This window comes from Aeromonas sp. 601039, from assembly GCF_049174415.1.
Lineage (GTDB): Bacteria > Pseudomonadota > Gammaproteobacteria > Enterobacterales > Aeromonadaceae > Aeromonas > Aeromonas veronii_A.
The window spans coordinates 1-56,175 of sequence record NZ_JAAKTL010000024.1; the positions used below are offsets into that span (position 1 = coordinate 1).

Sequence of the window (56,175 nt, forward strand, 5' to 3'; positions counted from 1 at the left end):
TGGTGGCTATGACGGGATTCGAACCTGTGACCCCCGCATTATGAGTGCGATGCTCTAACCAACTGAGCTACATAGCCAACCTTGCTTCCGGTGAGTCGTTGCCTCGTCACCGTGCGGGCCGAATTATGCGTATCTGGCTCTGGGGCGTCAACCCTTTTTTTGCCAGAAAAACGCAATTTGAGTGCGTTTGACCAGTTATTGGCCTCTGTTGCGCAAAAGCCCAACAATCTGGTTTTTTTTAAGACATTGCCATTATTGCCCGGGCAATGGCAGATAAAAAACAGGCCAGCAAATGCTGGCCTGTCATGGGATTAGACGTTGAACAGGAAGTTCATGATATCGCCATCTTTGACGATGTAATCTTTCCCTTCAGCGCGCATCTTGCCCGCTTCCTTGGCGCCTTGCTCACCCTTGTAGGTAATAAAGTCTTCAAAAGCGATGGTTTGGGCGCGAATAAAGCCTTTTTCAAAGTCAGTGTGGATCTTGCCAGCCGCTTGCGGGGCAGTGGCACCGACCGGAATAGTCCAGGCGCGCACCTCTTTCACACCGGCGGTGAAGTAGGTCTGCAGGTTGAGCAGCTGGTAGCCGGAGCGGATCACGCGGTTCAGGCCCGGCTCTTCGATACCAAGGTCAGCCATGAACTCGGCGCGATCTTCGTCGTCCAGTTCGGCGATGTCGGCTTCGATGGCACAGCAGACCACGACCACGACCGCGTTCTCGGCGGCGGCGATTTCACGCACCTTGTCCAGATAGGGGTTGTTCTCGAAGCCATCTTCCGCCACGTTGGCGATATACATGGTTGGTTTCAGGGTCAGGAAGTTGAGGTGGCTCACGGCGGCCAGCTCTTCTTTATCCAGCTTCATGCCGCGGATCATCTGGCCGTTTTCCAGTGCGACCTTGATCTTCTCAAGCACTTCTACTTCAAGCTTGGCATCCTTGTCGCCGCCTTTGGCGCGCTTGGACTGGCGGTGAATGGCGCGCTCGCAGGCGTCCAGATCCGACAGGGCCAGCTCGGTGTTGATCACTTCGATATCGTCAGCAGGGGAGACCTTGCCGGCAACGTGAATGATGTTCTCGTCGTCGAAGCAGCGCACTACGTGGCCGATCGCTTCGGTTTCACGGATGTTGGCCAGGAACTGGTTACCCAGACCTTCACCCTTGGAGGCACCGGCAACCAGACCGGCGATGTCCACAAATTCCATGGTGGTCGGTACAACGCGCTGCGGATTGATGATGGCAGCCAGCTGATCGAGGCGGGGATCCGGCATCGGCACCACACCTGTGTTCGGCTCGATGGTGCAGAACGGGAAGTTGGCGGCTTCGATACCGGCCTTGGTCAGTGCGTTGAACAGGGTGGATTTGCCTACATTGGGCAGGCCCACGATACCGCATTTAAAACCCATGGATTGTTACCTTACTTGATGGATGCTGTGAGGCTCGCCCGTAGGCGGCCCGTGTCATGCTTTATTCGGCTTTGAAGCTGTGCAAGCGATTCATGGCCTTGGTCATATCTTGTTTGAACAGGATGTCGGTGGCGCGCAGGGACTCGTCCAGCGCGGCGTCGATCAGGTTCTGTTCACTGCTGGGGGCCTTGGTCAGGACGAAGCCCGCCACCTGCTCTTTGCTGCCGGGATGGCCGATCCCGAGACGCAGCCGGAAGAAGTTATTGTTGTTGCCCATCTTGGCGATGATGTCCTTGAGGCCGTTATGGCCACCGTGACCACCACCCTGCTTGAACTTGGCGATGCCAGGCGGCAGATCCAGTTCGTCATGGGCCACCAGCATCGCTTCCGGCTCAATCTGATAAAAACGCGCCAGTGCGGCCACCGCCTTGCCAGAGAGGTTCATATAGGTGTTCGGGATGAGCAGCCGCACATCCTGCCCCTCGACCAGGATGCGGGCAGTATGGCCGAAGAACTTGGGTTCTTCACGCAGGCTGACATTGTGCCAGCGGGCCAGTTGCTCCACATACCAGGCGCCCGCATTGTGGCGGGTCTTGGCATATTCCGGGCCGGGGTTGCCCAGTCCGACGATCAGTTTGATTTCGCTTGTCACGCTTGATGTCTTCACTCGCAGCTGCCGTGGGCACACTACCCAGGGCAATAGGACGCAATATTCTAGCCGCCGAGTGGCGATCACTCAACCAATGCGCATGTTATGGCGGGATTTGCAGCATTATTGCGGCCAATGGGTGGCTAACGGTGGGCAAACGGGCCTCTTGCAAGAGGCCCGTTTCAGCTTGCCGATGGATTGTGCCCGGTTGACTACCGTCGTTATTTGGCACGCAACAGGGTTACGGTCTCTTCATCCAGTGCGGTCAGGGTGGGACGGGCATCGCGCACATACTCCACGAAAGAGGCTGCATCGGTGCCGCAATCCACGCCGCTGGCTTTGCAATCGAGTGGCTGGCCCGGGGCATAGACGGCGCTCAGCAGCTCGCCGTTTTGTGCCACCTTCAGCACCGGGAAGGCGGTCAGCTTGCCATTGACGCTGGCGATATCGACCCGCTCGCTCTTCTGACGCTGGGCATTGGCCAGTGCTTGCCAGCCATCGTTGCCGTTGGCGCTGTAGGCGTTCATCACCACCCGATAGTGCTGGCTATCCACCAGATCCTGCCACTCGCCGCTTGCGGTCTTGCGCTGCAATTGGGTCAGGGTGCCCGCTTTGCCTGCGTCGGTCTCCTGGAAGGTGTAACGCAGGTGGCCGCCATAGGGGAACTTGCCGGCATGGGCGCTGGCGGGCAGGGTGGCGGTGATGGTCTCGGTCAGCAGGGCGCGTACCTCGGCGCCAGTCAGGGTTAGCACCGCGAGCTGGTTCTTGAACGGCAGCAGGGTGAGGGCACTATCCCCCTCGCGCCATTCGCCAGCGGGCAGGTCGGCGCGCACGCCCCCCACCGCTACCAGTGCGAAGTCGACCGGCCCGCCGGTCAGGGCTTGCACTGCTGGGGTATTGGCCCAGTAGAACTCCCCTTCGGCAACCAGCGGCGCGACATCTGAGCCGTGGCTGTCGCTGCCGTTGTCGCCGGGGCGACGGGCATTTTGCAACTGCTCGGGAATAGTGCCGATCACCGGGCCGTAGGCTTTCTCCAGCGCCGGTTTGTAGTGGCTGTCGATGATGCCGCGCAGGCGCGGATCTTCATCCACGGTCACCAAATTGGGCTGGTTGTCGACAAACTGGCTCGCCTCTTTGCTGCGGGCGTCGTCGAGCGCTTGCTTGCGCGCCGCATCGGCGAAGAAGTCGCGGCTGGCCAGCAGGCTGTTGTGGCCCTGGCAGTCGGTCACCTGACCCTGGCTGTCAAAGGTCACCTGTGCCAGACCGATGGCCTGGGCATAGGAGCCTGCCTGCACCACGCAGGTTTTGCCGATGCCATCCGGATTGGTCACCAGCTTGGCGTAATCGCCGGTCTTGCCCCAGCCGATATTGCGAAAATCGCCCAGCAGGCTGTGGGAGTGGCCGCCGACGATGGCATCGAGGCCGTTTACCTTGGCGGCCAGCGCCAGATCCCGCTCGTTGCCGATGTGGGTGAGCGCCACGATCTGATGGATCCCCTTGGCTTGCAGCATGTCGACCGTGGCCTGAGCCGAGGCGACCTCCTTGCCAAAGCGCAGCTTGCCGACGTTGGGGGCGATATTGCCCATGTCTTCCAGTACCAGACCGATGACGGCGACCAGCTGTTTGCCTTGCGGCAGGTTGTCGAGATCGGTGACCGGACTCTTCTGGTTGCCGTCAAAGGCATAGACCACGAAGGGCTTGAGGTTGTCAGCCTTGCTAAGGGCCGGATCGGCCTTGGTGTCGAGGTTGGCGGCCAGCACCGGGAAGTTGACCCCCTCGATGAAGCGGGCCAGCTTCTGGTTATCCAGATCGAACTCGTGGTTGCCCAGCGCCATGGCATCGAGGCCGAACTGGCTCAGCAACTCGGCGTTGGCCATCCCCTCGTTGAGTTTGAAGTAGCCACTGCCCTGCCAGGCATCGCCGCCGTGCAGCAGCAGCAAGGGCTGGTTCTTGGCCAGCGCCTCGGCCTGATAGGCTTTCGCCATGGTCAGCAGGCGCGGATAACCGCCAAAGCGGGTATAGAGGGTGTCCATCTCCCCCTGCTGGGCAAAGATCTGCCCTTTGATCTCGGCATTGACCGGATCAAACTGGGAGTGGGTGTCGTTCATGTGAGCCAGGGTCAGCACAAAGGGCGGGTTCTCTTTGGCGGGCTGACAGGCGAACAGGGCGGAGGTGAGGGTCGCGAGCAGGAGGGGACGCAAGCAATTCATGGGTAAATCCTTAAGCCTGCCCGGGGCAGGGTCGTACCAGATAGCAGAAAGTTGGAAAGAGAAGGTCCAGAAAGACGAAAACCGCCTGATGGCGGTTTTCGTTATTGCTGAATCTATCAATGCTCAAACATGGCAGAGATGGACTCTTCGTTGCTGATGCGACGAATGGCTTCGGCCAGTACAGTTGACAGCGTCAGCTGCTTGACCTTGCCGACCGCTTTCATCTCCGCAGTGAGCGGGATGGAGTCGGTAATGATCAGTTCATCGATCACGGAGTTCTTGATGTTCTCGACGGCAGAACCGGAGAAGACCGGGTGAGTGGCGTAAGCGAATACACGCTTGGCACCGCGCTCTTTCAGGGCCTCTGCGGCTTTGCACAGGGTGCCGCCGGTGTCGATCATGTCATCAACGATGATGCAGTCGCGGCCGGCAACGTCACCGATCAGGTGCATGACCTGGGAGACGTTCGGGCGGGGACGGCGCTTGTCGATGATGGCGATGTCGGTGTCATCCAGCAGCTTGGCGATGGCGCGGGCACGCACGACGCCACCGATGTCCGGGGAGACAACGACAGGAGACTCGAGGTTCTTGGACTTCATGTCTTCCAGCAGCACCGGGCTACCGAACACGTTGTCTACCGGAACGTCGAAGAAACCTTGAATTTGTTCGGCATGCAGGTCAACGGTCAGCACGCGATCCACACCGACGCTGGAGAGGAAGTCAGCGACAACCTTGGCGGTGATGGGTACACGGGCAGAGCGGACGCGGCGGTCCTGACGGGCATAACCAAAGTAGGGGATAACGGCAGTGATACGGCCAGCTGAAGCACGACGCAGAGCATCCACCATGACGATCAATTCCATCAAATTGTCGTTGGTCGGGGCACAGGTGGATTGAATGATGAAGATATCGCCACCACGTACATTCTCATTGATCTGTACGCTGATCTCGCCGTCGCTAAAGCGACCTACGGCAGCATTGCCGAGTTTGATAAACAGGCGATCTGCGATCTTCTGGGCTAGTTCCGGCGTTGCGTTACCAGCAAACAGCTTCATGTCAGGCACGGTTTGAAACCTCGGGGTTGCATCCAGTATGTGGGGGAGTCTGAAATCAGACCCTATCGTTTTGGGGCAAACGATTTATCAAGATAACGTACAAGGTGTCTGCTGCCCAATGAATGTGATGATACCGGTAACCCGAATCCGTGGCCGAGTGCAAAACCGGCCACGTTTATCACAACGCATCATTGATACTTGGGAATTGGCTGGGGTACTAGGATTCGAACCTAGGAATGGCGAGATCAAAACCCGCTGCCTTACCGCTTGGCGATACCCCAATCATTTGAACTGTTGCAATGTGGAGAAGAGAGGTGATATGTTCTCGCCCTTGGCGACAAACCCATCAAGTCCCTTCGGCACGCAGGCCAACACTTCCCGAGCAGTCACTTCGTCTTCAAATTGAGCAAAGACGCAGGCTCCTGTGCCCGTCATTCTTGACGGCGCGTATTCTAGCAACCAGCCGAGCGCATTGGCAACCTCGGGGTGGCGCTTTTTCACCAGTGATTCGCAATCGTTTTTCCACTCGCCTTCCAGCAAGTTGTCCAGCGCCATTTTCGGCGTGGCTCTCGGCAGGTCCGGATCCTGGAATACGGCCGCGGTCGCCACATGGCAATCGGGCTTGAGCACCAGATACCAGGCATCGGGCAGTTCGACCGGTTGCAGCCGCTCGCCCACCCCTTCGGCAAAGGCCGCCTTGCCACGGACAAACACCGGTACATCAGCCCCCAACTGGACGCCAAGTGCTGCCAGTTCATCTTCACTCAAACCCGCCTGCCAGAGGTGGTTAAGCGCCACCAGCGTGGTTGCTGCATCGGACGAACCGCCGCCAATACCGCCCCCCATGGGCAGCACTTTTTCCAGCCGGATATGGGCCCCCTGCGGGCTCGGCAGGGTTGCTTGCAGCAGGCGTGCCGCCCGAATAATCAGATTCTGCTCATCCGGCACCCCGGGAATGGCCGGCGTCAGGGTGAGTGTGTCGCTATTCGGTATCACCTCAAACTCGAGCCAGTCGCTGTGGTTGAGGAAGATAAACAGGGTCTGCAGCTCGTGATAACCATCGGGACGACGGCCATTGACGTGTAGAAACAGGTTGAGTTTGGCCGGTGCCGGCCAGCGTGTGGAAGCCATTATCGTGCAAGAGTCCATTGGTTGATTTGAAGCTTGAGGCGGCTGTTCTGGCCAGTCATGGTCAGCTGGTGTGGCAGGCGGTAGCCATCCTGATCCCGATAATCGCCATAGACGATCTGCCACTGGCCGTCGCGCACGCTGGCCAGACTGCTGTCGGGGTTGAGTTCAAACTCCGCCTGACCCGGCAGCCCCTTGATCCACTCCGGTAATCCCGCAACCGGAATATTCCAGCCGGTCAGTTGATAGATGAGCGCTTCGGCATCCTGGCTCTGGTGGCGATTGCCGTCGCTGTCGAGCAGGGTGATCTCCCCCTTGCTGCGGGAGAGCTCCAGAATGCTGGTGCCAATCAGGCTGGTGAGGTTGAGGCGATAATCCTCCCCATCCTGCTGCCAGTTGAGGCGGGCGCTGCCCTTTTGTTGGGGGGTTATGATGGCCATCTTGCCGGATAGCTGCCAGTGGGTCAGCTGCTCGAGACGGGTCCGCTCCTGGTTCCAGTTCACCTGGTCACGCTGGGGCTGGGTGGTGGCACAACCGGCCAGCAACAGCAGGCAGGTGAGGGTAAAAATACGTAGCAGCAAGAGACGGCTCCAGAGAGAGGAATTTGCCACAGTATACGGGGCGGCCGTATTGCTTTTAAAGACTTACCCTTTCTCGTACAATTGGCAGCCTTTGCACCCAGCGTATGAAATGATCGTCGCCCACTCATGAGTTTGCTTGCCCTCGGAATCAACCACAACACCGCCAGTGTCGCCTTGCGGGAACGGGTCGCCTTTGGCCCGGACTGCATCGATCGCGCCTTGCGTGAGCTGGTGAGCCAACCCGGTGTCAGCGAGGCGGTGATCGTCTCCACCTGCAACCGGACCGAACTCTATTGCAATCTGGAGGAGGAGCGGCAGGAGCAAGTGCTGCGCTGGCTGCAGCAGTTCCACGGGCTGGACGCGGCCGAACTGGTCACTGCCATCTATCAGCATCACGATGAAGAGGCGGTGCGCCACCTGATGCGGGTGGCGTGCGGGCTCGACTCGCTGGTGTTGGGGGAGCCGCAGATCCTGGGGCAGATCAAGCAATCCTACGCCCATGCCCAGCAGGCGGAGTCGGTGAAGGGAGCGCTGGAGCGGCTGTTCCAGAAATCCTTCTCGGTGGCGAAAAGAGTGCGTACCGATACCGAGATTGGCGCCAGTGCCGTGTCGGTGGCCTTTGCCGCCGTCAGCCTGGGTCGGCGGATCTTCTCCGATCTCTCCCAGACCAAGGTACTGCTGGTCGGTGCGGGGGAGACCATTGAACTGGTTGCCCGTCATCTGCGCGAGCAGAACGTCACCAAGATGATGGTGGCTAACCGCACCTTGCAGCGTGCCCAGACCCTGGCGGCCGAATTCGGTGCCCAGGTGATGACGCTCGAAGAGATCCCCGACTATCTGCACGAGGCGGATATTGTCATCAGCTCGACGGCCAGTCCTTTACCCATCATCGGCAAGGGGATGGTGGAGCGCGCGCTGAAGGCCCGCCGCTTCAAACCCATGTTTCTGGTGGATATTGCCGTGCCGCGTGACATCGAAGCCGAAGTTGATGAGCTCTCCGATGCCTATCTCTACACGGTGGATGATTTGCAGGGGATCATCGAGCAGAACCTCGAAACCCGTAAACGGGCTGCCGCACAGGCGGAAGTGATCGTGCAGGAAGAGCGCGACGAGTTTATGGGCTGGTATCGCGGCCAGAGCTCGGTCGACCTCATTCGCGATTATCGCCATCAGTCCCAGCAAGTGGCTGATGAAGAGTTGCAACGGGCCCTGCTGGCATTGGCGCAGGGCGAGAGTGCCGAACAGGCGCTCAAGGCGATGGCCCATCGCCTCACCAACAAATTGATCCACGCGCCAACCCAGGCGTTGCGCCAGGCTGCCTCCCAGGGGGATCAGAGTGAGCTCTCCCGCTTGCGGCAGGCGCTGGGGTTGTCACAAGAGCCATAATTTTCGGGCAACCTGCCGGTTGTCCCGTCCTCCATTGAGAATGCAAGAGTTATGAATCCGTCACTGATCAGAAAGCTGGAAGGCCTCATCGAGCGCCACGAAGAAGTACAGGCCATGCTCGGCGAGCCGGATGTGGTCTCGGATCAGGATCGCTACCGCGCCCTGACCCGCGAATATGCCCAGCTGGAAGATATCGTTCACGCCTTCCAGCGTTACCGTCAGGCGCAGGATGATCTTGAGACCACCCAGATGATGCTGGAGGAGGATGATGCCGACCTGCGCGAGATGGCGCAGGAGGAGCTGCCGCTGGCCAAGGCCAATCTGGAGGCACTGGAGCAGGAGCTGCAACTGATGTTGCTGCCCAAGGATCCCAAGGATGACAATAACTGCTATCTGGAGATCCGCGCCGGTGCCGGTGGCGACGAAGCGGCCATCTTTGCCGGTGACTTGTTCCGCATGTATTCACGGTTTGCCGAGCGTCAGGGCTGGCGCGTCTCCATCGTCAGCTGCAATGACGGTGAGTACGGTGGCTACAAGGAGGTGATCGCCAAGATCGACGGCGAGCGCGTCTATGGCCGCCTCAAGTTTGAATCCGGTGGTCACCGGGTACAGCGGGTGCCGGAGACCGAATCTCAGGGCCGGGTGCACACCTCCGCCTGTACCGTCGCCGTGTTGCCGGAAGTGCCGGAAGCCGAGCAGATCGAGATCAACCCTTCCGATCTGAAGATCGACACCTTCCGCGCCTCCGGTGCCGGCGGTCAGCACGTCAACAAGACCGACTCGGCCATTCGCATCACCCACCTGCCGACCGGTCTGGTGGTGGAGTGCCAGGACGAGCGCTCCCAGCACAAGAACCGCGCCAAGGCGATGTCGGTGCTCTCCGCCCGCCTGCAAGCGGCCGAGGATGAGCGCCACCGCGCCGCCGAGCAGAGCACCCGCCGCAATCTGGTGGGCTCCGGCGATCGCTCCGAGCGCATCCGTACCTACAACTACCCGCAGGGCCGCCTCTCCGAGCACCGCATCAACCTGACCCTCTATCGCCTCTCCGAAATTTTGGAAGGGGATCTGGACTGCGTTATCACGCCGCTGGTGCAGGAGTATCAGGCCGACCAGCTCGCCTCGCTGGCCGAGAGCAATTGATGCAAATGCAGAACCGGCAAGCTCGCATTCAGACGTGCCTGATTAAGGTGGGACGGTACTGATGCAGATCCAGCAGGCTCGTGCCCATATCATGACCGTACTGGCTGAGGGGGAGTCCCCTCGCGCCGATGCCGATGTGCTGCTCTGTCATTTGCTTGACTGCCGGCGCAGCTATCTGATGACCTGGCCCGAGCGCGAACTGGATGCCGCCCAGCAGGCCACCCTGCAGACGTGGCTGGCCCGTCGTCTCAACGGCGAGCCCATCGCCCATCTGGTGGGCGAGCGGGAGTTCTGGTCGCTGCCGCTGAAAGTGAGCCCGGCGACCCTGATCCCGCGCCCTGATACCGAGGTGCTGGTGGAGCAGGCGCTGGCGAAGATCCCGCAAGGGCCCTGCGCCGTGCTGGATCTCGGCACCGGCACCGGCGCCATCGCGCTGGCGCTCAAGTCCGAGCGGCCCGAGGTCGATGTGTGGGCGGTGGATCGGATGGCCGATGCCGCGGCTCTGGCCCGCGAGAACAGCGCCGCACTGGGGTTACCCATCGAGGTGCGCGACGGCAGCTGGTTCGAGCCCCTTGGCGAGCCGGATCACGACGAAACGCCACGATTTGCGGTGATTGTCTCCAATCCCCCCTATATTGATGGCGCCGATCCCCATCTCGAGCAGGGTGACGTGCGCTTTGAACCCCGCTCGGCGCTGGTTGCCGATGACGCCGGGCTGGCCGATATCCGCCACATCGTGGCCCATGCTCCCGCTTATCTGTTGCTTGACGGCTGGTTGCTGCTGGAGCATGGCTGGGATCAGGGGAAGGCGGTGCGTCAGTTGCTGCGCGATGGCGGTTACCGCGAGGTAGCCACTGTGCGCGATTACGGGGATAACGACAGGGTGACGCTGGGCCTCTGCCCGCTGCGCTGACGGTTCCTCACTGTTACACGGCGGGTTGCCTGTGCGCCCCCATGCAAGGATTGAATATGGTTTTTGTGCTCAAACACCTGCACCTCGCCCTGATTGCCGGGGCCGTGCTGATGTTTATGCTCCGCTTCTACTGGGTACAGACCGCCACTGGCCGAGCCTATAGCGCGCCGGTGATGAAGGTCAGCGGCTGGCTCAACGGTCTGGTGGTGCTCTCCGGCGTATTGCTCTGCATGGTGCTGGATCTCAACCCGCTCAATAACGGAACGCCCTGGCTCAGCGAGAAGCTGATGGCCATTCTGGTGCTGGTATTTCTGGCGGCGATGGCGCTGCGGCTGGCCAAAAGCAATCTGGTGCGCTGGTGCTCCTTTCTGGGGGCGCTCGGCTGGATCTACTTTATTGCCAAGTTGGCAGTGCTCAAACAGACGAGTGTGTTCGGCTAAGGCATGAAGAGAATGTTACACATAGACGAATGGACCGATTTCGAAGCCCACGACATCACCGAGCTGGCGTTGTCAGTCAGTGACGAAATTTATGGCTCGGTCGAGGAGGGGATCCGCGAGTTGAACCTGCTGGACGAGTGGCTGGACGAGCAGATCGAAGAGGGCACCTGCGACGAGGTGCGCCAGCAGTTGCTGCAAGGCTTCTACCACAGCCTCGGTTTTCATGGCGATTGGCAGGATTATTTCTCTGCCAACAATTGCGATCTCAATCAGGTGCTGGTTCAGCGCAAGGGGATCCCGGTCAGCCTCGGCATTCTCATCATTCAGCTGGGGCGCAAGCTCGGGCTCGATGTAGAGGGGATCTGCTTCCCCGGCCACTTCCTGGTGAGCTTTGCCGGTGGCGAGGGGGAGGTCTATGTCGATCCCTTTACCGGCGATGAGCTGAGCCTGGCCCGCATCGAGCTGCTGCTGCGCGGCGCGTTGGGGGACTTGGCGACCCTGACCCCCGACTACCTGCAACCCTCCGGCCAGTGGGAGATCATCGAACGGCTGCTCAACGTCAGCAAGGGTGCCCTGCTGCGGGAAGACCGCATGCCCGAGGCGCTGCGTTGCAGCGAGCTGTTGCTGCGGATGAAGCCCGGCGATCCGCTGGAGACGCGGGATCGCGGCTTTATCTACGAGCAGCTCGACTGCCCGCGCCAGGCCGCCGACGATTTTGAATATTTTATTGAACAATGCCCGGACGATCCGGTCGCCGATGTGCTGAAAGTGCAGCTGGCCGCGCTGGATCTGAGCCCCAAGCCCCTCCATTAAGGGCGGCTTGAAACTAAACAGAAGAATATCAAGGCCGCTGCGTCCGGTCGCAACGGAGTAACTTGGCTTCAGGCCCTTTTATTAAGGATGTCTTGGAGTTGAAACAGAAGAATATCAAGGCCGCTGCGTCCGGTCGCAACAGAGTAACTAGGCTTCAGGCCCTTTTATTAAGGATGTCTTAGATGGAACAGAAGAATATCAAGATCAACCAGATCGACGTTGCCAACGACAAACCGTTCGTGCTGTTTGGTGGCATGAACGTGTTGGAATCCCGCGACATGGCGATGGCGGTGTGCGAGAAGTACGTGGAAGTGACCAGCAAGCTGGGCATCCCGTTTGTCTTCAAGGCGAGCTGGGACAAGGCCAACCGCTCCTCCATCCACTCCTACCGCGGTCCGGGTCTTGAAGAGGGGATGAAGATTTTCCAGGAGCTGAAAGCGACCTTCGGCATGCCGGTCATCTCCGATCTGCACGAACCCCATCAGGCCAAGCCTGTCGCCGAGGTGGTGGACGTTATCCAGCTGCCCGCTTTCCTGGCGCGCCAGACTGATCTGGTGGAAGCCATGGCCCGCACCGGCAACGTTATCAACATCAAGAAGCCACAGTTCCTGAGCCCAAGCCAGATGAAGAACATCACCGACAAGTTCGAGGAGTGCGGCAACGACCAGCTGATCCTGTGCGAACGCGGTGCCAACTTCGGCTACGACAACCTGGTGGTGGACATGCTGGGCCTGGGCGTGATGAAGAAGAGCACTGGTGGCTATCCGGTGATCTTTGACGTGACCCACTCCCTGCAGTGCCGTGATCCGCTGGGTGCCGCCTCCGGTGGTCGTCGCGAACAGGTGACCGAGCTGGCGCGCGCCGGTATGGCGGTCGGTCTGGCCGGTCTCTTTATCGAATCACACCCGGATCCGAAAATTGCCCGCTGCGATGGCCCGAGCGCCCTGCCGCTCGACAAGCTGGAAGGCTTCCTCAAACAGATGAAGGCCATCGATGACCTGATCAAGGGTTTTGAGCCCCTGGATACCTCTGCTTGATGGGACAAGCACTTATCACAAGGCCTCGCAATGCGAGGCCTTGTTTTTTGCGCTTGCCTAGTGAAAGCACGTATAAAAAAACGGCCGATAGGCCGTTTTTTGTGCTGATACAGCAAGTATCAGCGGTTCACTGCAGGACGCTGATTACAGGCTCTGGGTGAAAGTACGGGTAACCACGTCACGCTGCTGTTCCGGGGTCAGGGCGTTGAAACGCACTGCGTAGCCAGATACGCGGATGGTCAGCTGCGGGTACTTCTCCGGATTCTCGATAGCATCTTCCAGGGTTTCGCGACGCAGCACGTTGACGTTCAGGTGCTGACCACCTTCAACAGCCGGTTCGGCCTGAACAGGCAGTTCGCGGTATTCGAACTGACCCAGGTCAGAGAGTGCGACTTCCTGATCGGCAGCAAAGGCATCGCCTTTGACACAGATGCAGCGAGCCTGTTGCTTCTCTTCGTCCAGCAGCCAGAAAGAGTTCAGCAGGGCGGTGTTGGCAGCCTGGGTGATTTGAATGCCTTTGATCATGGTATGACTCCTCAATGGGAACGCGAATCCAACTGTAAGGAAATTACCCTGATGTATTTAAGCTACCGTTAATTGCGGTGGCTTAAAGGGCCCTTGCCTTACACCTTTGCTTTGATGGGGTCATATATATCATGTTGGTAATATTACTAAAATTGATCCAGATCAATAAAAATCAATAAAGCGCCATTTGAATGGGATTAAATTCTTGAGTTGAATCAAAAATAGGTCATTTTTCTGATTTTGTAAGATATCAAAATTATGCATCTTTTATCTTTTTAATCTAGTAATTTAACTACATCTTTTTCGGCTTTTCTGTGGTGGATTGAGGAGTTGGCTACACTCAGCAGAAAGCAAGGAGAGTGTCGGGTGAATATCAGGTGGCGAATGTGGGGATGGTTGGCCCTGTTCTGTTGCTGGGCAATCACAGCTGTGGTCCGGGCCGAAACAGTACGCATAGCGGTGGGCGAATGGCCGCCTTATATCAGTGAGTCGCTGCCCAATCAGGGGTTTCTCTGTCAGGTGGTACGTGAGGCCTTTGCCGAGCAGGGGGTCGATGTCAGCTTTCATTTCTACCCCTGGTCTGAGGCATACAGCCTGACTCTTGAAGGGCGTTATATGATTACCATGCCCTGGTTTCGCTCTCGCGAGCGCGAGCAGCACTTCTATCTCTCTGCATCGCTGGGCAAATTTACGACCCGTCTGCTTGCACTTAATGGTTCGCCATTGGTCAGTTTGGGTGAGCTGAAAAACGAGCCTGTCGGGGTTACCCGTGGCTATTTTTATGGTGAAGGGTTTGCAGCAAGGCAATCCGAGCTGTCTCTTGAGTGGTCCGACTCCGATGAGGAGAGCATGGAGAAACTGCTCACCGGACGCATTCGTTATCTGGTCATGGATGAACAGGTGGCACAGGTTCTGTTTCAGCAGGTTCTCTCTCGTCATCCCCAAGCGGCAGCATTGAGTGGTGCCCCCGATCCCATCTGGTCCCAGCCGGGCTATCTGCTGATGCGCAAGGCCGATCCCGATGCCCGCCGCTTGATGTTGCTGTTTAACGCCGGTCTGCACAAACTGGAGCGCTCCGGTCGGCTCGCCAGGCTCTGGAAAGTGTGAGTCACGGTTGCGTCTTGCGGGCTGCCCCCCTATCCTGACTCCTTCGCCGTATCAAGTGAGGAGGCCGGGGTGCTGACCTGGAGTGATGTGATTGGCTCTGAAAAAGAGCAGGACTATTTCAAGTGTACGCTGGCGACCGTCAGGGCAGAGCGGGAAGCGGGCAAGGTGATCTACCCCCCCGCGGCCGATGTGTTCAATGCTTTCAAACTGACCGAACTGGATCAGGTCAAGGTGGTGATCCTGGGGCAGGATCCCTACCACGGCCCCAATCAGGCGCACGGGCTCTGCTTCTCCGTTCTGCCCGGCGTGCGTACGCCTCCCTCACTGGTCAACATCTATAAGGAGATGCAGCGGGATCTGCCTGGTTTCGTCACACCCAATCACGGTTTTCTGGAGTCCTGGGCCAGACAGGGGGTTCTGCTGCTCAACACAGTGCTGACAGTGCAGGCCGGTCAGGCACACTCTCATGCCCATCTGGGGTGGGAAACCTTCACCGATCGGGTCATTGAGCAGATCAATGCCAGTTGTCAGGGGGTGGTATTTCTGTTGTGGGGCTCCCATGCCCAGAAGAAAGGGCGTTTTATCGACCGGCAACGCCACCACGTGTTGACGGCACCCCATCCCAGCCCCCTTTCTGCCCACCGTGGTTTTATCGGTTGCGGCCACTTTTCCGAGACCAACCGCCTGCTGGAATTGCAGGGTAAAAGCCCGATCGAATGGCAATCTGTCTGCCAACCACTTGATTGAGTGCAAAGTTCGGGCGACAAATGACCGTATACTCAGGAAAGTAACATTTTATTTCAGCGCCAAGGAGTGCCCATGTTATCGAGTCTGCACAAGGATCACCTCAATATCGCCCGACTGCTGGATCTGCTGAAGCAGAAGCTGGCCGCCATTCGTGCCGAGCAACCCATCAGCTATTTTCTGGTGCGCGATGTCATCGATTATCTGCGGGAGGTCTCTGACAAGTATCACCACCCCAAGGAAGATCTTGTCTATGACTACTACCTGAAATACCGGGTGGTGGAGGGGGATGTCGCGAACCGCTTGCATGAAGAGCATCTCAAGTTGCTGGAGGCAGGGACCGAGCTCAAGGAGATGGTGGAGATGATCCTGATGGATGCGGTGATCCCGCTCGATCAGTTCACCGCCAAGCTGGAGCGCTTCGTGGAGCTGCAAGAGGCACACATGAACTACGAAGAGGGGGTGATCTTCCCCCATCTGCGTGACTCCCTGACCGAGGATGACTGGCGTCATCTGGAGCAAAACTGGCAGAACCGAGCTATCGGTGATCCTCTGTTTGGTGCCGAGATCAGCCAGCACTTCCAGGCGCTTGCCAAGCGCCTCTCCCTGCCTTTTGCTGCCAGCTGACTCACGCGGCTTTCGGTCATCAGTCATCTGACTGTGCAGGTGTTACCCGGCCAATGTGCCGGGTTACTTATTGTTACTCACGCCACATGATCTTGTTGTGCCATTTGTCGGGCACAGTGAGCTGCCAGCGGGCCAGCTCGCTCTTGCTGAAGACATATTCGCCGCGCAGGGCCGCTCGCGGGGAGATAGTACGGGGCAGGGTGCCCGCCAGTATGGTGTTGATAAGGGACGCTGCCTGCAACCCCTGATCGTGGCCGTCCAGTACCAGCCCGCCGATGGCCATCCCCTTGCCGACGGCAAACTCCCAGAAACAGAAGAGAGGAACCGGTGTGTTGGCGCTGGTCCACTCCAGCACAGTCTGTTCGCTCACATGCTTGCCATTATCGTCGACCAGCGTGTGGTAGAGGCCGAGGAAGATTGCCTGATAGCCATTCTTCTTGGCGTTGAGCACCGCCTCCTGCCAGAGGCTGTAGTCGCCCATCAGCTGGCTGTTGACCCGGGTCTGGCCGACTCGCAATTCGGTCTGGGTCTTGAATTCATCCTCGATAGCGGTGAGGGCCACATTGCTGGAATCAAACAGTACCAGCGCCTTGTCGAGCCCCCCCATCATCTGGCTTATTTCGCTGATGTTGCGCTTGAGCAGGGGGCGTTCCAGCACCCCGGTGATCTTGGGGTGGCCGACAAAGCCCTTGAGGCGGGGGTTTTCGTTCATGCCGAGAAAGACTACGGGAGTACCCAGCGAGGCGATCTCGTTGGCCAGATAGTTGATGGCATTGTCATCCCCCAGCACCACCAGATCCGGTTTGCTCTTGAGATAAAAAGCGATAGCTCGTTGAGCGATGTTGTCGAACGACTCCCGTGGATGGCGTTTGGTATCCATATAGAAGTGAGAGATCTTGTGCTCCCCCTGCAACCCTTTGCGCAAACCTTCGTTGTAGCTCTGGTCCCAAAGGTATTCGGGATGGTAGCTGCTGATCACCAGAATGTTTGCGGCCCAGAGCGGCAGGGAGAGGGTGGAGAGCAGTAGCAACAGCAGGGAGGTGCGCATGGGAAGGCCCCTGTCGAGTGATAGTGTATGCATGCTCAGTATGGGCAGTGTTTGCCGTTACTGTCATCTCGAAACCGGTATGGCAGGGCGCGATTTTTTTTTCGGTTGAGCGGATCGGACGCCAGCCCGCACTCTGCTTGGGATCGGGTTTTATTGAGTCTTTTTTTGGTTGGTCGTGAACTGTCCCGCTCGCTGAAAAACCTGTTCTGGATCAAGAAATGAGGCTGCGCTTTGGTGCCTAATAGACACCACATATAGGGACGCATTCGTTTTTAATCCCTATATGTTGTGTTATTAAGCTGTGTATAAGCTGTTCCCCTCCTATCTTCAGCCCAGGCTTGTCAAGCCTCGGCTGAATTTATTTGCGTCCAGGACGAGATGCCGGGAGGGGGGCCCAACAAGGGTGAGCCAGAGGCAAATGCCTGGCCTTTTAACGGGGAAAATCCATGAAACCGGTTGTGATCAAACGTGACGGATGTCGCGCACCATTCAATGCCCAGCTGATTCGCGATGCGGTCAGCCGTGCGGCGGAAGCGGTCAATCAGGCCAATCCGTCACTCGCCTCCCGCATTGCCAATGCAGTGAGTCAGGAGCTGGAAGGGCGTGGTGAAGTTGATATCCACGAGATCCAGAACCGGGTCGAAAACCACCTGATGGCTTCCGACGACAAGGCCATCGCCCGTGCCTATATCGAATATCGCCACGACAGGGATCAGGCTCGCGAGGCGCGCGGCCGGCTGGCACAGGAGATCCGTGGTCTGGTCGAGCAGACCAACGCCGCCCTGCTCAACGAGAATGCCAACAAAGACTCCAAGGTGATCCCGACCCAGCGCGACCTGCTGGCCGGTATCGTCGCCAAGCACTATGCTACCAGCCACATGCTGCCCCGTGATGTGGTTCAGGCTCATGAGAGCGGTGATCTGCACTTCCACGATCTCGATTACTCACCTTTCTTCCCGATGTTCAACTGCATGTTGATCGATCTGAAAGGGATGCTGACCCACGGCTTCAAGATGGGCAATGCGGAGATAGATACCCCGAAATCCATCAGCACCGCCACGGCCGTGACCGCCCAGATCATCGCCCAGGTGGCGAGCCACATCTATGGTGGCACCACCATCAACCGCATCGACGAAGTGCTTGCCCCCTATGTGACCATCAGCTGGCAGAAACACCGTGAAGTGGCCGAAGAGTGGGGCATTGCCGACGTGGAAGCCTACGCCATGGCCCGCACCGAGAAAGAGTGCTACGACGCCTTCCAGTCGCTGGAGTACGAAGTCAACACTCTGCACACCGCCAACGGTCAGACGCCGTTTGTCACCTTCGGCTTTGGTCTGGGGGACAGCTGGGAGTCGCGGATGATCCAGCGCGCCATCCTCAGCAACCGTATCGCAGGCCTTGGCAAGAACAAGAAGACCGCCGTGTTCCCGAAACTGGTGTTCGCCATCAAGGATGGCCTCAACCACAAGCAGGGCGATCCCAACTACGACATCAAGCAGTTGGCGCTGGAGTGTGCCTCCAAGCGGATGTATCCGGACATCCTCAACTACGACCAGGTGGTCAAGGTGACCGGCTCCTTCAAGACCCCCATGGGTTGCCGCTCCTTCCTCGGTGCCTACGAGGAGAATGGCGAGCTGATCCACGAAGGTCGCAACAACCTGGGGGTGGTGAGCCTCAACCTGCCGCGCATTGCCCTGAAATCCCGTGACGAAGCGGACTTCTGGGATCGTCTGGATGCCTCTCTGAGGGTCGCCAAGAAGGCGCTGATGTACCGCATCTCCCGTCTGGACGGGGTGAAAGCGCGGGTTGCTCCGATCCTCTATATGGAAGGGGCTTGCGGTGTGCGGCTGAAGGCGGACGACAACGTCAGCGAGATCTTCAAGAACGGTCGCGCCTCCATTTCCCTCGGGTATATCGGGGTACACGAGACCATCAACGCCCTGTTTGGTGACAAGGTGCACCTGTTTGACAGCGCCGAGCTGCAACAGAAGGCCATCGCCATCATCGCCCGTCTCAGGGCAGCCATTGACGAGTGGAAAGAGGAGACTGGCTACGGCTTCAGCCTCTACTCCACCCCGAGCGAGAACCTTTGCACCCGTTTCTGCCGCATCGACGCCAAAGAGTTTGGCGTGGTATCCGGTGTGACCGACAAGGGTTACTACACCAACAGCTTCCACCTCGATGTGGAAAAGCAGGTCAACCCGTACGACAAGCTGGACTTCGAGGCGCCCTATCCGCCCATCGCCAGCGGCGGCTTCATCTGCTACGGCGAGTACCCCAATATCCAGCACAATCTGGAAGCGCTCGAAAACGTCTGGGATTACAGCTATGACAAGGTGCCCTACTACGGTACCAACACTCCCATCGACGAGTGCTACGACTGCGGCTTCACCGGCGAGTTCGAGTGCACCTCCAAGGGCTTCACCTGCCCGCGCTGCGGCAACCACGACCCGGCCAAGGTGTCGGTGACCCGCCGTGTCTGCGGCTACCTCGGCAGCCCGGATGCGCGCCCCTTCAATGCGGGCAAGCAGGAAGAGGTGAAGCGCCGCGTCAAACATATGTAAGCGCACAGGCGATGAAGAGCTGGCCCCTGACTCAAGGGGCCATTTTCATTGGAGGGCGGCAACCATGCCGCTGTCCCGTGAACGAGGCAGGAAACAAACGATGCACTACCACCAATACTACCCGGTTGATGTGATTAACGGCCCCGGCACCCGTGCCACTCTGTTTGTCTCGGGCTGCGAGCACCAGTGCCCGGGTTGCTACAACCAGAGCACCTGGCGGCTCGATGGCGGCAAGCCGTTCGATGAGGCGATGAGCGATCGCGTCATTGCGGATCTCAACGACAGCCGCATCAAACGGCGAGGTCTGTCGCTTTCCGGCGGCGATCCGCTCCACCCTGCCAACGTGCCCCACGTGCTGGCGCTGGTGAAACGGGTGCGCGCCGAGTGTCCGGGCAAGGATATCTGGTGCTGGACCGGCTACCGGCTCGGCGAGCTGTCAGAGGCCCAGCGCGAGCTGGTGGCCTTGCTGGATGTGCTGGTGGATGGCAAGTTTGAAAAGGCGTTGGCAGACCCCGGCCTGCTCTGGCGTGGCAGCAGCAATCAGCAGATCCACGACCTCAACGCCTGGCGTGATGCGGGTGAGCGAATTCCCTGTCTGGTTTGCAGTTGAAGTCCGGGATGTTTATGGTTAGCCCATTCCAATCCTGACTACATTTTTGAAAAGGAGAGCCGAGATGAACAATCTGCTCAAGATCCTGTTGGCCATTTTCCTGCCCCCGGTGTGCGCGTTTATCCAGGTGGGCTTTAGCCTGCACTTTTTAATCAACATTGTGCTGACCCTGATGGGCGGTCTGCCGGGCATGGTGCATGCGCTCTGGCTGGTGGTGAGCGACAAGCGCGGCTGATTGGCTGGTTAATGAGTTTATTGATGATAAAAGGGCCAACCTCTCGGGGTTGGCCCTTTTGTTCATGTTCATACGAATACTTTTTCGTTAGGATGGGTCACTGACCAAGGGGCGCATTGAGCGTCCCGCAGTCCGGCAACAAGCACCGGCAAAGAACAAGGAGCGTTACATGAAGTGGAAAGTCGCAGTATGGTCAGGTCTGGCAGTGACACTGTTGCTGGGGTGCTCATCCCGTCAGGAGGTAGCGCACGAGCGCGCTCCGATCGCTATCTCTCTCGAGCAGTTGTCCAGCTACTGGGTTCAGGAGAAGCAGTGGTCATGGCTTGGTAATGACGAGCCAGCCCTGCCAGCCAAACCGGTCAAGGGGTATGTGGAAGTTCGCTATCAAATCGACGCCAGCGGCACGCCGGTCAAGCCGGAAGTGGTAGCGGCCGAGCCCCCCGGCGAGCTGGAGCAGAGTGCGCTGGCGACCCTCTCGCGGATCCGCTACAGCCCTGCAGAGGGCAACCCGGATGCCATTCCGGTCGAGGTGACCAACCGCTTCGAGATCGAGATCAACTGATCCCCCATCACTCTGATGCCAGAGAAAGAGAGACCCCGGCCAGGCCGGGGTCACGTTTATTGCTGTTTGCAGTCGTTGTAGGCGGTCTGCCACTCGCCATCCTGATCCCGAAGCTCGACAAAGCCCTCATCTCCCTTGTTCCACCAGACGGCCTCATGTTCGTCCGTATAGCGGGCGCCGGAGGCCGAAATGGCCTGGGGCAGGGTGTAATCCTTGCCGTTCGGCAGTGATAGCTTGATAAAGTTGAGGCTCTCGTCTGAGAGGGAGAAGTAGCGCACCTGCACCTTCTTGCCCTGCTCGCACTGGTAACTGACCGGTTCGCCACCAGTGACTGAGAGGGTATTGCCCTGATTGCAGCCAGCGAGCAGGCCGAGGGCCAGCGCACCAGCGGCCATCATATGTGCTTTATTCATGATTACAGCTCCATTGGTGTCATACGGGCGTGAGCCTAACAGGTTGCCGTGATTGTGCAATCAGCGGGGCCATTCGGTGCGTCGCTGGCTGTCCGGCATACCGCGCGAGTATGAGGGGGATGCCGCTATCAGCAAGGTAGTGTCAATCAGTGCAGGCCAAGTCTGGTTTCAAACTGGCGGATCAGCGTCTCATAGGTGCCGTTGTTCTTGATCTTCTGCAATCCCTGCTCGAACTGCTTGGCCAGCGCTTCCCCTTGCGGTGTGTTGCGGGAGAAGGCGAGCCAGAAGCCATCGGTGGAGATCTTGCCAACCTTGACCACCTTGCCGGTCAGCTGCTTCTGCTGGATCTTGAGGTAGCCCGGCATACCGTTCATCAGGATGTAGTCGACCCGGCCACGTACCAGCATCTCGAGGATCTGGGCATCGGATTTGGCCTGAAAGCGGGTGATCCTGGGGTTCTCCATAAAATCGGTGGGGTAGGTGTAACCCAGGGTGATGCCCACCCGCTTGCCCTCCAGCGAGGTAAGCTTGAGATCCCGTTGCGGGTCGCTGGCAAGAGCGAAGATGGCAAGATCCTCCTCGAACATGGGGGTATCGTGCCAATGGTACTGGTAGCGGTTCTCTTCGGTGATGGTAGCGTTGAAGCACCCCGCAAGTTTGCCGCTTTTTGCATCGTGCATGCAGCGGGCGAAGGGGAGGGTGCGAAAGACAATCTCGATCCCTTCGGCGGCGAACACCGCCTTGACCAGCTCAGGCGCCAGTCCGTGGGGCTGGTCATCCTCATTGTCCTTGTCGCGCTCGCAGTAGGGGGCCCAGTCATCTTCGGCACCAATGACAAGCGGGGTGGCCCCGAGCGGGCTGGTAGCCAACAGCATCAGACAAACCAGCCATTTTTTTAACAACGGAACCATAGGTACACCTCATCGACAGCAGCCTTACAAGCATAGCCACACTTCTGCGCTGACTTGTAGTTGCAGGAGTATTGGTGAGGGAGGTAAACGAGGGCGAGAAAAAAGCCCCGGCAGGCGACGGGGCGAAAGAGAGCTCATCCATGGGCTGACAACAGTGTTTACAACAGGAGATCAATAACCGAAGCGGGTTGCCTCGAAGCGGTTGAGCAACCGGTGGACGAGGTAGCAGGCTAGCAGGGTGACCACGATGGCAAACAGGATGCTGCTCACCCGGTAGAGGGCGCTGAACACCAGATCGTTGCCCGGGGTGAGGTACTGGCCAAACAGGATGCCGAGGGTGGTGAGGGCGCCAAAGCCGACCCCGGAGCCGCCTGCCTCCTTGACATGGGCATGGCTGAACAGCATGGCACCGAGCCACAGCAGCGGGGCGACCAGCAGCAGTTGCCCTGACCAGTCATAGAGCAGCAGCTGGCCGAGCAAGCCGAAGGTGACCCCCAGCAAGGTACCCATCGCCCGTTTGCGGGCATAACTCAGCGCACCGTTCCAGTGCATGGGGAACAGCACCAGCAAGGTCGTGGCTTGGGCAGACATGGAGTCGCGCAGGTCAAACACCTGAAATACCAGAAACGACAGGGTGGCCACAGTGGCACCCAGCAGGGCTTCATGGCGCATCCGGTGCGGCGCCTTGGGAGCCGAGGCGGGCTTGGGTCTGGCCTCCACATCCGGGATCAGCATGGTCATCAGGTAAGCGATCAGCACCGACAGCACGCTCGCCCAGATATTGTTGAGGATCAGGTCGTTGAGGTCGGTCTGCGGATAGCTGGCAAAGTGCAGCATGATGCTGAGGCTCAGCACCCCGTTGGCCCCGAACAGAAACAGGCTGCCCCGCGACATGGCGGCGAAACGGTAGAGAAACAGCAGAAAGGCGATAGGGGTCATCAGCGCCGGATGGCTGCCAAACAGTCCCCCCAGCAGCCCGACCTCCACCCCACAGACCACCGCCGCCGTGATCAGCTGGCGTGCGGCATGGCCATTCATCACCGGCACCATTCCCAGCAGCAGCACCGGCGTGACCGTATAGAAGACCCCGTAATTCCAGCCAAACAGCTTGCAGAGCAGAAAGCCCGTGGTGCAGCCAAAGGCGATGCGCAGGCACTGGCGCAGCTCGTTGCCGGTGAGGGGCCGATACCAGAGGTGAGTGGCAGCACCACCGGCGGGGTGGGCTGGGGCAGTATTGGCCGACGGGTGAGTTGCGTGGTTAGTAGACATAATGGAGCAGGCTGAGCAGGTGGATCTGGCCCCGTGCCAGCATGGCAGTCAGGGCATTGTCCGGCAGCAGTTGCACCGTGGCCCGCGCCCCGGCTGGCAGATGATCGGGGAGCTGGTCCAGCTCAAAGTGCAGCCGCATCCGCTGGGCATCCCGTACCCAGCGATCAGACTCCACCGGCGCGGCCAGTCGACCATTGGCATCAAACTGACCGGCACTCACTCCGGCATCCAGACTGCTTACCCGGGCAGGATAGAGCTGACCCGGCTCGCCATCGAAGGCGACCAATGCGCGGGTTTGCTCGCCGACATGGCGCAGGCTCTTCTCCCGAAAATCGGCTATGACATCGACCTGTTCCGACACCAGCGCCAGCAGCGGGCTGCCCGCGCTGGCGATACTGCCCGGCTTGAGCTGCAGGTTGGTGATGGTGCCATCCTGATCCGCGTGGACCCGGCTGTAAGAGAGGGCCAGCTGCGCTTGCGCCAGCTTGTTGCGGGCCTGGCGCAGCAACAGATTGTCCTCACCTGTTACGCCACGACTGGCCTTTATCTGGGCCAGTTTGGCCTGACTGGCGCGCAGGTTGGCCTGGGCGCTGCGCAGGGCGCTGTCAGCTTCATCTTTTTGTTGCAGCGAAACCATGTGACGTTGGTACAGCGCATCGATCCGCTCAGCCTCGCGCCACTTCTGGCTGGCCAGGGTCTCCTTGGCGTTGATCTCGGCAACGGCGGCGGTCAGGGCCGCATCCAGTTCACTGTTCTGCTGCTCTGCCTGCGCCAGCGCAAGGCGGGCCTGCTCCACCGCCAGTTCAAAAGGGGCCGGATCCAGCCTGAACAGCAGATCCCCCTTCTTGACCTGCTGGTTGTTGTGAACGGCGACCTCGATCACCTTGCCGCTCACCTGGGGGGCCAGCTTGGTGACCACCCGGGTCGCCATCGCCTGAGGGGTGAGGGGCATCAGCAGGTCGGCTATCAGAAAATAGGCAAACAATGTGGCAAAGCCAGCCATGGACCATTTGATCCAGCGGGTAAATTGTTGATCCGGAGTCATCTTATTCTCTCTCTGTGTCGGTCTCGGGAGGGCTTGTATCGCCTCCGGCTTGTCGGTCGTGGTGTTGTTCAATTTTGCTGAGGGCGTTGGCCGAGATCCGCTGCACCGTGGCTTCAAACAGCTGCAGGGTCTGCTCGTCGATGCCCCCCAGCAGCTCGCGGCGGATATTCATGATGCGGTCGGCGATCTGATCGAGCAGGGTCTGGCCAGCCGGGGTCACGCAGACGATGCGGGCCCGCTTGTCCTGCCTGCAACAGTGGCGCTCAATAAGTCCCTGCTCTTCCAGCTGGCCCAGGGTGCGCATCAGGGAGGGGAGCTCTATCTCGAGGGCTTCGGCCAGGGTCTTCTGGCTGACATGGTTCCCCATGCGGGAGAGCTTCCACAGCGCGGTCCAGCGGGGATGGGTGAGGCCAAGGGGGGCCAGCTCCAGATCGGCGGCAGTGCGCCATAGCCGGTGCATCCGCGCTATCTGCTCGGCGAGCGACAGCTCGCGCAACCTTTCCAGATCCGTCATCTTCTCATCCTCAATCTACTTAGCCTGCTAACTATCATACTTGTTTAGCAGGCTAAGTAAATAGTGTGATGCGGATCATGTTTCTGGTCGGATCTTTCGCTGGTGCGAGTTAGCAGCATTCGAGCCCCTGATATTATTTTCGGGGCTGATCCACTCGAGGCTCTCTTGCCGATTCGGATATTACGCCGTGAATGGAGGATATCCGGTGGTTATTTTCATGAAATTTTCAGCTTCAGCGAGCAGCTCTTTTTTTATCCGCTAATATTGATGGGGTTATAAAACAAGGGGGAAACGGGTTGTGGATGGATATGACAGTGGATGTGTGTATCTGGCAATTGAAGCGCTGTTGAGTGATGGGGAATATGGTGCAGAGTCACACCATGGCGTGAATCGGGAAGGCGCTATCAGAAGTACCGATATCAGTCATGATTTTGACCCCGCCAATATTCCATTGCTGTTGGCAGAATAGACCTGACCGTGTGTGATCCTTGTGAGTTCAAGCCAGTGCTCTGGTATTCGCTGGCTTGACTCATCACTATTTCAATCTCCCCTTTTTGCATCTTTCTCCTCACCCTTTTTCATCGTGCGTGCTTCCTGCACGCCGACTCAAACCCTGATGTGGCACGTCGTGGCACTCGCGTCATGGTGATGACATGGCCCGCTGATTATCACTCAGAGGAGCTGTGACGATAAATGGTCGCAGAGCTTGTCATCTGGCTCTGTTATTTCCCCTAAGGGGGAGAGATCATCGCATCGTTATTACTGCTGATCACCCAAATATCCATCATTGGGTTCGCTCGTTTTATCGCCCTATTTCCTGGTCGAGCAGGGCATCGATGGTCTGGTGTTCTATTGTGCAGCACGCGTTGGCGACACCATGATGTTTAAGTTTTTAATGTTTTTATATGGCTTTGCAATCTGGCTAACCGACAGGGGCGAGGGGGATCAATAAAGTAGCGGCCACAATCACACGCAGAGTACATAACAATGAAAAACCTCTCCCCCCTACAAACCACACAAGAAAAGGCCGCCTTTATGGGCGGCCAACAAATTGCGGGTATGCCGCTCTTTATATTTCTGGGGTTGGCGACCTGTGTTCTCTTTTCCGGCTGGAATGGCTCGCTGCCGCTGGGCATGGTCGGTGCGCTGGCGCTGATGTTCGTGCTGGGCACCCTGCTGACCGAGCTGGGGGAGCGGATCATGCCGATCCGTGAATATCTGGGGGGCGGCACCATCCTCGCCATCTTTGGCGGCGCCGCCCTGTTCGAATACCAGCTGCTGCCGGTGCAGGCGGGGCAGGTCATCACCAACTTCATGAAGGAGGGAGGCTTTCTCAACTTCTTTATCGCCAGTCTGGTGACCGGTTCTGTGTTCGGTATGAGCGGCGCTTTGCTGAAAAATGCCGCCATGCGCTACCTGCCGGTCATTCTTGGCGGCGTGACGCTGGCACTGCTGAGCGTGGGGCTGGTCGGTTCCCTGATGGGGTATGGCTTCAAGAATGCGGTGCTGCTGATCGGCCTGCCGATCATGGGCGGTGGCATGGGCGCCGGTGCGGTGCCGTTGGTGGAGATCCTCTCCGGCCCGATGCAGATGTCCAGTGCGGACCTATTGTCACGCATGGTACCGGCGGTGGTGATCGCCAATACCCTGGCCATTCTGGTGGGCTCCCTGCTGGCGCGGCTCGGTCGCCGTTATCCCTCCCTGACCGGCAACGGCAAGCTGATGGTTAAAGAGAGTAGCCAGAGCATTGCCGATGAGCAGGCCGAAGCGCCGACCCTGCAGAGTCTGGGTATGGGGCTTTTTATCAGCTCCAGCATGTTTGTGCTGGGTTCCCTGCTTGGCAACTTTATCCCCATGCACCCCTTCGCCCTGATGATTTTGGCCGTCGCCTTTATCAAGGTGAGCGGCCTGCTGCCGCGCCGTTATGAGCAGGCGGCGGCCGACTGGTATCAGTTTGTGGTGGGCAACCTCACTCCCTCCCTGCTGGTGGGGATCGGCGTCGCCTATACCAGTATTCCGGAGCTTATCAGCGCCTTCTCCATCAGCTACTTCGTGCTGGTCATGGTCACCGTGATCGGTGGCGCCCTCGGCGCGGCGCTGGTGGGCCGGATGATCGGTTTCTATCCCATCGAGGCGGCCATCACCGGCGGACTTTGTATGGCCAACATGGGCGGCACCGGCGACGTAGCCGTGCTCTCGGCGGCCCAGCGGATGAAGTTGATGCCCTTTGCCCAGATCTCCTCTCGCCTTGGCGGCGCCGTGATGCTGATCTTGGCCACCGCCCTTATCTCCCTGCTCGCCTGATACCGGATTGAGGAACAAACAAAATGAACGACATCATGATGGGCACCAGCCTGCCCTATGCCGAGCGCAAGCGTCAGGGCGTGCGGGGCCGCATGCCGCATAAGGAGGAGTCCCTCTCCCAGCAGCGGCGCCGGATCTACCGATTGGTCAGCGCCATGCAGAGTCCGTTTGACCAGCATCTGCTGCTGCGCCAGCTGCAGGAGGACAACCCTGTGCTGTTCTACGATCTGGTGCGCCACCACCTGCCGGAGCTGCTGCCAATCATCTACACCCCGGTGGTGGGGGAGGCGTGCCAGCGCCACAGCGATCTCTATCTGCGCAGCCACGGCCTCTACCTCTCCTGGCATGACAGGGACGATCTCGACGACATCCTCGAGTCGGTAGAGCAGGAGGTGGATGTGATCGTCATCTCCGACGGCGAGCGGGTGCTGGGGCTTGGCGATCTCGGTATCGGCGGCATGGGGATCTGTATCGGCAAGCTGGCGCTCTACTCCGCCGCTGGTGGTATCAACCCGGCCCGTACCCTGCCGCTCTGTGTCGATGTGGGCACCAACAATCCCGAGCTGCTGGAGGATGACTCCTACCTCGGCTGGCAATCCCCGCGCATTGACGGTGAGAGCTATTACCACTTCATGGACAAGGTGGTGGCCGCCATTCGCAAGCGCTGGCCGCAGGTGGTGCTGCAGTTTGAAGACTTTGCCGGCAAGCATGCCGCCAACCTGCTGACCCGTTATCGGGACGAGCTCTGCATGTTCAACGACGATATTCAGGGCACGGCGGCGGTCGCCTCCGCCTGCGTGCTGGCCGGGTTGCAACAGGCGGGGACCGCCCTGTGCGATGCCCCGGTGCTGATCGTCGGGGCGGGTTCTGCCGGTTGCGGCATCGCCGCCATGTTGGCCCAGCTTGCGGGGAGCCACGATGGCGTCTGGCTGTTTGATCAGGACGGGGTGGTCTGCGCCGATCGTCCCAACCTGACTCGCGCCCAACAGCCGTTTGCCCGCGCCGTTGAGGAGGGGAACAGTTCGCTGCTGGAGACCATCCGCCAGGTGCGTCCGGCGGTCTTGATTGGCGTGAGCGGGCAGGGTGGCCTCTTTACCCGCGAGGTGTTGCAGGCGATGGGGGAGGTGTGCGATCAGCCGGTGATCCTGCCACTCTCCAACCCGACCCGCAGTGCCGAGGCGACCCCCGAGCAGGTGTGGGCCGCCACAGATGGCCGCGCCCTGCTGGCCACCGGCAGCCCCTTTGCGCCGGTAACGGTGGCCGGCGAGCGGCGGGTAGTCTCCCAGTGCAACAACGTCTATGTCTTCCCGGGGATTGGTCTCGGGGCCTGCGCGGTCAAGGCGCGCCGCATCAGCGATGGCATGTTGCTGGCTGCGGTGCGGGCAGTCGGCGCCTATCCGCTGGTGGCGGGTCGGCTGCTACCCCCCATCGAACAGGTGGGAGAGGTGGCCCGCGCCGTCGCCAGAGCGGTGGCGCTCTGCGCCCGCGAGGAAGGATTGGCCGATTTTGTCGGCGATCCGGCTCCTTTGATTGACCAGACCTGGTGGCATCCGCACTATTGGGCTGCGTCCTGACGTTTTAAGGTATGTGCATGAAACTTCGCCACCAGTTGGTCACCCTTTCTCTCGGGCTCTCCCTGCTGCTGATCCTCATTCTGGGCAGTCTGCTGGCCCTCTTTATCCGCCATCTGCTGGAGAGCAATCTGCAGGATAAGGGGAGCGATCTGGCACGGGTGATGGCGGCGGACACCCGGGTGGTCGAGGCCCTGCGTCAGGGCCGTGACCCTACCCTGCGCGACTATGTGGAGGCGGTCTGCAACCGCACCGACGCCACCTATATGGTGGTAACCGACGAGCATGGTCGCCGCCTCAGCCACCCCAACCCCGAGCTGGTGGGGCAGAAGTTTCGCGGCGAGGATATCTGGCCCGCGCTGCAGGAGCGGCGCAGCTACTGCTCCAAGGATCGGGGCACCATGGGGCCGGCGATCCGCTGCTTCTCCCCGGTGGTGGGCGGTGACGGGCGCGTCATGGGGGCCGTGGTGGTGGGCTATCTGATGCAGCAGGTGGAGGGCATCTATATGGAGCGGGTAGCCCTGCTCATCAGCGCCATCGTTGCGGTGCTGGGGTGCGGCCTGCTGCTGGCACTCTGGGTGCAATACCTGCTGCGCAAGACTCTGCTCGATCTGGAGCCGGAGGCAATCGTGCGCCGTTTCACCCTGCAGGATCTGGTGCTTGAGCACATCACCGAAGGGGTCATCGCCCTTGATGGTCGCGGCAACATCAACATGATCAACAGCACCGCCAGCTATCAGCTGCGGCTGCCGGTTACCGGGCGCCACGCCCTGCAGGGACAGTCGCTGGCGGAGCTGGTGCCGCCCCTTGCCCCCTGTCTGGAGCAGGAGGGTGGGGAAGTGAGCTTCACCATTCAGGGGGAGTCCTTCGTTGGCCGCTGGCAGGCGGTGCAGGGCAAGGCGCCGGGGCGGCTGCTGATCTTCAGCCGTCCGGAGGTGGCCGCCAGTCTGGGGGTGCAGGTGACCCACCTGCGCCAGTATGCCGAGATGTTGCGGATGCAGAGCCACGAGTTTGCCAACAAGCTGAGCAGCCTCTCCGGCCTGTTGCAGCTGGGCCATGTGGATCAGGCGGTGGAGCTGATCCAGCAGGAGAACGAAGCGTGCCAGACCATGCTGCAGGAGCTGCTGCGGCTGATCGACAACAAGCCGGTGGCGGGGCTGATTCTCGGCAAGTTCAGCCGGGCTCGCGAGCTGGGGGTGACCCTGGAACTCGATCCCGATTCGGCGCTGGCGGAGTATCCGGCCTCGGTCTCGGCCGATCTCATTACCCTCATTGGCAACCTGCTGGACAACGGCCTGCAGGCGGCCTGGCGCAACCGCCAGCAGCGGCCGCCGCGGGTGCTGCTGTCCCTGTGCGATGTGGGGCGGCGACTGGTGATCGAAGTGGAGGATAGCGGTGAGGGGGTCGACGAGGAGCTGGCCGATCACCTGTTCGATTACGGGGTGAGTCGCCAGAGCGGCGATCACGGGGTGGGTCTGTTCCTGGTCAAGGAGACCGTGGGTCGGCACGAGGGTGTGATAGAATGGCGGCGAACCGCCGAGCAGACCACCCTGTTTGGTATCTATTTGAATAAAAACCAATTAATGTGAACCATGGACCCAATAATCACGCTTGTTATTGAAGATGACGATCGGATCGGTGCCATCTTGTCAGAACTGGTGGCGGCGACACCCGGTTTCTCCCTGCTGGGGCGGGCCGGCACCCTGGCCCAGGCCGATGCCATGATGGCCGGTGTGGTGCCCCAACTGCTGCTGGTGGATGTCTCCCTGCCCGATGGCTCCGGCCTTGAGTGGGTGAGCCGCCTGCGCAGCCACAACCGCGAAGCCTATGTCATCATGGTGACCGCCTCGCGGGATGTGGAGACCATCCAGCAGGCCCTCAATCTGGGGGTTCATGACTACGTCATCAAACCATTGCGGCTGTTTCGCATCCAGCAGAGTCTGGACGAGATCCTGCAACTGCACAGCCGCCTCTGCGAGCGGGGTCGGCTGGAGCAGGAAGATCTCGACAAGCTGCTGGGCAAGGGAGGGCGCTCCCAGATCAAGGAGATGCGCGTCACTCCCAAGGGGATCGACAGCATCACCCTGCGTCAGGTGCTGGATCTGCTGGCGGGTGAGCCGGAGAGTGTCTTCTCCACCGACACGGTGGCGCTGCGACTCTCCCTCAGCCGCACCACGGCGCGCCGCTATCTGGAATATCTGGAGTCGGAAGACCGGGTAGATGTGGATCTCAATTACGGCCAGCGCGGGCGGCCTGAGCGTCGCTACCGCTGGCGCCGGACCGGTTGAGATGCGCACTGGCGTGCATTGCAGAAACAACAAGGGAGCCATGGGCTCCCTTGTTGTTTCCGGACGATGTTGGTTCTCAGGCGGCTTCCCGTTCGGCTACCGGCGCACGCCCCTTCAGCTGGGAGGCCATCACCCCGCCCAGGATCAGCCCGCCACCCAGCAGGTGATAGCCGTGGATTGGCTCGCCCAGGCCGACGACGGCGATCAGCGCCGTACAGAGCGGCATCAGGTTCATAAAGACCGAGGTGCGCTCTGCCCCCATGCAGGCGAGGCCGCGCATCCAGCAGTAAGCCGCCAGCAGGGAGGAGGCGAGCCCGGCGAAGAGCACCAGCCCCCACCCTTCGGCCGGCACCGCCATCGAGTCGGCACTGAGAGCGAGCGGCACCAGCAGCAGTACGGCCAGCAGGATCTGCATGTAGAGGTTGAGCCAGGGGCCAAACGGCAGGTGCCAGCGGCGGATCAATAGGCCGTAAAGGGCGTAGCTGGCGGAGCCCAGCAGCATCATGCCATCCCCCGGGTTGATGCCGTTATGGAGCAGGGCAAGCGGTTCGCCCTTGCCAAGCAGCCAGAGCACCCCGAACAGGGAAAGACTCATGCCGAGCAGTGCCTGTTTGCCGGGACGCTGGCCGAAGAAGAGCGCCCCTTGCAGCAGGGTGAGCAGTGGAATGAGGGAGCCGATCACCCCCATATTGGTGGCCGAAGTGCTGTGAGCAGCGTAGTAAGCGAGGCACTGGTAGAGCACCATACCGAGCGCCGCCAGCACCAGCAGCTTGCCGAGCCAAGGGCGAACCTCGCTACGGCGGCGCCACAGCTGCGGCAGGCAGAAGGGGGTCAGTGCCAGAGCGGCGATCACCCAGCGATAGAAGGAGATAGCCGCGGGGTCGAGCACACTGGCGGCCGCCTTGGACACCACGGTATTGGTAGCCCAGATCAGCACCGCCATCAGCGGAAAGAGAAGAGGGGAAAAGATTCGCATCAGAGGCTCCTTATTAACAGGGGGCCAAGTCTACCCTTGTCTTTATATTATCAAGTAGCGTAAAACAGACAGATGACCCAGCAGAAAAGACAACTCTTTCTGATGCACCTTATTCCGGCCCACACGGGCTGCGTCTGCCCGCAACTGATGGCTGCTTTTGGCCTGTGCCGGCGACCGAGCCAACAGGGCGTTGCATCACGCCTGCTCCTCTCTCTCGCTGACAAGGGGCGCTGATGGCCACTCACCACTTTCAGCCGGTAGATGTCGTTCTGCCCGCTCCCAATCCGCTCTATTTCAGTTACCAGCAGATGCTGGCCGACAGCGCGACCGTGCTGCACTCCCACCCCTGGGGCCAGCTCAACATGATCAGTCTGGGGATCATGGAGATAGAGCTGGGTGATCAGCGACTGGTGGCCCCTGCCGACTATCTGATCTGGGTGCCGGCGGATCTCGACCATACCTCCTACAACGAGCAGACCCTCGACTACACCTCCATCTACGTCAGCCACGAGCTGGCGGCCAAGCTGCCGTCAGAGCCCAGATTGCTGCTGCTCACCCCGCTGATCCGCGCCCTGCTGAGCGACTTTTGCGAACGGCGGGTAAGCCATATGGCGGATGAGTGGGATCAGCGTCAGGCCGAGTTGCTGGTGGAGCGACTGGCGCGGACCCGTTGTCAGGAGAGCTACCTGCCGATGAGTCAGGACAAGCTGCTGGCTCCCATGCTGGCGGCGTTGCACAGCGATCCTGCCGATCCCCGTACTCTGGCCCAGTGGGCAGGACAACTGCACACCACAGAGCGCACCCTGGCGCGGCGCTGCCTGCGGGAGCTGGGGATGAGTTTCGGTCAGTGGCGGGCGCGGCTGCGGTTGCTCAAGGCGCTGGCCTGGCTCAAGGGGGACATGCCCATTCAGGAGATCAGCTGGCGGCTCGGTTACGGCTCCACCTCGGCCTTTATCGCCATGTTCAACCGGGAGCTGGGATGTTCACCCCAGCGTTATCGCCAGCAATCGGCAGAACGGGGGCTCTAATGGGAAAAAACGGGAGCGATGCAGTGTGAATGCCATGATAAGTAGCCTGTTTCTTGTCGTTACAGGGATTATCATAGAGCCCTGTTATCATGGGCCATCTGGCAGCAACGATAGGTTGTCTGCCCGAGTGAATGGCTGTGCCTTCATATTCAGGGGTTAGGGTAAGCATGATCGCGTCCGGTTCCCGTTTGGCCGAGTCACTATTCTGGTATCTGCTGGCGCTCACCGGTTGTGCCATCCTGCTGTTCGAGTTCGGGCCAGAGCGAGTTCTCGATATCAAGGAGTGGCCGCTCTCCATCACAGTGCAGCAGCCACGGGATGCTGGGCCGGGGGCGGTGCGCTATCACCCCTCGGCGGATGATCATCCCGGAGTGGTCTGTACGTTAACCGCCAATCCGGCCAGCTACCCAAGTTGCGGCCTTATCCTCACCCTGACCCCCCGTGACAAGGGGATTAATCTGACCCGTTTTGGCACACTTCATATCCGTTTGAGCGTAACCGGGGCTGGCGAGCAGGATTGGCGCTTGTATCTGCGCAACTACAATCCGGTCTATGACCGGGTTGATGAGCCTGAGCAATCCAAGTTCAACGAGATCATTTTTCGGCCGGCGGATTACGGCCGGGATCACGAGGTGCCACTGGATGTGTTTACCCCGGCGACCTGGTGGATCACCCGTTACAATGTGCCGTTGCAGCAGCAGGGGGCCAATCTGGATCGGGTTTATGCCATCGAGGTTATGGCTGGTTCAGATATGCCGCCCGGTAAGCATGGCGTGGTGATCGAAGCGCTGCAGTTTCACGGTAGCTGGCTCGATGCCACCCTCTTCTATCGGCTGATCCTGTTTGTCTGGTTTCTTTACGGTTGTACCGTTTTTCTGATCAACCACCTTTTGATGAAGCAGCGCTTGCAGCATGCCCATCAGGCCAAGCTGGAGGCCGAGGCGCTCAACCGGACCTTGAGTGAAGAGAATCGCCGCTCCCGCGAGGAGGCCTGTTATGATGCCCTGACCGGCGCCCTCAACCGGCTCGGCGGTGAGCGACTGCTGCTCGAGATAGGTGAGCAGCCCTGCACTCTTGTCTATATCGATGTGGATCACTTCAAACAGATCAACGATAGCCATGGCCATCCGGTGGGAGACGAGGTGCTCAAACTGCTGGTCAGCGAGATCCTGCGCCACTGCGATCCCCTCTGCCATCTGGTGCGCTGGGGGGGAGAGGAGTTTGTGTTGGTCTGCCTTGATTACGATGAGTTGCGGGCGTGTATCCTGGCCGAGCGGCTGCGTACCCTGCTGGAGGCATCTCCCCATTGGCCGCTGGCCTTGCGGGTGACCGCTTCGTTCGGGGTGGCCGAGCGGGGGGGAGAGCCATGGGAATGCGTACTCAAACGTGCCGACGAGGCGCTCTATCAGGCCAAGACGCAGGGACGCAACCGGGTAGTGGCGCATTGAGGGCGGTAGCATGACATGTTAAAGACGAGAGCAAGATGACCAGACAATCTATTGGTGCCCTGACCCTGCTGGTGGCCGACTATGACGAGGCTATCGCCTTTTTCACCGAGGGGCTGGGGTTTGCGCTGCTGGAAGATACCCGGCTCGACGAACCGGGCAAACCGGGCAAACGCTGGGTGCGGGTTGCTCCCGCTGGCAGCTCGGGTTCCTCGTTGCTGCTGGCGCGGGCTGCGACCCCGGAGCAGCTGGCCGCCATTGGCAAACAGGGTGGCGGACGGGTATTTCTGTTCCTCGAGACCGATGACTTCTGGCGGGATTACCGGCGGATGCAGCAGTATGGTGTCCATTTTTGTGAACAGCCTCGACAGGAGTCCTACGGCACCGTGGTAGTGTTCGAGGATATCAGTGGCAACCGCTGGGACCTGCTGCAACGCGCTGCTGCCAACTGAATCTGAAAACGTTTATCATCCCGCCTGTCATAAAGTCATAAAAGTGTCACAGAAAATTCTAATAATTGGCGCACCCATCTTCACAGAGGAGAGAGAAGGGAATGGCTAAGCGAATTCTGGTGGTCGAGGACGAAGCACCGATCCGCGAAATGCTCTGTTTCGTGCTGGAGCAGAAGGGGTATGAGACGATTGAAGCGGAAGATTTCGCCGACGGACTGGCGAAGGTGCGTGAACCCTACCCGGAACTTATCGTGCTGGACTGGATGATGCCAGGCGGCAGTGGCATCCAGTTTATCAAACAGCTCAAGCAGGATGAGGTGACCCGCCAGATCCCGGTGGTGATGCTCACCGCCCGCGGTGAGGAGGAGGACAAGGTGCGTGGTCTGGAGGCCGGTGCCGACGACTATATCACCAAGCCGTTCTCGCCCAAGGAGCTCACCGCTCGCCTCCATGCGGTGATGCGCCGAGTCTCCCCCACCTCGGTAGACGAGGTGATCGAGGTGCAGGGGCTCAAGCTGGACCCCGTCTCCCACCGGGTCAGTGCCGAGGAGAAGGCGCTCGACATGGGGCCGACCGAATTCAAGCTGCTGCATTTCTTCATGACTCACCCCGAGCGGGTCTATAGCCGTGAGCAGTTGCTCAACAATGTCTGGGGTACCAATGTGTACGTCGAGGACAGAACCGTGGATGTGCATATTCGGCGCCTGCGCAAGGCGATTGAAGAGACAGGGCACGACAGATTGATCCAGACGGTGCGTGGAGCCGGATACCGCTTCTCAACCCGTCTCTAGAGGCAGTTATGTTGCAACCTTACGCCTGGCGGCGACAGTTGTGGCGAATGGCGTTTTTCTACGCCCCCTTCGCATTGGTTGGCTGGTTGATTGATCATCTTGCCCTCTGCCTGTTGGTGGCGGCAGTGTTGCATCTGGGCTGGCATTACCGTTTTCAGAAGCGGCTGTCTGATTGGCTGTGGCACGACCGCAGCCTGGTACCACCTAACGGCAGTGGCAGCTGGGAGCACATTTTCAACGGGATCTACAAATTGCAACAGCGTCACCGGGCTCGGCGGCGCGAGCTGGCGGGGCTGATCCGCCGCTTTCGGGAGGGGGCCGAGGCGCTGCCCGATGCGGCCGTGGTGTTTCGCGAAGATGGCAGCATCCTCTGGTGCAACCGGCTGGCAGAGCAACTGCTCGGTTTCCGCTGGCCGGAAGATGCAGGTCAGCACATTGGCAACCTGATCCGCCATCCTGCCTTTGCCGCCTATCTGGGGAAGGGGAGCTATGATGAACCACTGGAGATGACTTCTCCGATCAACGAAGAGAAGTTTCTCGAGTTTCGCATTATGCCCTACGCCTCCGATCAGGCGATGCTGGTGGTACGCGATGTCACCCGCCTGCGCAGTCTGGAGAAGACCCGCAAGCACTTTGTCTCCAATGTCTCCCACGAGCTGCGCACTCCGCTCACCGTGCTCAAGGGCTATCTGGAGATGACTGAAGATCCGCCCCCGCCTGCCATGTGGGCCAAGGCGCACCGGGTGATGATGGAGCAGACCATCCGGATGGACAATTTGGTCAACCAGCTGCTCACCCTGTCGCGCATCGAGGCGGCACCGACCGTTGATCTCTCCCATCTGGTGGACATGCCTGCCATGCTCGGACTGCTGGAGCAGGAGGCGCGGGCGCTCTCGGGCGAACGGGCCCACCAGATCGAATTCATGGTGCAGCCAGACCTGTTTGTGCGCGGGGATAAGGAGCAGCTGCGCAGCGCCGTCTCCAATCTGGTCTACAACGCCATCCACTACACACCGGCAGGGCGCAAGATCAGCGTGGAGTGGCGCAAGCAGGGGGCAATGGCGCTGTTTGCCGTGAGGGATGAGGGGGAGGGGATTGCCCCCGAGCATCTGGCGCGGCTGACCGAACGGTTCTATCGGGTCGACAAGGCCCGCTCCCGCCACACCGGTGGCTCCGGACTCGGCCTTGCCATCGTCAAGCATGCCCTCAGTCATCATGACTGTCAGCTCGAGATTGAAAGTCGTGTCGGCCTTGGCAGTCGCTTCAGCTTCATGATACCGGCTCGTATGGTGGTGTTAAAATAGCCTTTTATGACAATGGGTTAGTAAATTCGAGAGGGCCACAATGCGGGCCCTCTCTGCATTTGTGCAACTTTGTTGTCATGTCATTAAAGTGTCACATTTAATCCATAAATTTGTCACTGCCAGGTCAGATACTGGCGCCGTCTTAAGAACGGACCTTCTGTAACTTTGGAGAGATTGGATGAAACTCAACAAACTGGCTGGTGTAATAGGATTTACCGCAGCAACCCTGTTTTCTGCCAGCACCCTGGCCTATGGTGTCGACAAGGATCTGCCGGATTACACTCCGACCAGCGGTATCTCAGGCAACCTGTCCTCTGTCGGCTCTGATACTCTGGCCAACATGATGACCCTGTGGGCAGAAGAATTTAAGCGTGTCTACCCCAACGTAAATGTCCAGATCCAGGCGGCCGGCTCTTCTACCGCACCGACCGCCCTGACCGAAGGGGTTGCCCAGTTTGGTCCCATGAGCCGCGCCATGAAGGCCGGTGAAATCGAAGCGTTCGAGAAGCGTTATGGCTACAAGCCGACCGCTATCCGCGTTGCCGTCGATGCCCTGGCGGTATTCGTCAACAAGGACAACCCCATCAAGGGGCTGACCATGCAGCAGGTTGATGCCGTTTTCTCCAGCACACTCAAGTGCGGCGAAGCCAAGGCGGCTACCAAGTGGTCTGATCTGGGTCTGGATGGCAGCTGGTCCGGCAAGGATCTGCAACTGTTCGGTCGCAACTCGGTATCCGGCACCTACGGTTACTTCAAGGAGCACGCGCTCTGTAATGGTGACTTCAAGAGCGGTGTGAACGAGCAGCCGGGTTCCGCCTCCGTGGTGCAGTCTGTTTCCGCTTCCCTCAACAGTATCGGTTACTCCGGTATTGGTTACGTTACCTCCGGCGTTCGTGCCATTCCGCTCTCCAAGGATGGCAAGACCTTTGTCGATGCTACTGCCGATAATGCCATCACCGGCAAATATCCGCTGTCACGCTTCCTGTACGTTTACGTGAACAAGCATCCGAACAAGCCGCTCTCTCCGATGGAGCAGGAGTTCGTCAAGATGATGCTCTCCAAGGCGGGCCAGAACATCGTTGCCAAAGATGGCTACGTACCGGTACCGGCCAAGGTGGTGCAGGCGGATCTGAAAAAGCTGGGCATCATGTAACCGCTTGCTGCCAGCATCTACTGATAAAACGAGCCCCAATCGGGCTCGTTTTGTTTTTGGTGACTGTCAGTTCTGTTAATAGCGCTGGATGGATGTTTTTCCGCCAGCCGGGGGCAGGTTCCCTTGCGTAGCAGGGCTGCATTTCCGAGAATAGGGCAACGTTATGGCAAAGGATCCCTTCATGATTGCGTCCCTCTCCAAGTTTGGCCTGGTAGCCCTCTGTAGTTCCCTGCTGGTCGCCTGCGCCCAGTCGCCGACTGGCCGTAGCCAGATGCTGCTCTACTCCCCCCAGCAGATGAACCAGCTTGGTGCCGACTCCTTCGAGCATATGAAAAAGCAGGAGAAGGTGAGCAAGGATGCCAAACTCAACGCCTATGTCTCCTGTGTCGCCAAGGCGGTGACCGCCCAGGTGCCGGCCAGCTATGGCATCACCAATTGGGAAGTGGTGGTGTTTGACTCCAAGCAGGTCAACGCCTTCGCCCTGCCCGGCGGCAAGATCGGGGTCTACAGCGGCCTGCTCAAGGTGGCCAAGAATCAGGATCAGCTGGCGACCGTCATCGGTCACGAGTTGACTCACGTGCTGGCCCAGCACTCCAACGAGCGACTCTCACGCAGCCAGTTGGCGGGGATCGGTCTGGCGGCTGCGGACATTGCCATGGGCACCAGCGAGTATCGCGGCGCCACCATGGCCGCCCTTGGCCTCGGGGTCGAGGTGGGGGTGATGTTGCCCTATGGCCGTACTCAGGAGAGCGAAGCGGATCGGCTCGGACTTGAGCTGATGGCGCGCGCCGGGTTCAATCCGGCCGAGGCAATCCCCCTGTGGCAAAACATGAGTGCCGCCGCCGGTGGCAACACCCCGCCGCAACTGCTCTCCACCCACCCGAGCAACGAGAACCGGATCGCCGAGTTGCAGGCGCAACAGGCGCAAGTGCTGCCGCTCTATGAGCAGGCCCGCGCCAACGGTCTGGTGCCCCAATGCAAGGCATAAGCCTGCGCATGGCGCGCAGCGATGATGCTGCTGCCATGACGGTGATGCAGCGAGCCAGCTGGCTCGCTGCCTATGGCCAGGTGCTCGGAGCCGACCTGCTGGAACAGCTCGATGTCACCGCGCATCTGCAGATCTGGCAGAGCCGTCTGGCCGAGCCGGGCCCAAGGCCCATGCTGCTTTGTCTCGATGAGGTGGTGATTGGTCTGCTCTACTGGCAACCACAGCAGGAAGCGGGACAGAGCCATGCCCTGATCCGCGCTTTTTACCTCCATCCCGACCACTGGCGACAAGGCTATGGCAAACGGCTGTGGCAGGCGGTGGCGATGCAGATGCGCCGCGCCGGTTGCCATAGCGTCAAATTGTGGCTGCTCGATGGCAACCACATTGGCGAGGGATTCTACCTGCGCCGCGGCTTCGTTTTTGATGGCGAGGAGCGCACCCTGATAAGCCTCGGGCAGCCCTGCCTGCAGCGACAAATGAGCCGTTTGCTCTGATCACTCTCCCGTTTTTCGCCTTCGGTCACTTTATTTTTTTTGCGAATTAATACAATGTCCCCCTTGGAACAGAGTTGGATAAACACGGGCTGACAAGGGAGTGCTGGCATGTATTACGGCTTTGATATCGGTGGCACCAAGATCGCCTTCGCGGTCTATGACGGTGCATTGAACCTCTGCCACGAGGAGCGCATGAGCACCCCGGGCAACGATTACGAGGGGCTGCAGCAGCTGATCCGCTCCCGGGTCGAGCAGGCGGATGCCCGCTTCGGCGCTCGGGGCTCGGTCGGCATCGGTTTCCCCGGTGTCATCAACAGCCAGGATCACAGCATAGTGGCGGCCAATCTACCCTCCATCAATGGTCGCCATCTGGGTGCCGATCTGGCCGAGCTGCTGGAGCGGCCGGTCAAGGTGGATAACGACGCCAACTGCTTCCTCTGGTCCGAAGTGCATCAAGGGGCAGCCGACGGCGCAGGCAGTGCGCTTGGCGTCACCATTGGCACCGGCATCGGCGGCGCCGTCTATCTGGCGGGCAAGCTTATTCAGGGGCGCAACTGGCTGGCTGGCGAGATTGGTCACTACCCCCTGCCCGCGACCATGCTGATGAAGTTCCCCGAGTTGCCCCGTCCCCGTTGCGGCTGCGGCCGTCTGGTCTGTTTTGAAACCTATGCCTCCGGCACCGGTCTGGAGCGTCTCTATCATCATTTCCATGGCCAGCGCGCCACGGGTCACCAGATTGTGGGACGCTTCGAGGCCCATGAACCCCATGCGGTCGAGACGGTCGACTGCTGGCTGGAGGTCATGGCCGCCGGGCTTGCCACCGCCATTTCGGTGATTGATCCCGAAGTGGTGGTGTTGGGGGGCGGCCTGAGCGGCCTGCCCGCCCTCTATGAACAGCTGCCGCTGCGTCTGCCCGGTCACTTGCTGCCCGGGGTCGCCCTGCCCGAGATCCGCCAGGCTCGCTTCGGCGGTGCCGGTGGTGTGCGCGGCGCAGCCTTGCTCAATCTATGAGATCAGATGTGGGGTCTGATCTCCCCGAAAAAGGAGTCCTCATGACCCGTCTTGAAATCTGTATCGACAACCTGGAATCCCTGTTTACCGCCCAGCAATCCGGGGCGGATCGCATCGAGCTCTGCTCTGCGCTGGGGCTGGGCGGTCTGACCCCCTCCTACGGCTTTATGCAACTGGCTGCCCGCCACGCCACCGTGCCGGTGTACGCCATGATCCGCCCGCGCGCCGGGGATTTTTGCTTCAACGACGGCGAGTTCGAGATGATGCTGCTGGATATTGCGGCGGCACGCGCTGCGGGGCTGCAAGGGGTGGTGGTCGGTCTGCTGGATGAGGAGGGGCGGGTGCCAGCCGCCAAGCTCAAACAGCTGGTGGATGCTGCCGGCCCGTTGGGGGTCACCTTCCATCGCGCCATCGACCTCTCCTCCGACTGGCGTCTGGATCTGGAGACCATAGTCGCGGCCGGTTGCGAGCGTATTCTGAGCTCGGGCCACGCCGCAACCGCGCTGGCTGGGCTCGAGACCCTGCAGGAGATGCAGCAGGCGCTGGCGGGACGTGCCAGCCTGATGCCGGGCGCCGGGGTCAATGCCGACAATGTGCGTACCATCATCGAGTTCACCGGGGTGAGTGAAGTGCATATGTCCGGCATGGGCTGGCGCGGTGGCATGGTGCCGCACGGAGTGAATATGGGCACTTCGGATGATGGTCGGGTCAATATCACCGATGGTGCCAAGGTCGCTGCGGTCAGAGCATTGCTGGATCGCGGTTAAGCAGATCGCCGCCGTTGGGCGGCGTTCATCCGCATCTTGTGTGAAGTTCCTCCCACTGACGGGGAAATCAGGGGCGCCCCCGGCAGCACCCCGGCCAAAAGTCTGATATTATCCCGCCTCTTTACTACATGGATCTGGAGCAACATCTCAATGTCCCAATACGACTCTATCGAACAGAAGGCCAGCTATGGCATCGGCCGCAACATGGGTGATCAGCTGGCGCAGCAAGCCTTTGCCGGTCTGGATATCCCGGCCCTGCAACAAGGTCTGGCAGATGCCCTGAATGGTCTGGAGTTCGCGGTCAGCCGTGACGATATCAATGATGCCTTCCAGGTGATCACTGCGCGTATGCAAGAAGAGCAGGAAGCCGCCGCCAAGGCCGCCGCTGCTGACGGCGAAGCCTTCCTGGCTGATAACGCCAAGCGCGCTGAAGTGAAGGTGACCGACTCCGGTCTGCAGTACGAAGTGCTGGTAGAAGGCAACGGTGCCGTTCCGGTAGCCGGTCAGTCCGTGCGTGTGCACTACCACGGTACCTTCACCCACGGTGGCGTATTCGACAGCTCCGTCGCTCGCGGCCAGCCGGCTGAATTCCCGGTGACCGGCGTGATCGCTGGCTGGGTTGAAGCGCTGCAGCTGATGCCGGTTGGTTCCAAGTGGAAGCTCTACATCCCCCACGATCTGGCCTACGGTGCCCGTGGCGCGGGCTCCATCCCGCCTTACTCTGCACTGGTATTTGAAGTCGAGCTGCTGGACATCCTGTGATCCTGCTGGCTTGATGCAAACGGCGACCCTCGGGTCGCCGTTTGTTTTTGGGTTATGTGATAGACAGCATTTGTCGCGGGCAGCGGGCTGGAGAGCAGAAAAGGACGGCGTTTTTGCGCCATTGACTGGTTTTTTCAGAAACGGAAACAGGCATACTGCGACTCATTAGAGAGGATAAGGAGAACCCGATGAGCAATAAGATGAAGAATGTAGCGGGGCTTGCTCTGTTGCTGCTGAGCATTCCGGCCAGCGCCGACGCAATGCGCTGCAAGAATGCGCTCATAACCGAAGGGGACAGCACCGCCGAGATGCTGCTCAAGTGCGGCGAGCCGATGTTGCGGGAAGATATTACCCGTAACGAGGAGAATCAGTACGGCAACGTGGTCGAGGTCAAATATGGTGAACGCTGGACCTATAACTTCGGCAAGAACGAATTCATGCGTTTTGTCACCGTGCGCAACGGCAAGGTAATCGACATCGAAAATGGCCCGCGCGGCGAGTAGCCGGCGGGCGAAAGGCATGGATGCACAACAGACAGCAGGGCAAGACCCTTTGACTCACATGTCCGGCAAGGGGTCGTTGTGACCAAGTTGTCTGACCGCCAGATTGATCTGGCGAGCCAGTCTTAGCCGCTGGCGGCAGGTCAGGCCATGGAGGCTGATCCTGCCCGCGTTGAATTCAAATGTCCCCAGCGACTCGATGGCAAAATAGCCTCGATGAAAGCTCTTGATGTAGCGAGCGATCTGCCGTGGGGATAACTGCTTGAATACCTTCATCACACGGTTCCCTGATTGCCTGGACAGGGCACACTATGGTGTCGGTCAATGACATTGATATGACGGTTTATAAAGATTTGCATGAATCCTTATTTTGCCAGTGAGTTCGGCAAATTGACGTCATCATCGAAAAAGTTGTGCCATGGCAAACCACCGCACCGATATACTGCGGGCTTGAATGGAACAAACGAAAGGGCCTGTGCGTGGAATGGGTTGATGTGGTGGACGGGAATAACCGGGTGATTGGCGTGGCCGAGCGAGCCAAGGTGCGGCGGGAGAATCTCTGCCATCGCGCCAGCTATATTCTGGTGCTCGACGACGCGGATCGGATCCTGGTGCAGCGACGCACCCTCAGCAAGGATTTCTGCCCCGGCATGCTGGATGCCTGCGCTGGTGGCGTGGTCACCACCGGTGAGGAGATGGAGCGCTCCGCTCGGCGCGAGTTGGCCGAAGAGCTGGGGATTATGGATGTTCCACTGCAGGGCTTTGGCAGCTTCTATGCCGAAGGGGAGGGCTACCGGGTCTGGGGCGGTCTCTTCAGCTGCCGTTATCAGGGGCCGCTGCAGTTGCAGGCCGAAGAGGTGAGCGCGGTGCACTGGATGAGCCTGGCCGAGATTGCCGAGCGTGCCAGCGAATTTACCCCCGACTCCCTGCTCGCCATCGCCACCTGGCAGGCGAGACGCTGACAAGCGCCGCACATTTTCTTCGCCAGAGAGAAGACGGGCAGCCTGATGGCTGCCCGTCTGCATTTGTGAATTTACTTGGCCTGCTACACCAGTTTTAGGCGCCGGTTGGAGCGACCGCACGGGCTTGGCGTCGTGAGCCAGTGCCCCTGCCAGTCGGTGACGAGGCGCAGCAATGGATACTCCAGGTCAAGCCTGGTCAGCACCAGCTGGCCGGTCTCGTCGCCGCTCACCGGCTCGCCGCTGGCGGGATCGATGATCTCGATGATGCAACTCTCGCTCACAATAAATCCCTCTCCTGGTCGGCTCTCGTAAGCCACCACCCCCACATCTTGCCACACCAGACAGTTGAGGGCCGCAATGCCGTGAATGGCGCGCAGCGGCGCGGTTTCCGGGTGAGTGGCTTCACACAGCAGGGCGCGGCGCAGCGAGTCGCTCGGGATCTCCGCCGCTTCGGCCGCTTCCAGCAGATCGAGCAGGGTCACCAGCGGGCCGACGTAGCCGGTGGGTTGATAGCGCAGCAGCGCCTCCAGTTGGCGCTGGGTATCGTGGGGGCCGCAGGGTGCCACGGGAGCCCCGAGCTGGCGGGCTCCGTTATCGAAGATAAAGGCGGTGGGGCCGGCATGATAGTCGTGGCCATTGAGTATTACCTCACCTGGCTTGAAGCCGGCGGCAAACAGTGCTCGAGCGGCCCCCCACCAGTCTGCTCCCGCATACTCGGGGATGGCCAGCTGGCCCGGACAGGAGAAGACCCGCAGCGCCTGACTGGCGGGGCGGCCGGTGAGTCCGGCGAACGGAGGGTGAGCCTGCTGGGCGGCAAACAGCTCTTTGCTGTCGAGCAGTGGCAGGGTGGCCAGCTCTGCCAGATCCTCGAGGCGGCACTGGCGATAGACGCTGGAGTAACCGGCGCAATATTGACTGACATGGGTAAGCTGATGATTGAGCTGCTCCAGCTGCTGTTGTTCGCGCAAGGCGGGGGGGCGAATTTCCAGTCCATCGTAATAGTGCTGCATGAGGCCTCCTTGGTCGGCTGATCCTGCTCAAGGTTAGTTCAAATGATCCAGGCAAAGGGAGGTCTGTGTCACAGCTCGGCAGTGGGGTAGACTGGGGCCTCCTCCCTCCACTTAAGGACGAGCACAATGATTGCGATGGGTCAGACCCTGCCTTCGGGCGAATTTACCTTTATCACCGCCGAGGGCAAGCAGCTGCGGGATAGCCAGACGCTGTTCGCCGGTAAAAAAGTAGTGCTGTTTGCGGTACCCGGTGCTTTTACTCCCACCTGCTCCAATGCCCACCTGCCCGGTTATGTGGTGCTGGCCGATCAGTTTATGGCCAAAGGGGTGGATGCCATCTGCTGTCTGTCGGTCAACGATGCTTTCGTGATGCGGGCCTGGCAGACGGCCCAGAATGCCGAGGCGATCACCATGCTGGCGGATGGCGACGGCAGCTGGACCCGGGCGCTGGGTCTGGCCAAGGATACCGGCGCCTTTGGAGGTATCCGCGCCCAGCGCTTTGCGTTGATCGCCAACGATGGCGTGGTCGAGCAGCTGTTTGTGGAGGCGCCTGGCAAGTTTGAGGTCTCCGATGCCGCGAGTCTGCTGGCTGTGCTGTGAAATGTTAATCGCAGTTTGATTTCCCCTTGAAATGGGAGGCTGGCTCGTTACACTGGCGCCACTTTTGAATCGGGTCAGGAGCTTGTCCTGACTCTGTTGCTTACTGGCGATGGGATGGAGATGTTATGACCCTGGCTGTTGTTGCCCTGATTGCCGGACTGGCGCTGCTGGTCTGGAGTGCTGACAAGTTTGTGGATGGTGCTGCGGCGACCGCCCGTTATGCGGGGATGCCGCCGCTGCTGATCGGCATGGTGATCATCGGTTTTGGTACCTCGGCCCCGGAGATGGTGGTCTCGGCGCTGGCGGCGTCCCAGGGCAATCCCGGGTTGGCGCTTGGTAATGCCTATGGCTCCAACATCACCAATATCGCGCTGATCCTGGGTCTGACGGCACTGATCAGCCCTATCGCGGTGGCCTCTCAGGTAGTGCGCAAGGAGATCCCGATCCTGCTCGGTATTACCCTGCTCTCAGGTGCCCTGCTGATTGATGGTCATCTGGGCCGGATGGATGCGGTCATTCTGGGGGCCGTCTTCGTTGCCCTGATGGGCTGGTCCATCTGGGCTGGCATGAATGGCAAGGGAGATGCGCTGGATACCGAGACCGCCGAGGATATCGAGAGCGAGGGGATGTCCCTCAAGAGCGCCGTTTTCTGGTTGGTGGTCGGGCTGGTGCTGCTGATCGGCGCTTCCCGCCTGTTGGTCTGGGGGGCGGTGACCATCGCTCAGGCGCTTGGTATCAGCGATTTGGTGATTGGTCTCACCATCGTCGCTATCGGTACTTCGCTGCCGGAGCTGGCTTCGTCTCTCATCGCCATTCGCAAGAACGAGCATGATCTGGCCCTTGGCAACGTGCTGGGCTCCAACCTGTTCAACACCCTGGCGGTGGTGGGGATCGCGGCGGGTATTCATCCGTTGGATGTGGCGCCGGAAGTGCTCTCCCGCGACTGGAGCATCATGATGGGGTTGACCCTGCTGCTGCTGGTGATGTGTCTGGGCCGCAAGGGGCAGGGCCGTATCAACCGGTTGGAGGGGGGCGTGCTGCTCACCTGCTTCGTCGCCTACACCGGCTGGCTGCTGACCAGTCAGTTCGTCTAGCCAGATCTGGCAAGATAAAACGAAAGAGGGGAAGCCTGGCTTCCCCTCTTTGCATTCAGGTGTCGGTCTTAAGCGACGGCCACCAGTTTCTGCCCCTTCTGACTGCTGTCCAGAATCAGGATGCTGGCCTTGGGGAAGAAGTTGAAGGTGGAGGCGGAGGCCCAGGTGTAGGCGCCCATCACCTTGCCAACCACCAACTCGCCGATAGCCAGGTCCGGCAGCATGATGCCATCGCGGATCACATCCACGCTGTCGCAGGTGGGGCCGGAGAGCACCGAGTTGTGTTGCTCGCCACTGGCATAAGGCGTGCTCACCGGATAGGTGACGTGGTCATAGAGCTGGCCGTTGTAGCTGCCGTAGAGACCGTCATCCAGGTAGTACCAGATCTTGTCGCCGCGATGGGCCTTGCCCATCACGCTTGAAACCGAAGTCATGGCCGGTGCGCTGATAAAGCGGCCCGGTTCGGCAATCTTCTGCACGGTAGCGGGCAACTTGGCCAGTGCTTCGCGGATCGGCGCGCAGAAGCCGTCGATATCGAACTCGCCCCCCTCATAATCCACCGGGAAACCGCCGCCGATATCCAGCACCCAGGGCTTGAGCCCGAGCGCCCAGGCCTGCTCCATGATCTCGCGGCAGGCGTCGATGGCCTGCACATGGCGACGGGCATGAGGCACTTGCGAGCCGACGTGGAACGACAGCCCCATCACCTTGATCCCCTTGGCGTGGGCCAGTTGCAGCAGCGGCAGCGCCTGCTCCGGAGTGCAGCCGAACTTCTTGGAGAGATCGACCTTGGTCTCGGGGTTCGGGAAGCTGACCCGCAGCAGCAGTTTCACTTCGTCCTTGTAGGGAATGAACTTCTCCAGCTCCAGCGGGTTGTCGTAGACAAACACGGTGCAGCCGAACTCGAGCGCATAACGGATATCGCTGTCGCGCTTGATGGGATGGGTATGAATGCAGCGTCCCGGGCGAACCCCCTGACTGCGCACCAGATCCACTTCGCCATTGGTGGCCAGATCGAAACAGGCCCCCTCTTCCTTCAAGACAGAGACCACCGCCTCATGGGGCAGGGGTTTGAGTGCATAGTGCAATCGTACATCGGGCAGGGCAGCGGCCAGGGCCCGATACTGTTTGCGGACGGCTGCCTTGTCGAGCAGCAGCAGGGGGGAGCCGAATTGTTCAACCAGCTGACGGTAATCTTGTGCGACCACATCTTTTGCAACCAGGGCGTCGTTCATTCTCTTTTGATAGTCCTTAGGGGGCGTGATATGCCCAAGCCATATGCGATTGAACCGGCGACGGCCGGGTCAGGCGAGCGGTCCGGTGGGACCAACCGAACACAGTGCATAAATTGATGGCAAAGTGCTTGGTTATGCAGCGGATTATCGGCTTATTGATTCTGTGTGCAAGCATTTTGATTGGATATGTCGGCAAGATTTTCTTGGCGAAACGAGAGGGATCACTGTTCTCTATCCGCCATTTTTCCCGTTTGGGCCACATTTGATCCGTGAGAGCCTAACTTGTTGATAGTTAACTAACATTTAACATTCTTGCCGCGGTTCTGGCGGTCACTAAAAAAATATAAAATGGGGGCGGCCAAGTGCGAGACAGCTCACATTTTTTGGATTAACATGCCGACTTCCTAATCCAAACTAGTTCGGATGAAGGTAGCAGGAGAGCGATGGGCAACCATCCACCGAAGAAGTGAATCTTTCAGGTACCGGGCAACCGGTGTGGACTGCTACTGGACGATACTCTGGAGAGACCCGTTAAATCGGGCGCCGAAGGAGCAAGGCACCATGACTACCCGCAAGGGCAGGCTGGCGCCGGAAACTCTCAGGCAAAAGGACAGAGGGGATGGGATGGTTGTACCTGGGCTTGGCCCGCATCCGATTGCCTCTGGCCGATCGCGACACCTATGGGAAGATCATCCTTCTCCTCCTTAATTTCTGTTTCTTAAGGAGGATGCATGTCATCAATTCAATCGGCGTTAACCGCCATCGATAGCTTTATCTGGGGGCCGCCCCTGCTGATCCTGCTGGTCGGGACCGGTATCTATCTCACCCTGCGTCTGGGTCTGCTTCAGGTCGTGCGCTTGCCGCTCGCTCTGCGGCTGGTCTTTGGTCGCGATCAGGGGCAGGGCAAGCAGGGGGATGTCTCCAGCTTCGGTGCTCTCTGTACCGCTCTCTCTGCCACCATCGGTACCGGCAACATCGTCGGGGTGGCTACCGCCATCAAGCTGGGGGGCCCGGGTGCCCTGTTCTGGATGTGGATGGCGGCGCTGTTCGGCATGGCCACCAAGTACGCCGAGTGTCTGCTGGCGGTGAAATATCGTGAGCAGGATGCCAACGGCCAGATGGCGGGTGGTCCCATGTATTATCTGGAGAAGGGACTCGGTTCCAAGTCGCTCGCCAAGCTGTTTGCCCTGTTCGGCATCGGCGTGGCTTTCTTCGGGATCGGTACCTTCCCGCAGGTCAATGCTATCTCCGATGCCATGAGCCTCTCCTTCTCGGTGCCCCGTGAAGCGACCGCCGTGGTGCTGACCCTGATCGTGGCGCTGGTGACCCTGGGGGGGATCAAGTCCATCTCCAGCGTGTCGAGCAAGGTGGTGCCCTTCATGGCTATCTTCTACATCGTCGCCTGTCTGGGCGTGCTGGTGAACAACGCCAGCGCCCTGCCCGATGCCGTCATGCTGGTTATCGAGAGTGCCTTCACCGGCCATGCGGCGACCGGCGGCTTCGTCGGTGCCAGCATCATGCTGGCAATCCAGTCCGGGGTGGCGCGCGGGGTCTTCTCCAACGAGTCAGGTCTGGGCTCTGCACCCATCGCGGCGGCGGCGGCCAAGACTGACTCTTGCGTGGAGCAGGGGCTGGTCTCCATGACAGGTACCTTCATCGACACCATCATCATCTGCACCATGACCGGCCTGACCCTGGTGGTCACCGGCGTGTGGAGTGGCGATGCAAGCGGCGCTGCCATGACCAGTCTGGCCTTTGCCCAGGGGCTTGATGCCCATGTTGGCCAGTATCTGGTGAGCATTGGCCTGCTGTTCTTCGCCTTTACCACCATCCTTGGCTGGAACTACTACGGCGAGCGCTGCACCGAGTACCTGTTCGGGGTGAAGGCAATCAAGCCCTATCGTCTGGTCTATCTGGCGCTGGTGGCGAGCGGTGCTTTCCTCCATCTGGATATGATTTGGCTGCTGGCCGATATCGTTAACGGCCTGATGGCGGTGCCCAACCTCATCGGCCTGATTGGTCTGCGCCATGTGGTGATCGCCGAGACCCGCGCCTACTTTAGCCGGGATCTGGATAGCGAAGCCGAGCCGGAGCCGCAGACGGCCTGAATGCCTCAGCCCGTTTCACGTTCCCATTGAAAAGAACAAGCCACGACTCCGGTCGTGGCTTTTTTGTGCGTTGTGTCTAAGGATGGGGACTATCCCTCTCCCTTCGGGATAAGGTCAGGATGAGGGGGATAGCCCCTCGCTCAGCAGGCTATCCAGACGTGCTCGCACTTTCTCTACCAGTGCCTGATCGCTACCGTGCCAATCGATGCAGCTTGCTAGCGTGGTGGAGGTTCCCGCCATAAAACGCAGCTCGCCGCCCGCCAGCTCGTAGAAGCGGCTCGCCATCCTGGTTCCCTCATCCACATCACCCGCCACCAGCAGCATGGCTTGCGCCAGCACGGCGCCCTGGTGATCCTGCCCCGGCGCCAGCCAGCGCTGGGCAGTGCCGGTGATCTTGCGTCCCCCGATCACCAGATTGTACTGACCATCGCAAAAGGAGCCGGGCACGAAGTCATAGCTTCCCTCAAGGCCGTACTCTGCCAGCAGGGTCAGTAGCGGCGTCCCCAGCAGCCGGTAGTAGTGGGCGAGGTCTGTGGTCGTGCGGGGCAGCAGCAGGGATAGGTTGAGGATCCCCGCCCCGTGGGGCACGGCGGTACCGCCGCTGTCGCGCACATGTACCGGCCAGCCTTCATCTGCAAGTTGCTGGCAGGCGGCTTCGTAACGGGGGAGGCGGGTATCCTTGCGAGTGACAATCAGGCATTGGGGCGCCTGCCAGAGGTGAGCGCGGGGCTGGCCGTCATGGGCACAGTCGCGCAACCAGCGCTGCTCTTGCGCCAGTATCTGTACGGGTGAAGCGGTATTGGATAGGGGGGAGAGCAGGCGATAGGGCATGGCGGCATCCTCAAAAAAGGCTGCCCAGCACACTACCCGTGGCGACTGGCAAGGTAAAGCCCCGCAGTGCGGGGCTGTTGGCTATCGGTAGGCGGTGTCTCAGGAGTGACGCGCTTCGCGCTTGGGCAGCAGCAGGTTGAGCACGATGGCGGTAATGCCACCGGTGGCGACGCCGTAGGAGAGCACGCTCTTGGCCAGCTCCGGCAGGTGTTGCAGCACTTCCGGCACCTGCGCGACTCCCAGCCCCATGGCCAGCGACACTGCCAGGATCATCAGGGCGCGGCGATCCAGCTCCTCGCGGGCAATGATGCGCACGCCAGCGGCGGCGATGGTGCCGAACATCACGATAGTGGCGCCCCCCAGCACGGGCTCGGGGATCTGCTGCACCAGACTGGCGACCGCCGGGAACAGGCCGAGCAGCGCCAGCATGGCGGCGATAAAGAGCCCGACGTGGCGGCTGGCGACGCCGGTCAGCTGAATAACGCCGTTATTCTGGGCGAAGGTGGACATGGGGAAGGTGGAGAAAACCGCTGCCAGCATGGAGTTGGCGCCATCGGCCAGCACGCCGCCTTTGATCCGCTCCATATAGACAGGCCCTTCCAGTGGCTCGCCGGAGATATCCGAGGTGGCGGTCATGTCGCCGATCGCTTCGAGCGCCGTCACCACGAAGATGATGGCGAGCGGCACGAACAGCTGCCAGTCAAAGCCGAGACCGTAGTGGAGCGGAATGGGCACCATCACCAGTGGGCCGTCGAAGGTGGGGGCGCTCACTTTGCCCAACAGCAGGGCCACGGCATAGCCCGCCAGCATGGCGATCATGATGGCGGAGAGGCGCAACCAGGGGTTGCGACTGCGTTGCAGCAACACGATAAGGCCGAGCACCAGCAGGGAGAGGAAGAGGTTGGTGTGACTGGCGAAGCTGCCATCAGAGAGGGCTGCATAGCCGCCGCCCATGCTGATCAGGCCCACTTTGATCAGGGTCAGACCGATCAGCAGCACCACTATGCCGGTGACCAGCGGGGTGATGATCCGTTTCACCAGATGGAGGAAGCGGCTCATCACCACGATAGTGAGTGCGGCAACCATCATGGTGCCAAACAATGTGCCCAACAGATCCTCGGTGGGCATGGCGGCCTGCTTGAGGGCGAGACCGGAGGCAATGATGGGGCCGAGGAAGTTGAAGCTGGTGCCCTGTACCGAGAGTAGGCCGGAACCGATGGGGCCGAAGCGGCGGGTTTGAATGAAGGAGGCGATGCCGGACATGACCAGCGACATGGAGACGATATAACGGGTGTCGGCGGCAGGGAGGCCGAGGGCATTGGCGATAATCAGGGGCGGGGTAATGATGGCGACAAACATGGCGAGCATATGCTGCAGGGCGGCGAACAGCGTCTGGGGCAGAGGCGGGACATCCTCTATGCCATAGACCAGTTCGCTATGGGCTCGCCTGGGTGGATGTGCCTCTCGATTGGCGCGTGTGACAGCAGCCTGTTCCATAAGTACCTCGAATTGTGTGGGGAGGGGGAGAAAATTGGGCGCTATTGTAGTGATTGAAATGAGGCTGACCAGCGCTAATTATGCAAAAAAAGGTTTATTTTTTGATGGGTTGAAACGTTTGCGCGCTGCGATTATCATCTGTCGGTTTGTGTGACCGACCTCTCCTTTTTATTCTCCCCGCTAATGACAATTTTACCACTTTGTAGGTGTAGAATGAGCCCTCAGTATTCATCGTGGAGACTCTGGATGCTCAAGTTGTCAGAGTTCTGGAGTGCGAGGGTTCACTCCGAAGACTTTACTCGTACTCGCATGGGCTTTATGACGGTGCGTTTGCGCCTGCTGACCTGCTTGCTGATGCTTGGATTGCCCGCCTGGGCCGTGGTGGATTGGTTGACCTTGCCCGCCGTTCATTTCGAGCAGCTGTTCCAGGCCAGGATCTTCTGCACCCTAGCGCTCTCGCCACTTATTCCGCTCTCGTATCTCATCCACTTCAAGCGGGAACGGATGAAGCTGGCCCTTGGCTACCTGATGGCCGTGATGATGCTCTTCTCCCTCTTTTGCCTGAACAGCTTTGGCGCCGGACAGGAGTTGCAGGCGGGCTATGCTGCCTTTCCCTATCTGCTGATCACCCTGTTTGCCATCTTCCCCATTCCCCTCTCCCTCGGCTTGCAACTGGCAGGCGTGGTGCTGGTGACCATGCTGCTGGGCCACTGGCTGCTGGTGGGCCAGAGCATCTGGAGTCAGGCCACCCTGAATCAGGTGTGGGTGCTCGGCATGTTTACCATGGCCAGCTGTTGGGTGCAGTGCGGCCAGCTCAACATGCTGCTGCGGCTATATCGGGAATCGACCACCGATGAGCTGACCGGCATGATGAACCGCCGCCTGCTGATGAAGCAGCTGGAGCAGGCCAGAATCCGGCTGCAACTCAAGAAGAAGCCCTTTGCGGTGATGCTGCTGGATCTCGATCGCTTCAAGCGGATCAACGATATCTACGGCCATCTGGCGGGGGATGCGGTGCTCAAGGAGGTGGCTACCACCCTGGGGGAGCAGCTGGAGCCTGACATGGTGCTGGGGCGTTATGGCGGCGAAGAGTTTGCCATCCTGATGCACAACTGCGCCGATCCGGCGCTGGCGAGCAAAATGGCTGAGCGGCTGCGCATTGCCGTCGAGGCGCGGCTGGTGAAGAGCCCCACCTCGGACGAATTGCTGGAGGTGACGGTGAGTATAGGGATTGCCATGGCTCGTTCCGATGACACCATCGATATTCTGATCAACCGTGCCGACGAGTGTCTCTATCAGGCCAAGATGGCGGGACGCAACTGCGTGGTGGTCGAGGGGCAGAACCGCGCAAAAACAGATGCCGCCTGAGGGCGGCATCCTGTTGGCAATGAGCTGGCGAGATCAGGCCAGCTTGTACTTGCCGGAGAGCTGCTGAGCCAGCAGCTTGAACATGTTGAAGACCGCCATGGTCTTGCCGGTCGGGGTGCCATCTTCGGCCAGGAAATACTCCCCCTTGAACACCAGAATATCCCCCTTCTGCTCCACCGAATCGGCGCGCATACCGTGGATGAAGTCTTCATGCTCTTTGATGATCTTGTTGGCCATCTCAAGCAGGGCCGTCTCGGTGATCAGCTCTTTCTGTGGTTGCATGCTCGTCTCCTTAAACGACTACTGGACAGGGAAACCGTGGATCCCTGCCTCTGATTGAAGAGGCGCCCAGCATACTGCAAACAGGGTTTTTCTGTCATTGATATGACCCCGATTTGTGGTTGTTTATCCGATCACCAGATTCTTCAACCAGCAGCGCTGGCGAATACGGCGCTGCACCAGCAACACCTTGCTGAGCTCCTCCAGCAAGACCACCGCCACCACCCAGGAGAGGGGCCAGCCGAGCAGCGTGACCGCCACCCAGGCGAGCGGGATGCCGATGCACCACATGCCGACGATGTCGATGAAGATGCTGTAGTTCACATCACCGCCAGAGCGCAGCACTCCGATGATCCCCACCATGTTGAACACCTTGAGCAGCATCCCGAGGCACATGATGCCGAGCACCTGTCCCGCCTCCGTCATCAGCTCGGGGGGCAGGTTGCCGACCCACTGCAGCAGGTTGGCTTGCAGCAGCCAGACGATGATCCCCACCAGTAGCGCGCCAATCGGTGCCAGCAGCAGGAACAGCTGGGAGTGCTGCCAGGCGACCTCGTACTCCTCGGCCCCGAGCCGGTGGCCGAGCAGGGTGGAGCAGGCCACCGCCAGTCCGAAGAAGAGGGAGATAAGGATGCTCTCCAGGGTGCCGAGTGTGGTCATGATGGCCAGCGAGTCGGTGCCAAGATGGGCGTAGAGAAAGCCGTAAATCAGCATGCCGAAGGCCCAGAGGCCGTCATGGAACAGCAGCGGCAGGGCGATTAGGGTAAAGCGCACCACCTCCTTGCGCTTGAAGGCGGCCAGCCAGTCTGGTGCGCGCGGGATCAGGCGCGCCTCATAACGCTTTACGTAGAGCAGCAGCAGGGCTGTCTGCAGCAGCCGGGAAATGGTGGTGCCCCAGGCCGAACCGGCCACCCCCATCGCCTCGAAGCCGAAGTGACCGAAGATGAGGGCGTAGTTGAGGATGACGTTGGCGATGATGGCGATAATGCCGATGCGGGTTGGCGCGGCGGCATTGCCGACCGAGCGCAGGGCTGACTCCAGCGGCACCACGATAGCGGTACAGAGGATGGTGGCGCCGGTGATCATCAAAAATTGATCCGCCAGCTCGCGCAGTGCCGGATCCTGACTGGCAAAACCCAGTACGCTGCCCGGTGATAACACATAGATGAAGGCAAAGGGCAGGGTGACCAGCAGGGCGCCCACTATGGCCAGCGCCAGGGAGCGGCGCACCCCGGCCATCTCACCGCGCCCGAAGTATTGTGCTGCCAATACCGAGACCCCGCCCGCGAGGCCCGCTATCACCAGCAGATTGAAGAAGAAGACCCGGTTACCCAAGCCGACCGCCGCCACAGCCGTGGTGCCAAGCTGGCTCACCATCATGATATCGATGAGGCCGAGCAGGGAGAACATCATGGATTGCAGCGAGACAGGCAGGGCCAGCCGCCACAATCGGGTCATGAACTCGCGATCGGTGGTTTGTTTTAAAATCGCTTGCCAATAATTCATAGTTGTTAACCGGGTATGAGAAAAGCAAGGTTTGTCAGGGGTATGATAGGGGCTGACGAGGCTCTTCTCACTGTGAGTAGCTCTCGGTTTTCTTGTGTAAAACTATCCTGTTGAGGTGTTATGCCATTTGCCAGCGAGTGTCTGGAGATAGCGCCAGCCTGTGAAGAGCAGATGCTGGGACGTGAAGGGCTGCCCCTGCTCGGCGAGGCGGGGATCTTCCTGACCGGCCTCTCTCGGGTGCGGGATCACTACCTGATCCGTCGCAATCGCCCCGAGTTTCACATCCTGATGGTGAGTCACGATGAGGGGGGCGCGCTGCTCACCGACGAGGGGGAGCAAGCCATTCCGGCCGGGTCGCTGATTTTCCTGCCCGCCGCCGTGCCCGGTGGTCTCAAGCTGATTGGCGAAAGCTGGCAGATCAGCTGGATTCTGCTCGATGACGTGCCGCGCTGGCAGCACCTGCACCGCCTTGGTCACCGTATCTGGCAAGGGGATGGCGGCGATCAGCTCTATCATCTGCTCAGCCTGATGCAGGGGGAGGGGGTTCGCTCTTCGCTGCAACCCCAACTGCTTAGCCTGTTGCTGGCGCTGCTGGAGCGTACCCTGCAAGGGGAGGTGCGCGGCACCCCTGAACTCAGATTGCAGGCGCTGTTTCGCCGGGTGGAGGCGCGCCTGGACGAGCCCTGGAGTGTCGCCCTGCTGGCCGAACAGATGGCTTGCTCCGTGCCTCATCTGCATCGCCTCTGTCAGCAAGCGTTCGGTATGGGGCCGATGGCGAGGGTGACCGAGCTCAGAATGAACAAGGCGCGCCAGCTGCTGCTCTATACCAACTGGCCACTTGGCGAGCTGGCGGCTCGGGTCGGTTACAGCGATGGGGCCAACTTTGCCAACCGCTTTCGTCGTCTGACTGGTCAGACCCCCG

General features: G+C 59.9%; 55 protein-coding genes, 2 tRNA genes, 1 pseudogene and 1 riboswitch (1 of these 59 only partly in view). Of the genes and pseudogenes, 35 read left to right on the forward strand and 23 right to left on the reverse strand.

What is annotated here, in order from left to right; genetic code table 11:
• The 8 genes and pseudogenes from G5195_RS16870 to lolB all read right to left on the reverse strand — a co-directional run bounded on the left by G5195_RS16870 (nt 1) and on the right by lolB (nt 7,026).
• Nucleotides 1-77: transfer RNA gene (locus G5195_RS16870), tRNA-Met, on the reverse strand.
• A 234-nt stretch (nt 78-311) separates the two neighbouring features.
• The gene (ychF, locus tag G5195_RS16875) at nt 312-1,403 is read right to left on the reverse strand and encodes a redox-regulated ATPase YchF (RefSeq protein WP_005343844.1); all 1,092 of its coding nucleotides are present in this window, start codon (nt 1,401-1,403) and stop codon (nt 312-314) included.
• A gap of 61 nt (nt 1,404-1,464) precedes the next feature.
• Entirely contained in the window at nt 1,465-2,055 is a 591-nt protein-coding gene (pth, locus tag G5195_RS16880) for an aminoacyl-tRNA hydrolase (protein ID WP_167574292.1), read from the reverse strand.
• Nucleotides 2,056-2,273: 218 nt separating this feature from the next.
• Entirely contained in the window at nt 2,274-4,262 is a 1,989-nt protein-coding gene (locus tag G5195_RS16885) for a bifunctional metallophosphatase/5'-nucleotidase (protein ID WP_421223388.1), read from the reverse strand.
• A gap of 116 nt (nt 4,263-4,378) precedes the next feature.
• Nucleotides 4,379-5,326 carry a ribose-phosphate pyrophosphokinase gene (locus G5195_RS16890; RefSeq protein WP_005343846.1) on the reverse strand — a complete coding sequence of 316 codons (948 nt, stop codon included), beginning with the start codon at nt 5,324-5,326 and terminating at the stop codon, nt 4,379-4,381.
• A gap of 197 nt (nt 5,327-5,523) precedes the next feature.
• Nucleotides 5,524-5,598, reverse strand: a tRNA-Gln gene (locus G5195_RS16895).
• Nucleotides 5,578-6,448 (reverse strand): annotated as a pseudogene (gene ispE, locus G5195_RS16900) (4-(cytidine 5'-diphospho)-2-C-methyl-D-erythritol kinase). The gene G5195_RS16895 and the pseudogene ispE overlap by 21 nt, the downstream one beginning before the upstream one ends.
• Nucleotides 6,448-7,026, reverse strand: a complete 579-nt coding sequence (gene lolB, locus G5195_RS16905; RefSeq protein ID WP_005353907.1) for a lipoprotein insertase outer membrane protein LolB — start codon at nt 7,024-7,026, stop codon at nt 6,448-6,450. The pseudogene ispE and the gene lolB overlap by 1 nt, the downstream one beginning before the upstream one ends.
• A gap of 126 nt (nt 7,027-7,152) precedes the next feature.
• Here lolB and hemA point away from each other — a divergent pair, with 126 nt between their 5' ends.
• The 6 genes from hemA (at nt 7,153) to kdsA (ending at nt 12,755) form a co-directional block, all read left to right on the forward strand.
• Complete coding sequence (hemA, locus tag G5195_RS16910; protein WP_005362209.1) at nt 7,153-8,412, forward strand: glutamyl-tRNA reductase; 1,260 nt, start codon at nt 7,153-7,155, stop codon at nt 8,410-8,412.
• A gap of 51 nt (nt 8,413-8,463) precedes the next feature.
• Entirely contained in the window at nt 8,464-9,552 is a 1,089-nt protein-coding gene (gene prfA / locus G5195_RS16915; RefSeq protein WP_058055666.1) for a peptide chain release factor 1, read from the forward strand.
• 61 nt (nt 9,553-9,613) lie between these two features.
• Nucleotides 9,614-10,465 (forward strand): peptide chain release factor N(5)-glutamine methyltransferase, encoded by an 852-nt coding sequence (gene prmC, locus G5195_RS16920; RefSeq protein ID WP_058055667.1) that lies wholly within the window; start codon nt 9,614-9,616, stop codon nt 10,463-10,465.
• Nucleotides 10,466-10,521: 56 nt separating this feature from the next.
• Nucleotides 10,522-10,905 carry a SirB2 family protein gene (locus G5195_RS16925; protein WP_058055668.1) on the forward strand — a complete coding sequence of 128 codons (384 nt, stop codon included), beginning with the start codon at nt 10,522-10,524 and terminating at the stop codon, nt 10,903-10,905.
• A gap of 12 nt (nt 10,906-10,917) precedes the next feature.
• Nucleotides 10,918-11,718 (forward strand): SirB1 family protein, encoded by an 801-nt coding sequence (locus G5195_RS16930; protein WP_005362204.1) that lies wholly within the window; start codon nt 10,918-10,920, stop codon nt 11,716-11,718.
• A 182-nt stretch (nt 11,719-11,900) separates the two neighbouring features.
• On the forward strand, nt 11,901-12,755 hold the full coding sequence (gene kdsA / locus G5195_RS16935; protein WP_216951850.1) for a 3-deoxy-8-phosphooctulonate synthase: 855 nt from the start codon (nt 11,901-11,903) through the stop codon (nt 12,753-12,755).
• Between the two features lie 144 nt (nt 12,756-12,899).
• Here the strand turns inward: kdsA and grcA are convergent, their stop codons facing one another.
• A complete protein-coding gene (gene grcA / locus G5195_RS16940; RefSeq protein WP_005343856.1) occupies nt 12,900-13,280 on the reverse strand; it encodes an autonomous glycyl radical cofactor GrcA in 381 nt (126 codons plus the stop codon).
• A 459-nt stretch (nt 13,281-13,739) separates the two neighbouring features.
• On the opposite strand from grcA, the gene G5195_RS16945 reads away from it, so the two are divergent.
• The 3 genes from G5195_RS16945 (at nt 13,740) to G5195_RS16955 (ending at nt 15,758) form a co-directional block, all read left to right on the forward strand.
• The gene (locus G5195_RS16945; RefSeq protein WP_254204216.1) at nt 13,740-14,387 is read left to right on the forward strand and encodes a substrate-binding periplasmic protein; all 648 of its coding nucleotides are present in this window, start codon (nt 13,740-13,742) and stop codon (nt 14,385-14,387) included.
• A gap of 69 nt (nt 14,388-14,456) precedes the next feature.
• Nucleotides 14,457-15,134: a uracil-DNA glycosylase gene (gene ung, locus G5195_RS16950; protein WP_266134094.1), complete on the forward strand. Its 678-nt coding sequence runs from the start codon at nt 14,457-14,459 to the stop codon at nt 15,132-15,134.
• A 72-nt stretch (nt 15,135-15,206) separates the two neighbouring features.
• Nucleotides 15,207-15,758, forward strand: coding sequence for a hemerythrin domain-containing protein (locus tag G5195_RS16955; RefSeq protein ID WP_216951846.1), 552 nt, complete (start codon nt 15,207-15,209; stop codon nt 15,756-15,758).
• A 73-nt stretch (nt 15,759-15,831) separates the two neighbouring features.
• Here the strand turns inward: G5195_RS16955 and G5195_RS16960 are convergent, their stop codons facing one another.
• Nucleotides 15,832-16,806, reverse strand: a complete 975-nt coding sequence (locus G5195_RS16960; RefSeq protein ID WP_421223385.1) for an ABC transporter substrate-binding protein — start codon at nt 16,804-16,806, stop codon at nt 15,832-15,834.
• A gap of 446 nt (nt 16,807-17,252) precedes the next feature.
• On the opposite strand from G5195_RS16960, the gene nrdD reads away from it, so the two are divergent.
• The 4 genes from nrdD (at nt 17,253) to G5195_RS16980 (ending at nt 20,777) form a co-directional block, all read left to right on the forward strand.
• Complete coding sequence (gene nrdD / locus G5195_RS16965) at nt 17,253-19,370, forward strand: anaerobic ribonucleoside-triphosphate reductase (protein WP_421223383.1); 2,118 nt, start codon at nt 17,253-17,255, stop codon at nt 19,368-19,370.
• Between the two features lie 100 nt (nt 19,371-19,470).
• A complete protein-coding gene (gene nrdG, locus G5195_RS16970; protein WP_164537487.1) occupies nt 19,471-19,980 on the forward strand; it encodes an anaerobic ribonucleoside-triphosphate reductase-activating protein in 510 nt (169 codons plus the stop codon).
• A 64-nt stretch (nt 19,981-20,044) separates the two neighbouring features.
• Nucleotides 20,045-20,215, forward strand: a complete 171-nt coding sequence (locus tag G5195_RS16975; RefSeq protein ID WP_005338440.1) for a YqaE/Pmp3 family membrane protein — start codon at nt 20,045-20,047, stop codon at nt 20,213-20,215.
• Nucleotides 20,216-20,384: 169 nt separating this feature from the next.
• Nucleotides 20,385-20,777: a TonB family protein gene (locus tag G5195_RS16980; RefSeq protein WP_108542479.1), complete on the forward strand. Its 393-nt coding sequence runs from the start codon at nt 20,385-20,387 to the stop codon at nt 20,775-20,777.
• A gap of 56 nt (nt 20,778-20,833) precedes the next feature.
• Here the strand turns inward: G5195_RS16980 and G5195_RS16985 are convergent, their stop codons facing one another.
• The 5 genes from G5195_RS16985 to G5195_RS17005 all read right to left on the reverse strand — a co-directional run bounded on the left by G5195_RS16985 (nt 20,834) and on the right by G5195_RS17005 (nt 24,929).
• Nucleotides 20,834-21,190 (reverse strand): MliC family protein, encoded by a 357-nt coding sequence (locus G5195_RS16985; RefSeq protein ID WP_201972991.1) that lies wholly within the window; start codon nt 21,188-21,190, stop codon nt 20,834-20,836.
• Nucleotides 21,191-21,336: 146 nt separating this feature from the next.
• A complete protein-coding gene (locus tag G5195_RS16990) occupies nt 21,337-22,101 on the reverse strand; it encodes a substrate-binding periplasmic protein (protein ID WP_421236327.1) in 765 nt (254 codons plus the stop codon).
• 171 nt (nt 22,102-22,272) lie between these two features.
• Nucleotides 22,273-23,370: a DUF2955 domain-containing protein gene (locus G5195_RS16995; protein WP_421236328.1), complete on the reverse strand. Its 1,098-nt coding sequence runs from the start codon at nt 23,368-23,370 to the stop codon at nt 22,273-22,275.
• Entirely contained in the window at nt 23,360-24,415 is a 1,056-nt protein-coding gene (locus G5195_RS17000) for an HlyD family secretion protein (protein ID WP_421236329.1), read from the reverse strand. Before G5195_RS17000 ends, G5195_RS16995 begins: the two co-directional genes overlap by 11 nt.
• A gap of 1 nt (nt 24,416) precedes the next feature.
• Nucleotides 24,417-24,929: a MarR family transcriptional regulator gene (locus G5195_RS17005; protein WP_421231281.1), complete on the reverse strand. Its 513-nt coding sequence runs from the start codon at nt 24,927-24,929 to the stop codon at nt 24,417-24,419.
• 987 nt (nt 24,930-25,916) lie between these two features.
• Between G5195_RS17005 and G5195_RS17010 the strand changes: the two genes are divergently transcribed.
• From G5195_RS17010 to G5195_RS17025, 4 genes are read left to right on the forward strand one after another with little or no spacing between them, the layout of a single operon-like run.
• A complete protein-coding gene (locus G5195_RS17010) occupies nt 25,917-27,233 on the forward strand; it encodes a 2-hydroxycarboxylate transporter family protein (protein WP_421236330.1) in 1,317 nt (438 codons plus the stop codon).
• Between the two features lie 23 nt (nt 27,234-27,256).
• Nucleotides 27,257-28,807 carry an NAD-dependent malic enzyme gene (locus G5195_RS17015; RefSeq protein ID WP_202000474.1) on the forward strand — a complete coding sequence of 517 codons (1,551 nt, stop codon included), beginning with the start codon at nt 27,257-27,259 and terminating at the stop codon, nt 28,805-28,807.
• A gap of 17 nt (nt 28,808-28,824) precedes the next feature.
• Nucleotides 28,825-30,393 carry an ATP-binding protein gene (locus G5195_RS17020; RefSeq protein WP_204481211.1) on the forward strand — a complete coding sequence of 523 codons (1,569 nt, stop codon included), beginning with the start codon at nt 28,825-28,827 and terminating at the stop codon, nt 30,391-30,393.
• A 3-nt stretch (nt 30,394-30,396) separates the two neighbouring features.
• Nucleotides 30,397-31,092 (forward strand): response regulator, encoded by a 696-nt coding sequence (locus G5195_RS17025; protein ID WP_421236331.1) that lies wholly within the window; start codon nt 30,397-30,399, stop codon nt 31,090-31,092.
• 76 nt (nt 31,093-31,168) lie between these two features.
• Here G5195_RS17025 and G5195_RS17030 read toward each other — a convergent pair whose 3' ends face one another.
• Nucleotides 31,169-32,068, reverse strand: coding sequence for a DMT family transporter (locus G5195_RS17030; protein WP_040066692.1), 900 nt, complete (start codon nt 32,066-32,068; stop codon nt 31,169-31,171).
• A 233-nt stretch (nt 32,069-32,301) separates the two neighbouring features.
• Between G5195_RS17030 and G5195_RS17035 the strand changes: the two genes are divergently transcribed.
• The 12 genes from G5195_RS17035 to G5195_RS17090 all read left to right on the forward strand — a co-directional run bounded on the left by G5195_RS17035 (nt 32,302) and on the right by G5195_RS17090 (nt 42,766).
• Nucleotides 32,302-33,096 carry an AraC family transcriptional regulator gene (locus tag G5195_RS17035; RefSeq protein WP_421236332.1) on the forward strand — a complete coding sequence of 265 codons (795 nt, stop codon included), beginning with the start codon at nt 32,302-32,304 and terminating at the stop codon, nt 33,094-33,096.
• A gap of 167 nt (nt 33,097-33,263) precedes the next feature.
• Complete coding sequence (locus G5195_RS17040) at nt 33,264-34,544, forward strand: GGDEF domain-containing protein (RefSeq protein WP_167572380.1); 1,281 nt, start codon at nt 33,264-33,266, stop codon at nt 34,542-34,544.
• Nucleotides 34,545-34,579: 35 nt separating this feature from the next.
• Nucleotides 34,580-34,993: a VOC family protein gene (locus tag G5195_RS17045; RefSeq protein ID WP_167572379.1), complete on the forward strand. Its 414-nt coding sequence runs from the start codon at nt 34,580-34,582 to the stop codon at nt 34,991-34,993.
• A gap of 101 nt (nt 34,994-35,094) precedes the next feature.
• Entirely contained in the window at nt 35,095-35,784 is a 690-nt protein-coding gene (phoB, locus tag G5195_RS17050) for a phosphate regulon transcriptional regulator PhoB (RefSeq protein ID WP_026457670.1), read from the forward strand.
• Between the two features lie 8 nt (nt 35,785-35,792).
• Complete coding sequence (gene phoR / locus G5195_RS17055; protein ID WP_227341115.1) at nt 35,793-37,088, forward strand: phosphate regulon sensor histidine kinase PhoR; 1,296 nt, start codon at nt 35,793-35,795, stop codon at nt 37,086-37,088.
• A 178-nt stretch (nt 37,089-37,266) separates the two neighbouring features.
• Nucleotides 37,267-38,241 carry a PstS family phosphate ABC transporter substrate-binding protein gene (locus tag G5195_RS17060; protein WP_216951835.1) on the forward strand — a complete coding sequence of 325 codons (975 nt, stop codon included), beginning with the start codon at nt 37,267-37,269 and terminating at the stop codon, nt 38,239-38,241.
• Between the two features lie 181 nt (nt 38,242-38,422).
• Complete coding sequence (locus G5195_RS17065; protein WP_216951834.1) at nt 38,423-39,229, forward strand: M48 family metallopeptidase; 807 nt, start codon at nt 38,423-38,425, stop codon at nt 39,227-39,229.
• Complete coding sequence (locus tag G5195_RS17070) at nt 39,217-39,723, forward strand: GNAT family N-acetyltransferase (RefSeq protein WP_005338408.1); 507 nt, start codon at nt 39,217-39,219, stop codon at nt 39,721-39,723. Before G5195_RS17065 ends, G5195_RS17070 begins: the two co-directional genes overlap by 13 nt.
• A 108-nt stretch (nt 39,724-39,831) precedes the next feature.
• A complete protein-coding gene (locus G5195_RS17075; protein ID WP_421236333.1) occupies nt 39,832-40,734 on the forward strand; it encodes an ROK family protein in 903 nt (300 codons plus the stop codon).
• Nucleotides 40,735-40,775: 41 nt separating this feature from the next.
• Complete coding sequence (locus G5195_RS17080; protein WP_421172536.1) at nt 40,776-41,501, forward strand: copper homeostasis protein CutC; 726 nt, start codon at nt 40,776-40,778, stop codon at nt 41,499-41,501.
• A 150-nt stretch (nt 41,502-41,651) separates the two neighbouring features.
• Nucleotides 41,652-42,263 (forward strand): FKBP-type peptidyl-prolyl cis-trans isomerase, encoded by a 612-nt coding sequence (locus tag G5195_RS17085; protein WP_005338405.1) that lies wholly within the window; start codon nt 41,652-41,654, stop codon nt 42,261-42,263.
• Between the two features lie 188 nt (nt 42,264-42,451).
• Nucleotides 42,452-42,766, forward strand: coding sequence for a DUF2845 domain-containing protein (locus G5195_RS17090; RefSeq protein WP_227341111.1), 315 nt, complete (start codon nt 42,452-42,454; stop codon nt 42,764-42,766).
• 54 nt (nt 42,767-42,820) lie between these two features.
• On the opposite strand, the gene G5195_RS17095 is transcribed toward G5195_RS17090, so the two are convergent.
• The gene (locus G5195_RS17095; protein WP_421172537.1) at nt 42,821-43,039 is read right to left on the reverse strand and encodes a DUF1107 family protein; all 219 of its coding nucleotides are present in this window, start codon (nt 43,037-43,039) and stop codon (nt 42,821-42,823) included.
• A gap of 203 nt (nt 43,040-43,242) precedes the next feature.
• Between G5195_RS17095 and yfcD the strand changes: the two genes are divergently transcribed.
• Nucleotides 43,243-43,725, forward strand: coding sequence for an NUDIX hydrolase YfcD (gene yfcD / locus G5195_RS17100; protein WP_021229132.1), 483 nt, complete (start codon nt 43,243-43,245; stop codon nt 43,723-43,725).
• Nucleotides 43,726-43,808: 83 nt separating this feature from the next.
• On the opposite strand, the gene G5195_RS17105 is transcribed toward yfcD, so the two are convergent.
• Nucleotides 43,809-44,735 carry a phenylacetate--CoA ligase family protein gene (locus tag G5195_RS17105; protein WP_421172538.1) on the reverse strand — a complete coding sequence of 309 codons (927 nt, stop codon included), beginning with the start codon at nt 44,733-44,735 and terminating at the stop codon, nt 43,809-43,811.
• Between the two features lie 126 nt (nt 44,736-44,861).
• On the opposite strand from G5195_RS17105, the gene G5195_RS17110 reads away from it, so the two are divergent.
• On the forward strand, nt 44,862-45,335 hold the full coding sequence (locus G5195_RS17110) for a peroxiredoxin (RefSeq protein WP_100646526.1): 474 nt from the start codon (nt 44,862-44,864) through the stop codon (nt 45,333-45,335).
• 125 nt (nt 45,336-45,460) lie between these two features.
• A complete protein-coding gene (locus G5195_RS17115) occupies nt 45,461-46,429 on the forward strand; it encodes a calcium/sodium antiporter (RefSeq protein ID WP_216951830.1) in 969 nt (322 codons plus the stop codon).
• Between the two features lie 68 nt (nt 46,430-46,497).
• Here the strand turns inward: G5195_RS17115 and G5195_RS17120 are convergent, their stop codons facing one another.
• A complete protein-coding gene (locus tag G5195_RS17120) occupies nt 46,498-47,664 on the reverse strand; it encodes a type III PLP-dependent enzyme (RefSeq protein ID WP_058056704.1) in 1,167 nt (388 codons plus the stop codon).
• A gap of 508 nt (nt 47,665-48,172) precedes the next feature.
• Nucleotides 48,173-48,288: riboswitch (glycine riboswitch) on the forward strand.
• Nucleotides 48,289-48,395: 107 nt separating this feature from the next.
• Here G5195_RS17120 and G5195_RS17125 point away from each other — a divergent pair.
• Nucleotides 48,396-49,772: an alanine/glycine:cation symporter family protein gene (locus tag G5195_RS17125; protein WP_069526299.1), complete on the forward strand. Its 1,377-nt coding sequence runs from the start codon at nt 48,396-48,398 to the stop codon at nt 49,770-49,772.
• A gap of 114 nt (nt 49,773-49,886) precedes the next feature.
• Here the strand turns inward: G5195_RS17125 and G5195_RS17130 are convergent, their stop codons facing one another.
• Together G5195_RS17130 and G5195_RS17135 are read right to left on the reverse strand one after the other, a co-directional pair.
• Nucleotides 49,887-50,603, reverse strand: a complete 717-nt coding sequence (locus G5195_RS17130; protein WP_421172540.1) for a lipoyl protein ligase domain-containing protein — start codon at nt 50,601-50,603, stop codon at nt 49,887-49,889.
• A 99-nt stretch (nt 50,604-50,702) separates the two neighbouring features.
• Nucleotides 50,703-52,100: a nucleobase:cation symporter-2 family protein gene (locus G5195_RS17135; RefSeq protein WP_040066712.1), complete on the reverse strand. Its 1,398-nt coding sequence runs from the start codon at nt 52,098-52,100 to the stop codon at nt 50,703-50,705.
• 246 nt (nt 52,101-52,346) lie between these two features.
• Between G5195_RS17135 and G5195_RS17140 the strand changes: the two genes are divergently transcribed.
• Nucleotides 52,347-53,468, forward strand: coding sequence for a GGDEF domain-containing protein (locus tag G5195_RS17140; RefSeq protein WP_005349944.1), 1,122 nt, complete (start codon nt 52,347-52,349; stop codon nt 53,466-53,468).
• 33 nt (nt 53,469-53,501) lie between these two features.
• Here the strand turns inward: G5195_RS17140 and G5195_RS17145 are convergent, their stop codons facing one another.
• Both G5195_RS17145 and G5195_RS17150 read right to left on the reverse strand, forming a co-directional pair.
• A complete protein-coding gene (locus G5195_RS17145; RefSeq protein ID WP_005338382.1) occupies nt 53,502-53,750 on the reverse strand; it encodes a YciN family protein in 249 nt (82 codons plus the stop codon).
• Between the two features lie 123 nt (nt 53,751-53,873).
• On the reverse strand, nt 53,874-55,253 hold the full coding sequence (locus G5195_RS17150; protein ID WP_103251498.1) for an MATE family efflux transporter: 1,380 nt from the start codon (nt 55,251-55,253) through the stop codon (nt 53,874-53,876).
• Nucleotides 55,254-55,373: 120 nt separating this feature from the next.
• Between G5195_RS17150 and G5195_RS17155 the strand changes: the two genes are divergently transcribed.
• On the forward strand, nt 55,374-56,175 hold the 5' portion of the coding sequence (locus G5195_RS17155) for a helix-turn-helix transcriptional regulator (RefSeq protein ID WP_058056700.1). The gene runs 56 nt beyond the window's last position; only the first 802 of its 858 coding nucleotides appear in the window; its start codon is at nt 55,374-55,376; the stop codon falls past the right edge of the window.

Coding starts and splice junctions, on each gene's coding strand:
- G5195_RS16925 (WP_058055668.1), top strand. CDS start 10,522: ATGGTTTTTGTGCTCAAACACCTGCACCTCGCCCTGATTGCCGGGGCC.
- G5195_RS17085 (WP_005338405.1), top strand. CDS start 41,652: ATGTCCCAATACGACTCTATCGAACAGAAGGCCAGCTATGGCATCGGC.
- G5195_RS17045 (WP_167572379.1), top strand. CDS start 34,580: ATGACCAGACAATCTATTGGTGCCCTGACCCTGCTGGTGGCCGACTAT.
- G5195_RS17140 (WP_005349944.1), top strand. CDS start 52,347: ATGCTCAAGTTGTCAGAGTTCTGGAGTGCGAGGGTTCACTCCGAAGAC.
- prfA (WP_058055666.1), top strand. CDS start 8,464: ATGAATCCGTCACTGATCAGAAAGCTGGAAGGCCTCATCGAGCGCCAC.
- G5195_RS17030 (WP_040066692.1), bottom strand. CDS start 32,068: ATGCGAATCTTTTCCCCTCTTCTCTTTCCGCTGATGGCGGTGCTGATC.
- G5195_RS17090 (WP_227341111.1), top strand. CDS start 42,452: ATGAGCAATAAGATGAAGAATGTAGCGGGGCTTGCTCTGTTGCTGCTG.
- G5195_RS17020 (WP_204481211.1), top strand. CDS start 28,825: ATGAAACTTCGCCACCAGTTGGTCACCCTTTCTCTCGGGCTCTCCCTG.
- G5195_RS17025 (WP_421236331.1), top strand. CDS start 30,397: ATGGACCCAATAATCACGCTTGTTATTGAAGATGACGATCGGATCGGT.
- G5195_RS16990 (WP_421236327.1), bottom strand. CDS start 22,101: ATGGTTCCGTTGTTAAAAAAATGGCTGGTTTGTCTGATGCTGTTGGCT.
- kdsA (WP_216951850.1), top strand. CDS start 11,901: ATGGAACAGAAGAATATCAAGATCAACCAGATCGACGTTGCCAACGAC.
- G5195_RS17060 (WP_216951835.1), top strand. CDS start 37,267: ATGAAACTCAACAAACTGGCTGGTGTAATAGGATTTACCGCAGCAACC.
- G5195_RS17010 (WP_421236330.1), top strand. CDS start 25,917: ATGAAAAACCTCTCCCCCCTACAAACCACACAAGAAAAGGCCGCCTTT.
- G5195_RS17035 (WP_421236332.1), top strand. CDS start 32,302: ATGGCCACTCACCACTTTCAGCCGGTAGATGTCGTTCTGCCCGCTCCC.
- G5195_RS17120 (WP_058056704.1), bottom strand. CDS start 47,664: ATGAACGACGCCCTGGTTGCAAAAGATGTGGTCGCACAAGATTACCGT.
- G5195_RS17150 (WP_103251498.1), bottom strand. CDS start 55,253: ATGAATTATTGGCAAGCGATTTTAAAACAAACCACCGATCGCGAGTTC.
- grcA (WP_005343856.1), bottom strand. CDS start 13,280: ATGATCAAAGGCATTCAAATCACCCAGGCTGCCAACACCGCCCTGCTG.
- phoB (WP_026457670.1), top strand. CDS start 35,095: ATGGCTAAGCGAATTCTGGTGGTCGAGGACGAAGCACCGATCCGCGAA.
- G5195_RS16980 (WP_108542479.1), top strand. CDS start 20,385: ATGAAGTGGAAAGTCGCAGTATGGTCAGGTCTGGCAGTGACACTGTTG.
- prmC (WP_058055667.1), top strand. CDS start 9,614: ATGCAGATCCAGCAGGCTCGTGCCCATATCATGACCGTACTGGCTGAG.
- G5195_RS17075 (WP_421236333.1), top strand. CDS start 39,832: ATGTATTACGGCTTTGATATCGGTGGCACCAAGATCGCCTTCGCGGTC.
- phoR (WP_227341115.1), top strand. CDS start 35,793: ATGTTGCAACCTTACGCCTGGCGGCGACAGTTGTGGCGAATGGCGTTT.
- G5195_RS17125 (WP_069526299.1), top strand. CDS start 48,396: ATGTCATCAATTCAATCGGCGTTAACCGCCATCGATAGCTTTATCTGG.
- G5195_RS17065 (WP_216951834.1), top strand. CDS start 38,423: ATGATTGCGTCCCTCTCCAAGTTTGGCCTGGTAGCCCTCTGTAGTTCC.
- G5195_RS17115 (WP_216951830.1), top strand. CDS start 45,461: ATGACCCTGGCTGTTGTTGCCCTGATTGCCGGACTGGCGCTGCTGGTC.
- G5195_RS17110 (WP_100646526.1), top strand. CDS start 44,862: ATGATTGCGATGGGTCAGACCCTGCCTTCGGGCGAATTTACCTTTATC.
- G5195_RS17015 (WP_202000474.1), top strand. CDS start 27,257: ATGAACGACATCATGATGGGCACCAGCCTGCCCTATGCCGAGCGCAAG.
- hemA (WP_005362209.1), top strand. CDS start 7,153: ATGAGTTTGCTTGCCCTCGGAATCAACCACAACACCGCCAGTGTCGCC.
- G5195_RS17070 (WP_005338408.1), top strand. CDS start 39,217: ATGCAAGGCATAAGCCTGCGCATGGCGCGCAGCGATGATGCTGCTGCC.
- G5195_RS16960 (WP_421223385.1), bottom strand. CDS start 16,806: ATGCGCACCTCCCTGCTGTTGCTACTGCTCTCCACCCTCTCCCTGCCG.
- G5195_RS17000 (WP_421236329.1), bottom strand. CDS start 24,415: ATGACTCCGGATCAACAATTTACCCGCTGGATCAAATGGTCCATGGCT.
- G5195_RS17080 (WP_421172536.1), top strand. CDS start 40,776: ATGACCCGTCTTGAAATCTGTATCGACAACCTGGAATCCCTGTTTACC.
- G5195_RS17135 (WP_040066712.1), bottom strand. CDS start 52,100: ATGGAACAGGCTGCTGTCACACGCGCCAATCGAGAGGCACATCCACCC.
- G5195_RS17095 (WP_421172537.1), bottom strand. CDS start 43,039: ATGAAGGTATTCAAGCAGTTATCCCCACGGCAGATCGCTCGCTACATC.
- G5195_RS16975 (WP_005338440.1), top strand. CDS start 20,045: ATGAACAATCTGCTCAAGATCCTGTTGGCCATTTTCCTGCCCCCGGTG.
- G5195_RS17040 (WP_167572380.1), top strand. CDS start 33,264: ATGATCGCGTCCGGTTCCCGTTTGGCCGAGTCACTATTCTGGTATCTG.
- nrdG (WP_164537487.1), top strand. CDS start 19,471: ATGCACTACCACCAATACTACCCGGTTGATGTGATTAACGGCCCCGGC.
- G5195_RS17145 (WP_005338382.1), bottom strand. CDS start 53,750: ATGCAACCACAGAAAGAGCTGATCACCGAGACGGCCCTGCTTGAGATG.
- G5195_RS16955 (WP_216951846.1), top strand. CDS start 15,207: ATGTTATCGAGTCTGCACAAGGATCACCTCAATATCGCCCGACTGCTG.
- G5195_RS16995 (WP_421236328.1), bottom strand. CDS start 23,370: ATGTCTACTAACCACGCAACTCACCCGTCGGCCAATACTGCCCCAGCC.
- G5195_RS16930 (WP_005362204.1), top strand. CDS start 10,918: ATGTTACACATAGACGAATGGACCGATTTCGAAGCCCACGACATCACC.
- nrdD (WP_421223383.1), top strand. CDS start 17,253: ATGAAACCGGTTGTGATCAAACGTGACGGATGTCGCGCACCATTCAAT.
- G5195_RS17105 (WP_421172538.1), bottom strand. CDS start 44,735: ATGCAGCACTATTACGATGGACTGGAAATTCGCCCCCCCGCCTTGCGC.
- G5195_RS17130 (WP_421172540.1), bottom strand. CDS start 50,603: ATGCCCTATCGCCTGCTCTCCCCCCTATCCAATACCGCTTCACCCGTA.
- ychF (WP_005343844.1), bottom strand. CDS start 1,403: ATGGGTTTTAAATGCGGTATCGTGGGCCTGCCCAATGTAGGCAAATCC.
- G5195_RS17005 (WP_421231281.1), bottom strand. CDS start 24,929: ATGACGGATCTGGAAAGGTTGCGCGAGCTGTCGCTCGCCGAGCAGATA.
- G5195_RS16885 (WP_421223388.1), bottom strand. CDS start 4,262: ATGAATTGCTTGCGTCCCCTCCTGCTCGCGACCCTCACCTCCGCCCTG.
- G5195_RS16985 (WP_201972991.1), bottom strand. CDS start 21,190: ATGAATAAAGCACATATGATGGCCGCTGGTGCGCTGGCCCTCGGCCTG.